45 protein-coding genes (2 of these 45 cut by a window edge) are annotated in these 57,671 nt (G+C 39.4%); 25 read left to right on the top strand and 20 right to left on the bottom strand.

Features of this window, described 5'->3' with window-relative positions; all coding sequences use genetic code 11:
• Both lptF and lptG read left to right on the top strand, forming a co-directional pair.
• Positions 1 to 633 carry the 3' portion of an LPS export ABC transporter permease LptF gene (lptF, locus tag I6F50_RS11785; protein ID WP_002962016.1) on the top strand. The gene continues 480 nt to the left of window position 1, outside the view, so 633 of the gene's 1,113 nt are visible here — the last part of the coding sequence; the start codon falls outside the window, past its left edge; it ends in the stop codon at positions 631 to 633.
• Positions 630 to 1,697: an LPS export ABC transporter permease LptG gene (gene lptG / locus I6F50_RS11780; protein WP_165727265.1), complete on the top strand. Its 1,068-nt coding sequence runs from the start codon at positions 630 to 632 to the stop codon at positions 1,695 to 1,697. The genes lptF and lptG overlap by 4 nt, the downstream gene beginning before the upstream one ends.
• 102 nt (positions 1,698 to 1,799) lie before the next feature.
• On the opposite strand, the gene I6F50_RS11775 is transcribed toward lptG, so the two are convergent.
• From I6F50_RS11775 to I6F50_RS11760, 4 genes are all read right to left on the bottom strand, one after another.
• The gene (locus tag I6F50_RS11775; protein WP_007587274.1) at positions 1,800 to 2,300 is read right to left on the bottom strand and encodes an RDD family protein; all 501 of its coding nucleotides are present in this window, start codon (positions 2,298 to 2,300) and stop codon (positions 1,800 to 1,802) included.
• Positions 2,301 to 2,471: 171 nt separating this feature from the next.
• Entirely contained in the window at positions 2,472 to 3,236 is a 765-nt protein-coding gene (locus tag I6F50_RS11770; RefSeq protein WP_165727266.1) for a DUF6515 family protein, read from the bottom strand.
• Positions 3,237 to 3,594: 358 nt separating this feature from the next.
• Positions 3,595 to 3,852 carry a hypothetical protein gene (locus I6F50_RS11765; RefSeq protein WP_165727267.1) on the bottom strand — a complete coding sequence of 86 codons (258 nt, stop codon included), beginning with the start codon at positions 3,850 to 3,852 and terminating at the stop codon, positions 3,595 to 3,597.
• Between the two features lie 387 nt (positions 3,853 to 4,239).
• A complete protein-coding gene (locus I6F50_RS11760; RefSeq protein WP_165727268.1) occupies positions 4,240 to 5,379 on the bottom strand; it encodes an alkene reductase in 1,140 nt (379 codons plus the stop codon).
• Between the two features lie 80 nt (positions 5,380 to 5,459).
• Here I6F50_RS11760 and I6F50_RS11755 point away from each other — a divergent pair, with 80 nt between their 5' ends.
• Positions 5,460 to 6,377 (top strand): LysR family transcriptional regulator, encoded by a 918-nt coding sequence (locus I6F50_RS11755; RefSeq protein WP_197176283.1) that lies wholly within the window; start codon positions 5,460 to 5,462, stop codon positions 6,375 to 6,377.
• Between the two features lie 144 nt (positions 6,378 to 6,521).
• Positions 6,522 to 8,354 (top strand): diguanylate cyclase, encoded by a 1,833-nt coding sequence (locus I6F50_RS11750; RefSeq protein WP_197176282.1) that lies wholly within the window; start codon positions 6,522 to 6,524, stop codon positions 8,352 to 8,354.
• 218 nt (positions 8,355 to 8,572) lie between these two features.
• On the opposite strand, the gene I6F50_RS11745 is transcribed toward I6F50_RS11750, so the two are convergent.
• From I6F50_RS11745 to I6F50_RS11735, 3 genes are read right to left on the bottom strand one after another with little or no spacing between them, the layout of a single operon-like run.
• Entirely contained in the window at positions 8,573 to 9,643 is a 1,071-nt protein-coding gene (locus tag I6F50_RS11745; RefSeq protein ID WP_165739953.1) for a cytochrome-c peroxidase, read from the bottom strand.
• Positions 9,636 to 12,314 (bottom strand): TonB-dependent receptor plug domain-containing protein, encoded by a 2,679-nt coding sequence (locus I6F50_RS11740; RefSeq protein ID WP_165739955.1) that lies wholly within the window; start codon positions 12,312 to 12,314, stop codon positions 9,636 to 9,638. Before I6F50_RS11740 ends, I6F50_RS11745 begins: the two co-directional genes overlap by 8 nt.
• Before the next feature lie 13 nt (positions 12,315 to 12,327).
• Positions 12,328 to 15,072, bottom strand: coding sequence for an Ig-like domain-containing protein (locus I6F50_RS11735; protein WP_165739956.1), 2,745 nt, complete (start codon positions 15,070 to 15,072; stop codon positions 12,328 to 12,330).
• 299 nt (positions 15,073 to 15,371) lie between these two features.
• Here I6F50_RS11735 and I6F50_RS11730 point away from each other — a divergent pair, with 299 nt between their 5' ends.
• Genes I6F50_RS11730 through I6F50_RS11710 form a run of 5 tightly spaced genes read left to right on the top strand, consistent with a single transcriptional unit; the run spans position 15,372 to position 23,035 of the window.
• Positions 15,372 to 16,733 (top strand): TolC family protein, encoded by a 1,362-nt coding sequence (locus I6F50_RS11730; RefSeq protein WP_197176276.1) that lies wholly within the window; start codon positions 15,372 to 15,374, stop codon positions 16,731 to 16,733.
• On the top strand, positions 16,730 to 17,875 hold the full coding sequence (locus tag I6F50_RS11725; RefSeq protein ID WP_197176275.1) for an efflux RND transporter periplasmic adaptor subunit: 1,146 nt from the start codon (positions 16,730 to 16,732) through the stop codon (positions 17,873 to 17,875). Before I6F50_RS11730 ends, I6F50_RS11725 begins: the two co-directional genes overlap by 4 nt.
• On the top strand, positions 17,875 to 21,063 hold the full coding sequence (locus tag I6F50_RS11720) for an efflux RND transporter permease subunit (RefSeq protein WP_197176274.1): 3,189 nt from the start codon (positions 17,875 to 17,877) through the stop codon (positions 21,061 to 21,063). Before I6F50_RS11725 ends, I6F50_RS11720 begins: the two co-directional genes overlap by 1 nt.
• Positions 21,063 to 21,746, top strand: coding sequence for a response regulator transcription factor (locus I6F50_RS11715; protein ID WP_197119231.1), 684 nt, complete (start codon positions 21,063 to 21,065; stop codon positions 21,744 to 21,746). The genes I6F50_RS11720 and I6F50_RS11715 overlap by 1 nt, the downstream gene beginning before the upstream one ends.
• Positions 21,743 to 23,035: a HAMP domain-containing sensor histidine kinase gene (locus tag I6F50_RS11710; protein WP_165741071.1), complete on the top strand. Its 1,293-nt coding sequence runs from the start codon at positions 21,743 to 21,745 to the stop codon at positions 23,033 to 23,035. Before I6F50_RS11715 ends, I6F50_RS11710 begins: the two co-directional genes overlap by 4 nt.
• A 184-nt stretch (positions 23,036 to 23,219) precedes the next feature.
• Here I6F50_RS11710 and I6F50_RS11705 read toward each other — a convergent pair whose 3' ends face one another.
• A complete protein-coding gene (locus tag I6F50_RS11705; RefSeq protein WP_165741072.1) occupies positions 23,220 to 24,077 on the bottom strand; it encodes an MBL fold metallo-hydrolase in 858 nt (285 codons plus the stop codon).
• Positions 24,078 to 24,245: 168 nt separating this feature from the next.
• Positions 24,246 to 26,129, bottom strand: a complete 1,884-nt coding sequence (locus I6F50_RS11700; RefSeq protein WP_197159732.1) for a propionyl-CoA synthetase — start codon at positions 26,127 to 26,129, stop codon at positions 24,246 to 24,248.
• A gap of 186 nt (positions 26,130 to 26,315) precedes the next feature.
• On the opposite strand from I6F50_RS11700, the gene I6F50_RS11695 reads away from it, so the two are divergent.
• Positions 26,316 to 26,717: an NUDIX hydrolase gene (locus I6F50_RS11695; RefSeq protein WP_165727319.1), complete on the top strand. Its 402-nt coding sequence runs from the start codon at positions 26,316 to 26,318 to the stop codon at positions 26,715 to 26,717.
• Here I6F50_RS11695 and I6F50_RS11690 read toward each other — a convergent pair whose 3' ends face one another.
• From I6F50_RS11690 to I6F50_RS11680, 3 genes are all read right to left on the bottom strand, one after another.
• Positions 26,718 to 27,815, bottom strand: a complete 1,098-nt coding sequence (locus I6F50_RS11690; RefSeq protein ID WP_165742133.1) for a polysaccharide lyase family 7 protein — start codon at positions 27,813 to 27,815, stop codon at positions 26,718 to 26,720.
• Between the two features lie 360 nt (positions 27,816 to 28,175).
• Positions 28,176 to 28,949 (bottom strand): ABC transporter substrate-binding protein, encoded by a 774-nt coding sequence (locus I6F50_RS11685; RefSeq protein ID WP_165741394.1) that lies wholly within the window; start codon positions 28,947 to 28,949, stop codon positions 28,176 to 28,178.
• A 92-nt stretch (positions 28,950 to 29,041) separates the two neighbouring features.
• Positions 29,042 to 30,055, bottom strand: a complete 1,014-nt coding sequence (locus I6F50_RS11680) for an AraC family transcriptional regulator (RefSeq protein ID WP_165741395.1) — start codon at positions 30,053 to 30,055, stop codon at positions 29,042 to 29,044.
• A gap of 97 nt (positions 30,056 to 30,152) precedes the next feature.
• Here I6F50_RS11680 and I6F50_RS11675 point away from each other — a divergent pair, with 97 nt between their 5' ends.
• Positions 30,153 to 30,599: an SRPBCC family protein gene (locus tag I6F50_RS11675; protein ID WP_165741396.1), complete on the top strand. Its 447-nt coding sequence runs from the start codon at positions 30,153 to 30,155 to the stop codon at positions 30,597 to 30,599.
• Complete coding sequence (locus I6F50_RS11670; RefSeq protein WP_165727284.1) at positions 30,596 to 31,417, top strand: sterol desaturase family protein; 822 nt, start codon at positions 30,596 to 30,598, stop codon at positions 31,415 to 31,417. Before I6F50_RS11675 ends, I6F50_RS11670 begins: the two co-directional genes overlap by 4 nt.
• A gap of 18 nt (positions 31,418 to 31,435) precedes the next feature.
• On the opposite strand, the gene I6F50_RS11665 is transcribed toward I6F50_RS11670, so the two are convergent.
• The 4 genes from I6F50_RS11665 to I6F50_RS11650 form a co-directional block, all read right to left on the bottom strand.
• Positions 31,436 to 33,274 carry a DUF4105 domain-containing protein gene (locus I6F50_RS11665; protein WP_165741397.1) on the bottom strand — a complete coding sequence of 613 codons (1,839 nt, stop codon included), beginning with the start codon at positions 33,272 to 33,274 and terminating at the stop codon, positions 31,436 to 31,438.
• 79 nt (positions 33,275 to 33,353) lie between these two features.
• Entirely contained in the window at positions 33,354 to 33,836 is a 483-nt protein-coding gene (locus I6F50_RS11660) for a DUF3015 domain-containing protein (protein ID WP_024589733.1), read from the bottom strand.
• A 169-nt stretch (positions 33,837 to 34,005) separates the two neighbouring features.
• Positions 34,006 to 34,395 carry a hypothetical protein gene (locus I6F50_RS11655; RefSeq protein WP_007587227.1) on the bottom strand — a complete coding sequence of 130 codons (390 nt, stop codon included), beginning with the start codon at positions 34,393 to 34,395 and terminating at the stop codon, positions 34,006 to 34,008.
• A complete protein-coding gene (locus I6F50_RS11650) occupies positions 34,392 to 34,697 on the bottom strand; it encodes a hypothetical protein (protein ID WP_024594103.1) in 306 nt (101 codons plus the stop codon). Before I6F50_RS11650 ends, I6F50_RS11655 begins: the two co-directional genes overlap by 4 nt.
• A 273-nt stretch (positions 34,698 to 34,970) precedes the next feature.
• On the opposite strand from I6F50_RS11650, the gene I6F50_RS11645 reads away from it, so the two are divergent.
• Both I6F50_RS11645 and I6F50_RS11640 read left to right on the top strand, forming a co-directional pair.
• Positions 34,971 to 35,390, top strand: a complete 420-nt coding sequence (locus I6F50_RS11645; protein ID WP_007587216.1) for a VOC family protein — start codon at positions 34,971 to 34,973, stop codon at positions 35,388 to 35,390.
• A gap of 193 nt (positions 35,391 to 35,583) precedes the next feature.
• Positions 35,584 to 36,384 (top strand): hypothetical protein, encoded by an 801-nt coding sequence (locus I6F50_RS11640; RefSeq protein ID WP_231613011.1) that lies wholly within the window; start codon positions 35,584 to 35,586, stop codon positions 36,382 to 36,384.
• Positions 36,385 to 36,425: 41 nt separating this feature from the next.
• On the opposite strand, the gene I6F50_RS11635 is transcribed toward I6F50_RS11640, so the two are convergent.
• Positions 36,426 to 37,310: an AraC family transcriptional regulator gene (locus I6F50_RS11635; RefSeq protein ID WP_024589735.1), complete on the bottom strand. Its 885-nt coding sequence runs from the start codon at positions 37,308 to 37,310 to the stop codon at positions 36,426 to 36,428.
• Between the two features lie 184 nt (positions 37,311 to 37,494).
• On the opposite strand from I6F50_RS11635, the gene I6F50_RS11630 reads away from it, so the two are divergent.
• Entirely contained in the window at positions 37,495 to 38,640 is a 1,146-nt protein-coding gene (locus I6F50_RS11630) for an iron-containing alcohol dehydrogenase (protein ID WP_165741855.1), read from the top strand.
• 216 nt (positions 38,641 to 38,856) lie between these two features.
• Positions 38,857 to 39,303, top strand: coding sequence for a DoxX family protein (locus tag I6F50_RS11625; RefSeq protein ID WP_165742341.1), 447 nt, complete (start codon positions 38,857 to 38,859; stop codon positions 39,301 to 39,303).
• 61 nt (positions 39,304 to 39,364) lie between these two features.
• Here the strand turns inward: I6F50_RS11625 and I6F50_RS11620 are convergent, their stop codons facing one another.
• Positions 39,365 to 42,451 carry a beta-galactosidase gene (locus tag I6F50_RS11620; RefSeq protein ID WP_197159730.1) on the bottom strand — a complete coding sequence of 1,029 codons (3,087 nt, stop codon included), beginning with the start codon at positions 42,449 to 42,451 and terminating at the stop codon, positions 39,365 to 39,367.
• A 112-nt stretch (positions 42,452 to 42,563) separates the two neighbouring features.
• On the opposite strand from I6F50_RS11620, the gene I6F50_RS11615 reads away from it, so the two are divergent.
• The 5 genes from I6F50_RS11615 (at position 42,564) to I6F50_RS11595 (ending at position 49,585) form a co-directional block, all read left to right on the top strand.
• Positions 42,564 to 43,382: an AraC family transcriptional regulator gene (locus tag I6F50_RS11615; protein WP_165740917.1), complete on the top strand. Its 819-nt coding sequence runs from the start codon at positions 42,564 to 42,566 to the stop codon at positions 43,380 to 43,382.
• 80 nt (positions 43,383 to 43,462) lie between these two features.
• Positions 43,463 to 43,783, top strand: a complete 321-nt coding sequence (locus I6F50_RS11610; RefSeq protein ID WP_008135125.1) for a hypothetical protein — start codon at positions 43,463 to 43,465, stop codon at positions 43,781 to 43,783.
• A 149-nt stretch (positions 43,784 to 43,932) separates the two neighbouring features.
• Complete coding sequence (locus I6F50_RS11605; RefSeq protein WP_165740916.1) at positions 43,933 to 45,186, top strand: TolC family protein; 1,254 nt, start codon at positions 43,933 to 43,935, stop codon at positions 45,184 to 45,186.
• Complete coding sequence (locus I6F50_RS11600) at positions 45,183 to 46,430, top strand: efflux RND transporter periplasmic adaptor subunit (RefSeq protein ID WP_197176273.1); 1,248 nt, start codon at positions 45,183 to 45,185, stop codon at positions 46,428 to 46,430. The genes I6F50_RS11605 and I6F50_RS11600 overlap by 4 nt, the downstream gene beginning before the upstream one ends.
• 8 nt (positions 46,431 to 46,438) lie before the next feature.
• Positions 46,439 to 49,585 (top strand): efflux RND transporter permease subunit, encoded by a 3,147-nt coding sequence (locus I6F50_RS11595; RefSeq protein WP_197176272.1) that lies wholly within the window; start codon positions 46,439 to 46,441, stop codon positions 49,583 to 49,585.
• An 86-nt stretch (positions 49,586 to 49,671) separates the two neighbouring features.
• Here I6F50_RS11595 and I6F50_RS11590 read toward each other — a convergent pair whose 3' ends face one another.
• Positions 49,672 to 50,907: a TMEM143 family protein gene (locus tag I6F50_RS11590; RefSeq protein ID WP_197176271.1), complete on the bottom strand. Its 1,236-nt coding sequence runs from the start codon at positions 50,905 to 50,907 to the stop codon at positions 49,672 to 49,674.
• A gap of 195 nt (positions 50,908 to 51,102) precedes the next feature.
• On the opposite strand from I6F50_RS11590, the gene I6F50_RS11585 reads away from it, so the two are divergent.
• From I6F50_RS11585 to I6F50_RS11570, 4 genes are all read left to right on the top strand, one after another.
• Positions 51,103 to 51,687, top strand: coding sequence for a YqaA family protein (locus I6F50_RS11585; protein ID WP_197176270.1), 585 nt, complete (start codon positions 51,103 to 51,105; stop codon positions 51,685 to 51,687).
• A gap of 97 nt (positions 51,688 to 51,784) precedes the next feature.
• Complete coding sequence (locus I6F50_RS11580) at positions 51,785 to 52,690, top strand: GGDEF domain-containing protein (RefSeq protein WP_197176269.1); 906 nt, start codon at positions 51,785 to 51,787, stop codon at positions 52,688 to 52,690.
• Positions 52,691 to 52,854: 164 nt separating this feature from the next.
• Complete coding sequence (locus I6F50_RS11575) at positions 52,855 to 54,216, top strand: hypothetical protein (protein ID WP_197176267.1); 1,362 nt, start codon at positions 52,855 to 52,857, stop codon at positions 54,214 to 54,216.
• 127 nt (positions 54,217 to 54,343) lie between these two features.
• The gene (locus tag I6F50_RS11570) at positions 54,344 to 56,989 is read left to right on the top strand and encodes a DUF2339 domain-containing protein (RefSeq protein ID WP_197176266.1); all 2,646 of its coding nucleotides are present in this window, start codon (positions 54,344 to 54,346) and stop codon (positions 56,987 to 56,989) included.
• Between the two features lie 117 nt (positions 56,990 to 57,106).
• On the opposite strand, the gene I6F50_RS11565 is transcribed toward I6F50_RS11570, so the two are convergent.
• Positions 57,107 to 57,671 carry the 3' portion of a PAS-domain containing protein gene (locus I6F50_RS11565; protein ID WP_165727298.1) on the bottom strand. The gene runs 2,876 nt beyond the window's last position, so 565 of the gene's 3,441 nt are visible here — the last part of the coding sequence; its start codon lies beyond the right edge, outside the window; it ends in the stop codon at positions 57,107 to 57,109.

Genomic DNA, 57,671 nt, shown 5'->3' with positions numbered 1-57,671 from the left:
ATTCATAATATTGAAAAAGGCGGCAAAGAGCTCAATAAGGTATTTGTTGCACAGTTACCCGATAGCGAAAAAGGCAATCTAGCGCGCTTAGTATATGCAGAGCAAGGTGTTGTGGTTGAAGCCGTAAATGGTGAGCAACAGCTAGTACTAACAGACGGTAAACGTTACGAAACAGACGGCACAACGCCTGCACTTAATTTAACAGAATTTGATGGTTACAGCGTACAAATACGAGAGCAAGAAATAGAGCATCAACGCCGTAAATTAGAGGCTGTGCCAACTAACCAATTATTGGCTATAAACACTCCTGAATCTATTGCTCAATGGCAATGGCGACTCGCTATTCCGTTATCAATCCCGCTACTTACCTTACTGGCAGTACCGCTAAGTGTGGTTAATCCTCGCCAAGGTAAATTTGCAAAACTAGTGCCTGCTATTAGCTTGTACTTAGGCTACTTTATTTTACTAAATGCCGCTAAATTTGCAGTTGAAGATGGCAAAATCCCGCCTTCAATCGGCTTGTGGTGGATTCATCTAAGTGCCTTGTTTATAGGTGGGTTATTAATTATAAAAGGGCGACCACTGGGCGCTTGGCTTAAAGCCGTAGTAACTAAGCGGGAGTTAGGCTCATGATGAAAACGCTTGATTGGTATTTAGGCCGCAGTATTTTACAAACTACCGGCTTTGCATTGTTGGTACTTGTTGGTATTAGCACCTTAATTAAATTTATCGACCAGTTAAAGTCGGTAGGGCGCGGCAGTTACGACTTAATGACTGCAATGCTTTACACGCTTTACACAATACCTGGCGATTTAGTGGTGTTTTTTCCGATGGCTGCGCTAATTGGTGGCTTAACGGGTTTGGGGGCACTTGCCTCAAACAGTGAGCTTGTAGTGATGCAAGCCGCTGGTATGTCGCGCTTACAAATAATTGGCTCTGTGATGAAAACGGCCATATTTATGGCTATCTGTATGATGGCATTGGGCGAATGGGGCGCACCTGAAGCACAATTGCACGCTAAAGAAATGCGTAACCAAGCAATACATGGCGGCGATGTGTTTAATACACAAAAAGGTGTATGGGCTAAAGACGGCAATAATTTTATTAATATTGAAGATGTTGATGAAAACGGCAGGCTTAACGGGGTGCATATGTACCACTTTGATAAATCGTTAGAGCTTACCCAAATTACTAAAGCAAGAGATGCACTGAGCCGAAAAGATGGCTGGCTACTTCGTGACGTTAATAAAGTTATTATCACTAGCGAAAAAACCACAACAGAGCAATTACCAGAAGAGTTTTACCCTTCGCAACTCACAGCTGAAAAGTTAGGGGTTGTTTCGGTAAAACCGGAGTCACTTTCATTTACTGGGCTTTGGTCGTATTTAAGTTACTTAGAGCAAAACGAACAAGACACAAGTACCTACGAGCTTGCTCTATGGCGTAAGTTGATGCAGCCAGTATCTGTTGCGGTAATGCTGCTGGTGGCGCTCTCGTTTATATTTGGCCCGCTGCGTACCGTTACTATGGGCGCACGTATTATTATGGGAGTTGTTACAGGGATTGTGTTTCACTTAACTAATGAAATATTTGGCCCTGTCGTTATGGTTTACCAAATACCTGCCATTATAGGGGCGGTATTACCCAGTATTATATTTATAGGCTTTGCGACATATTTGATGAATAAACGGGTATAGATTTACCTATTCAAAGCATGAAAAAGGGTGACCACTGGTCACCCTTTTTGCTTTTTAACTACTGCTTAATTACCGCTTAACTCACGATTTGAAAAGTTGGTATTAATCAAGCTCACTATAAATACGTCTGTTTTCTTCTTTAGTAAGTGCAATAACTTCTGTTTTAGAGATGTAATCTTGCAGTGCTTTTTTGTTTTTAAAATCTACTAACACCACCAAATTACCTAAACCGAGTAAAGCGCTAACGCTGCGGATAATTGATTGCGGCCAGCTAATTAAATTACCCTCAAGAGTTTGTACTTTTAAACGCCATGCACGCATGCCAATGGTTTGCCCGCTTTTAGTCCAAAAGTAGCCAAAAAATACTAAGGTAACAATAATTAAAAGAGCGGTACGAATACCCGAAAGAAGATTTGAATTTTGAATAAAGGCAGATACATCCTCTGCGCCATTTAAACTAATTACATCGAGAGAAATAAGCCCTTGAACGGCAAATAAATACAGCACTACAGTTAACATCGCAAACGCAATAATGGCTAACGTATCGTAAACTAACGACGCAAAACGGCGCCAAAAACCAGCACGTGGAAACTCACCCGACATAAATACACTCTCACTATTAATATGCGAGCTAGTTTAGCAAAAAAGCTTACAAATACTAAGACATGTTAATGTTTAGAGAGGGAATTGATTTTATTGCTTTAAGTTATTACCTACAGGGGAAATGAAAAAGACCCTGCTATTGGTAGCAAGGTCTTTTAATTTATAGCGGATTTAACCTAGCTTGATAGCAAGGTATTTTATGTCGTCACCACTTATTTGCGGTAAAAAATAAATATCGCCGTATTTAAAATACTGCTGCGAGTTAATTATTACGGCCTGTGCTGCCTGAGGCAATGAATCGTAAGTTTGGCCCAAGCTATAATCATTCACATTCCCCACTTTTATTGCCTGATTAAGACGGGTTGGTGGCTCATCAACCACTGTATAACCGTCATTATTTGCGACGTAATACACGTTTTGATATGTGTAGTAGGTGGTATTGTGATGCTTAAAATGCCTGTAATTTCTTGGTAGCGTATTTATACGCAGGCCTCTAGGTGGCGTAACTACATGGTAGCCTCTTTTAGCTTTACGGTAGTAAAGGCCGTCGTTAAACGTAAACGAAATACCATTAAATCTAATCGATGCGCTATTGCGTGGTAAATGGTTCATAAATCGATTTTGTCTGTAAGCGACTGAATTATTATGGCTTGTTAAGTAGTTATATTTGCGCTGGTTGTAGCGGTATTGTTCACGCTTTTCCTGCTTGTACTTAGCAAGTTTACGTTTTTCTTGCTTACGGTCTTCTCGTTTTTCTTTTTTATGCTCAATACGCTGCTTTTTTTCATGGCGGCGTTCATCGCGTTTATATTCAACACGTTTGTCGTGGTCACGTTTAAAGCTTTTATCATTCTCTCGCTCGTTTTGTGCTCCAAGCGCAGAGCCTGATACTGCGCCAATGGCGAGCAGTGCAGGTAGTAAAAAAGTAAGTTTCATAGTATTGCCTCGTTTATGTTTTTACATAACTGGGTTCAATACTAGCGGTTCAAACTGAATGTTAACTGACATACAACAGCAAACGGAGCTATGCTTACAGCTTTTTACATTTTACTGACGGTTCTTGACATAATATCTAGTTTTTGACGATTTTTAAGGGGGGTTATTACGAGAGATATTTTAATAATACTGCTATTAAATTATATATTTGGACTTTTTTGTTGTGCTTAGAAAACGTTATTTCCGTGCATTTTTAGATGGGAAAATACCAATAATAGAGTTTAAATGGTGTAAAAAGCTAAGTTTGCGGCGCGTTGTTTATTGCCGCAAACATGACTTTATATTTTAAAGGGCGCATCTATCTTTTAATAAATTTAAGGCTAGGGTGATACGTTATGACATTAACTTTAATAAATGCTGTGTTATTAACGTTTCTTTTAACAACTTTAACTGGAACATACTTGATTACCTTAGTTTGGTTAATTTTTTTCAGTTCTCGTTTTAGCTGAACCTTTTTATATTCTTGCTTTGTATATCTATCATGTGGTGCTGCAAATGCAGAATTAGATAAAGTGCCAATAACTAATAGTGCAGGTAGTATAAATGTAAGTTTCATAATATTGCCTCGATTGTGGTTAACATGGCTAGTATTGACGTTTGAAACTGAATGCCAACTGCATGTAAGGGCAACTGTAGGGAGGCTTTACACCCTTTTACTTATCTTTACTATTCTTGACGCTAATACCAATCCGCAGTAATACTTAATCAATTTGAGGGATTAAATCTAACGCTAACTCTATTAAAAAATGACTGATATATGGCTGCATAAATGCAGAGGGTAGGGCAATGAAAGAGCAATTGTCGAGAACAACTAATAACAAAATTTTAGCTGTGTTATCAACACCGTTTTCTTACCTCAAAACAGGTAGCTTGATTAAGCTACCAGGTATAAAACCGTATCGGTTCTATACCAATTCCATATATCGTTTAGAGTCTAGGTTGGCTACTTTTGATAAAAAGGATAATCGCTATAACCGACTTCAGTACCGCCATACATAGTGGCTGCATCGGCCTCGTTAAACGTCCAATTATTCGCTATACGCTCTGGTAAATCAGGGTTAGCTATAAATGGGCGACCAAATGCAAATAAGTCACCGTAACCTTCACCTAAAATACGTACCGCTTTTTCTACTGTGTATTTACCAGCATAAATAATGCGACCTGAAAATTCAGCTCGTACTGCTTTATAAAATTCTTGTGGTAAATCAGGAGCATTTTCCCAATCAGCTTCCGCTATTGATAAGTAAGCAATGCCAGCTTGCTCAAGCACTTTAACGGCTTGTACATAAGTATGATGAGGGTTTGATTCAACAAGTCCTAAATACACTCGTGTTTCATCTGTGCTTTCAAATAAAGGAGCAAAGCGAACACCTAAACGATCGGAGCCTACAACGTCACTTACCGCTTCAACTATCTCTTTTAAAAAGCGCAGGCGATTACTAAGCGTTCCACCGTATTGATCGTCACGGTTATTAGTATGCTCAGAAATAAACTGATTAACTAAATACCCGTTAGCACAATGCAGCTCCACACCATCAAAGCCTGCTTCTAGAGCATTACGTGCAGCTTGCGCATACATGTTTACCAGTTCGCCAACTTCAGTTGTTGTTAGTGCACGAGGCTCACTTGGGTCAGCCAATGCGCCTTCACCAGGTGCGGTTTCAATAAATACTTTTACATTGTCAGCAATAATATCTGAAGGGCCAACCGGTTTACCTGAATTTGGTTGTAGTGTGGCGTGCGATACGCGCCCTACATGCCAAAGCTGAGCAAAAATAACACCGCCTTTAGCATGTACTGCATGTGTTACTTTTTTCCAGCCTTCAATTTGTGCTTGCGAGTGAATACCAGGTGTCCAAGCGTAGCCTTGGCCACGAGGTTCTATTTGCGTGCCTTCGGTAACCATAAAGCCAGCCGATGCGCGCTGTGCATAATACTCAGCCATTAATTCATTAGGAATATTGCCCGGTTGTGTACTACGAGAGCGAGTAAGAGGAGGCATCACAATACGGTTTTTAAGTGTAAAAGGGCCAAGCTCAATTGATGAGAATAAAGGGGCGGTATTAACTGATTCTGATTTCATTTTAAATTCTCTTATAAAGCAAATAAAGGCTTAAATAGTGGTTAAGCAACGTTGGCAGCATAGAGATTTAAAGATACAATTTGAAACAACACTTTTTTGTACAGCATACAATTATGAATGGTATTAGCCGGCTCGATATAAAACAGTTAAGAGTGCTCAGTAGCTTGTTAGAGCTGCAAAATCTGTCGCAAGTAGCTAAAAAAATGGGGTTAACGCAACAAGCCATTAGTGAGCAACTACGAAAGCTACGAGACTTATTTGACGATCGCTTGTTTATTCGACAGGGCAATAACATGGTTGCTACTCCTAAAGCGCAAGGACTCAAGACGCCAGTTAATCATATATTAAAGCAATTAGAGTCGTTACTAGAGCCCGAGCAGTTTAGTCCGAAAACCTATAAAGGCGTGTTTACCATAAGCGCAACCGACTACGCCACGCAGGCTTTACTACCGCAATTATTTAATATTACCCGTCGCGAAGCCCCCGGTTTAAAGCTGATAGTGCGCGACTTTGCATCCGATAACGTTAATCAACTTATAACGGCAGGCGAGCTTGATTTATTGATTAGCTTTCCTGAGTTTATACCCGACAATCTTTCTTATATTACTTTGTTTGAAGAGCAGCATTTGTGTATTTCTGGTGTTGGTAACAACACTTACATGGAGCCTTTGAGCTTGGCGCAATTTGCAAAGCATCCTCAGCTAGTGGTATCGCCATCGCGTGCTAATTTACGCGGGTCGCACGATCAGTGGTTTGAAAGCCAAGGGCTAAAACGTAATATTGTAATGTCGGTACCGAGCTTTTCAGCGGTGCCTGACATTTTACATACAACCGATATGCTAGCGTTTTACCCATCAAGATTATTACCAAATAGCAAAGTTAAACAGCTAAAAATAGAAGCTCTGCCTCCTACATTTAAAGTAATAGCCGCATGGCATCCACGTACTAACAACAGCCCAATTCATAAGTGGTTGATAGAGCAATTACAAAACCTATAACAGCAAACTTTAATACAAGTATTAATGTAAGTATTAAAGCAAATACTGTTACCATAATTAACAATAGTTATTAAAGATTGTCGTCAGCTAATTACAGTGTCCTACAATTGTGTTTTAAGTGCGGTAAAGGAATTATAAAGCTAAATGTTTAAGTTATTTTTTGGTGTTTTTTGTTCTCTACTTTGTTTTAGTACTTTTGCTAACACAGTAAAAGAAGATGTTGAAAAGATACTAAGTGGATATTTAACGAGTAGTCAAAGTCGTGGGCTTATGGATAAGTTAGAGCGCAATTTACCTTATTCTTCATCGCTCGATACTGCTCGCGTTAAAACTGTAAAGTGTTGGTTTTATGACCCCCAAAATGACAATAATTACATAGCATTAAATGATTTACTGACAGATGCTAATCAAGCAATCAAAAAAGCTGGCTCGCCTAAATTAAAACTCGATTTACAAACATGCCAAGCATTTCATTTATACCAACAAGGCAAAGTAAGTACAGCCACTTCAATGGCTAAAAATGTTATTAGTGCCACCTCTAAAAATCCAGAGCTTTATTATCAACATGCGACAGCTAACTTAATATTAGGGATAATTTTTCGTTCACAAGGTTCGTACCAGCAAGCTTTTTTGGCATTTCAACAAGCTTATAATACCTTTGAACAAGGCGACTTTTCTTACGATAAAGCGCTTATATTTAAAGAGATAGGGCTTATCCATGCCGATCTTCACAATTTTTCGCTCGCTGAAGAACAATTGCAAAGAGCAATTAATGAGCTGACAAATTATAATGAGCAAGAATGGTACATAGCCACAGATAGCCTAGCCCAAGCTTACGAAGCTCAAGGTAATTATCAAAAAGCGATAGTGTTGTACAGCAGTATACTCCCTGCCGTAACTAAGTATGAAGACGATGAAGGGAATGCTTACTTACTCTTTAAAATTGCACAAATAAATATTCAATTAAATGAGCTGCAAGAGGCTAAACAATACTTAAATAAAGCCAGGGATTTAACGCTAAATAGTGAGTGGATTAAATTTATTCAATCAATAACAACAGCTGAGTGGTTAATTAAAAAGGGTCGCCTAGATGAAGCGGAGCTTCTTTATTTAGATTTTGAACAAAATAGTTCTCAAGTATGGTCAGTCGACTCTTTAACTCGTTTTTTAGAATTTAAGCGTGAATTAGCAGTGCAAAAAAATAACTATCAGCAAGAAGCCTTAGCTCAAAGAGAGTTATTAAAAATCGCAGATAGAAAAGTGCAAGAAATTGCAGATAATACATTACTATCTCAACGTTTAGCGTTTGACTGGGAACAGCAAAAACGAGAAATAACAAGGCTGCAAGAGTCATCAGAGGTAAAAGAGCAGTTATTAAATTTAGCTGATGAAAAAGCATTTTGGCAAATCGCATCTTTGCTGTTTTCTATTGGGCTGATATTGATTTTAGCTTACATAACTTATAAACAAACTCAGCATAAACAGCGATTTAAAACACTTGCATTAAAAGACGAATTAACAGGTATCGCTAATCGTAGAGCAATATTTGCATTTAAATACAACGCGATTAAAAAAAGCGAGTTTTTAGGGAATGCGTGTTCACTCATTGTTATTGATATAGACCACTTTAAACAAGTAAACGATACATATGGACATGATATTGGTGATGAAGTTATTATTTCTACTGTTAAATTTATAGAAAAAAACATTCGTCAAACAGATTGTGCAGGTAGGGTTGGTGGAGAAGAATTTTTAGTTGTTTTACCTAATATTGCACTTAGTTTTGCGCATGAAGTTGCCCAGCGTATACGCGAAAGTATTGAGAATGTTACTCATACCTCACTCCATATAAAATCAACAGTAAGTATTGGTGTAGTACAAGTTAAAGCGGGCGAAGCCCCAAAAGATGCATCCCGACGAGCTGATGAAAAATTATACGCAGCTAAAAATGCAGGCCGTAATAAAGTAATGGTTTAATAACTCAATAATTATTGAGTTATTAAACGGCTAGTAATTTATTATTGAAAAATATAGCAAGCTAATTCACCTAATACTCATATGTATTGAGAGTGTATATCCTTCTTCGATACCTTTCAAAAAGAAGCTCTGCCTCCTACCTTTAAAGTAATAGCGCATGGCACCCGCGTACTAATAACAGCCCTATTCATAAATGGCTGATAGAGCAGCTGCAAAATTTATAAAATCCTTAGAAATGCAACAAGATCTAAACGCTCTTGCTTAGTTAATTTTAATGGCTTTAGCAGTTTCGTCGTTTTAGGAAAATGAGGATCGTTTAATTGGTTTTTCCTAGGTTTAGGTCTTGCTCCACCATGGTTGTACATGTTTACTATACCTAGTAGGTCATCAAAAAGTCCATTGTGCATCCAAGGAAATGTTTGTGTTAAACCAAGTAGAGAAGGGGTTCTAAATAACCCTATATCACTTGGATTATTTGTAATATTAAACCGGCCTTTATCTTCAAAACTACGGCCGTAGTAATGAAGGCCAGTGCCATGAAATTGGTTGTCACTTAATAGCGCGCCATTATGGCAAGTCATACATTTTGCTTTGGTTCTAAATAAATGTAATCCGTTTAATTCACTATCTGATAAGCGTCTAACCGCTTTTTTTGGATTACTCTGAACCTCATTAATAAATGATTTAAAACGAGTATTAGGTGCAATGAGTGTTCGCTCAAATGCAACGAGGGCTTCTGCCATTTGTGCCATGGAGAGCGTATTTGAATTAAAAGCACTTTTATTAAATGCCGTATAGCTTTTATCTTTATTGACTCGCATTAAAGCTTTTTGTGGATCTAAGTCCATTTCAATTGGGTTGCTAATGGGCATAAGTGCTTGTTGCTCAGCTGTTTTAGCGCGACCATCCCAAAAAAAACTTTGCCACTGATCTATACCAAAAATTGCAGGGGTATTGCGGGTGCCCACTTGATCATTTATACCGATTGCAGTGGCACGACCATCATGAAAACCCTTATCTCGTTCATGACAACTTGCGCAGCTTACGGTTTTATCGCGTGAAAGCTGTGTATCATGAAAAAGCTTATTGCCAAGTGCAACGTGCTCTGCCCGTGGAGTGGCTATTGGCAATAGCGAAAGAGGCTCAACTATACGCTCATCACTGGTTTGAATGGCAGGCCAATTTACTTGGCTCTTACTATACAAACCACGTAGCTCTGTGTTGCTGTATTGTTGAGCGTGCATACTAAGGGGGAGTAATAATGTTATTAAACCAAGTAGCTTAATCATATTTATAAGTTACTCCAAGCCAAAACATTCGACCAGGTTCAATGCCAGCGGCTCCTTCGTTTACATTGTAAGTACGGGCGTTTAAAAGGTTAGATACATCAGCGCGTATTTCTACGTTGTGTTTTTCACTAATTTTAGGATTATATCGTAAGCTTAAGCCGACCATAGTGCGGGCACGAATAACACGTTGCTCATAAACATCAACCAAAGTAGATGTAATAGGGCAACTAATACAGCTCTTGTCTAGCTCAACGCTTTCACTCGCGCCTGTGCTAACAGCTGTATCAAAGCTACCACTATAGGTAATGTTTAAGCCTGTACTAAGTGAATCAAGCCAGTCAACATTCCAACCCATAGCGCCGGTTACGGGAGTTCCAAAATTGGTGCGAATTTGAGATAACTGGTTAAGTGTAACAAGTTCACCTTCTTCTTTAGCATTAACGTAATAAACTAGCTCATCAAGAGGGGTGTTATTTGCGGTTGCATTGTAGCTGTCGTTTGACACTTTATTTTGCGCATATGAAGCATTTGCCCAGAATGAATGTGCTTTAAATTGTGCACTCCATGCAATCGAGTAACGCTCAGAGCTACCTGTACCGCTGTTTGTTATTTCAATATATTTGAAGCCATCTTCACTTGGCGTATCAGCAGTTGAGCGAGACAATTGTTGATGCTTTTTCCGTTTTACATACTTAAGTGAAAAGTTACCAATTTTTTCAAATGAGTGAGCTATACCAAAAGCTAACTCGTCATCAAAAGGTGTTTGCACATCGTTAAAACGATATTTAAATGCGCCAGTGTAATTAGAGGGTAACCAGCCTTGTAAGTAGCCGTTTTCGATAGGGCGGTATTCGTTATACGAAAAGTTTTGTTGCTCTTTTATTTTATAACCAATAATTCCTGAATCATAATAACGGTTTACGCCTGCGCTTATTATTGTACGTCCATCATTAAACACATCGTAACCAAGCGAAATACGCGGGGCTAAGTTATGATTTTTTAAAAAATCATCATAGTTATAGCGCATTCCTAAGTTAATATTTACATGACCAAGCGTTAAATGATCGGTGATATATAAAGCGCCACGGTTAAGTCCTACATTTATATATTCAGCAGGTGTAACTTTACGACCATTAAAATACTGTGCAGTACTTACAATGTTATCGCTATAAGCTGCAATATGTTCAGGGTTATTAAAATCAATACTCCCTCCCAATTGCTCGGTAAGTTGCTCTATAGAAATAGCAGATTCAAGCGATTGGCAATCAAGCGTGTAACCGCTGCAATTAAGTGGTGCACTGGCGCTTGACCAAATAATAGGAGAGTCGTATGTGTAACTATTTTGAAAACGTTCACGTTTCACTTCTTGGTGTATAAGCTCTATACCAGCTTTAATATTGTGCTCTACACTCAAAAATTTAAACGTATTAAAATCGAGAGTGTTTTTCCAACTCGTGGTCAATTGTGTGTTATCGAGCGCCCCATACCCACCTTGTTTGGAATAACGCGTATTAGATAATCCTTGGTCCGCAAATTCTCCCCATTGCTTTCCTTTTGCCTGCAACCAATTATAAAAGTGATCTTGGGACTCTCGACTGCTATCGCTTAAATTTACATTAAGGTTACTGTGCCATGTAGCAAAGCTTAAATTTTCTGTTAGCGATATTACGCCGCCCACTGCTCCACCTTCTAAGTGAAAGTTACTGTCTTTGGTATCAACAATAAAGTTATCAACTTCGTAAGGGGCGTACATTAAACTAATATCAAGCTGATCGACCCAGCCATTTTTGTATCCATATTTAACTAATGCATTAATATTTCGGCGACTTTGCGTTTTTGGTTGACCCAGTGAAAAATCACTAATGTCGCTGGTAAGGTAATTAACGCTTACCATAAGTCCGTGGCGTTCATTGAGTTGTTTATTGGCGCTCAATGAGTAACTTATTTTTTTAAACTCTGGGGCTTCTAGCGCTTCATCATCAACATTTCGTTGTCCAGACTCTTCATCAGCTTTAAGAAAATGGTATTCTCCCCAGCTACTTTGATTCCCACGCACACCAAAGCTAAAGCTGTCTTTTGCAAAAGCACTTTTGGTTTTAGCATCAACAATTCCACCTGAAAAACCACCAAATTCGGCTGGAATGTTATGGTCGTACACGGTTATTGATTCAACAATATCTGAATTTACATTCATGCTTTGCACACCGCCCGACACATCATTGCTGGTAGCTGTAACTCGTGTAGCACTGGCGGGATCAATACGGTTGTTGTAGTTCATGCCATCAATCGAAAACCCTGTTTGCCAAGGTTGCGCGCCAGAAATAGATATTTCGGGTGCGCTAATTTCAGCCAAGCTTTCAATACTAAAAGCGTCGTTACTGAGTTGTACTCCAGGGAGGAGGGCAATTAACTCATTTATATCCCCATTACCTTTAGCGGTCGAGGTTATAAAGTTACGGTCGAGATATGAGCGACCAATTACTTCAGGCACTTCAATACCTATGTACTGACCTTTTACTTCTATGTGTTCTAAGGCTTCACAACGTTTTTTTTCTTCATTTTGTAAAGTACTGCATATGGGTTTTGACTGGTCGGTCTGCTCTTGCTCGTTCGCTGCATAAGCGTTTTGGGTAAGCAAAAGCAGACACGCTAAGGTGCTAGGTGTCTGCATTTAAATCTCTTAATTAATTACCAAGTGGAGTACTGTCTTCGCTATCAATAATGCCGTCATTGTCGGCATCTTGATCGGCTATTAAACCTGAGGCTGTTATGTCGTCTTCGCTTACATTTGGTAGGAAAAAGTTAGGAAGTCCGTCGTGATCGGTATCTACACTGGCAACTGCTTTTTCTCTAAAGTCATCACGGGCAGCTATTAAACTTGCCATTTCAGTATAAAGGTTGAGTTTATCTGCTGAGCCATTTACGCTATTTTCAATTAACGAAATTGCTTTAGCATTATCACCAAGAAGCACATGAGCAGAAACTAAGTCCATCATATTACTTTGTAATGCGGTGTCTGAAAGCGCAGTAATGCGTTCCTCTAAAGTATTAATTAACGTAGACGTTGGTGCTTTAAATCCTTGGTATTTAGCTTCATAGTCATTAATGTTTTGAGCATTAGCCCCCATAGATGACAACGCACTGTAAATAGTGAAATACCCAGTTTTAGGCGCTTCAATATCTAAAATATACTCTTTTAAAAGCTCAACTAGATCGGTTAATTGGTTGCTATCAAACTCTGAAATTAAAGGCGTAATTTCTTCAACCGATAAAGTAAATGTGTCTAATGCTTGTGTTGAATAACCCGCATCAATCATAAAACCAAGTGTTTCTAAGCGGTTCTCAAAGCGATCTTCAGGGGTTTCTAGTTCTGATATATAGTTAAGTAATTGCGTATATATAGCTGGGATATCATTCGTTGAGCCAGATCGAGTTAGCGTCATTATTACATTGCTATGAACTGAAATTTGGCTGCTAGATGAGAGTGTTTGTAGCTCACCGCTTTGTAGTTTTTCGAGCATAGTAATGCACTTTTCAGCTTGAACTTTTTCATCCATACCAACGCGACCGCTTATTTCAACAAAAGCAGAGCAGCCTCTAAAACCAGTAAGATACGTTGCATAACTCTCGGCTTGTATGTACTCATCTGAAATAAGTAAATCACCGGCATAATTCATTACTTGTTGAGCTAAATCATTTCGATTAAATTGGCTCAAAATAAGTGCAGTACCAGGTAAGTTTGTAGTATCGGTTAACCCCTGAAATAGCACGTTATATTCATCTTTATCTTTAAAAGGTTGAGCAACTTCATCGAGTACTGTTGTGGCATCTTCGCCTGCTAATAAACGCTGCGCCACAATAAATGAAACCATTGAGCGTTGTGCAAATGATTGCTCCCATTCAGATGTAATTAGTTCATATGCAGGGTTTTTAGTTGTGTCGTACAGCGCCTCGATAAGTGTAGCTAAATTACTTAGTGCATACGGGTAGTAGCTAAGAGTTGCTTGTGAATAAGGTGAGGCAGCATAATTATAATTACTATCGAAATTAGTAATACCATAAAGAGCGAGTGCTTTATTAGTATATTCACGGGCAAGTTCTAACTGATTAGTTTGTAATAAAAACTCTGCCGACCATGCTAAATATAGTATACGAGAGCGGTGAGTTGGCTCTCCTTTATAATCACCATTTTTTGCTATTACGTAGCCGGTTTTATTACTTAATTGAGCGAACGATTTAGCGAATAACTTTGCAGTTTCTAAGTTTTCAGCAGTGGGTGTCGCTGCATATGATTCAAGAGTTGAGCTTGCAGCACTTGAAAATGCAGTAATAAAGTACCCAAATGTAGTTGTAAATTCATCCTGTGCTGCGTTTAATGCATAGCCTTCAATTTGTTCAATTAAGCTAGTTGCTTGCGACAGTTGTAATGCATCTAAATAGTCTCGTGTAATAGTTAACAACCAAGATGCATCATTTCTGTCTATATTATCCAATCCTTTTTCAGCAAGGTATTGGTTATAAGATGTTAAAGCTAGCTCTCTATATTCTATAGCTTGCTCAGAGCGATTAATCGTATCCAGTGCACTGGCTACTTTTAAAAGCCCATCGGCATAGGCTGTTTGTTCGTTAATCAGCGCTAAATACTCTTGTGCGGTAGTTAAAAAACCAGCGCGCGCATAAGCTGCAGCTTGAGTTTGATAAATACTATAACGAGATAGTTCATCGTTAATATTTTCTGTTATTAAATCGGCTTGTTTTAAATGAGACTTATCTGAGCTGTAGTAGTAGTTACGTTTGTCTTCATTTGTTACATAAGAGGGGCTAAGTGAAATAGTCGCAGTTAATGGCTCACTTATAATGCCGTCGGTATAACTAACGGTAAATTCATCATTTTGCGTAGTGAGTGTTTGTGCCTCATAGCTAAATTCACCAGTTTCACTATTTATAGATATTACACCACTACTTGGCGGTGTAAGTAGCGTAATGCTCACTGCATCGCCATCAACATCACTAGTATTTATTTTACCTACACTTGTTGTTGAGGTAGTAAATGTAACATTAGTTGTTGAAATAGTAGGTGCATCATTAATGTTTTCAATAATAAAACGTACAACAACATCAGCGCTTAAACTGCCGTCACTTGCTGAAATAGTCGTGCTATCTTCACCAAAAAAATCAGCGTGTGGTGTGTAAGTAAATTCACCGTTAGCCTCTAATGTAATAATGCCGTTACTTGGAGATTGCGCCAAAGTATAACTAAGCGGGTCGTCGTCAGTGGCTGAAACCTGTCCTGAAAAAGCGGTATCTTCATTAAGCGTAAAACTTAAATTTGATTGGGTAAATAATGGTGCATTGTTGCCCGAGCCGCTTCCACAACCAGCTAAAGCGAGTGCGCATAAAATAGGGGTAAATTTAATGAGTTTGTTCATTATTGTTAATATTAGAAGTTAATAATATTGCGAATGATAACGCATATCAATCGCACTTCATATTTAAAGATGTGTATTTATCTCATAAATAAGAATGTTTATTTTAATTAGTATGAGTTTTAAGAGGTAAAGCTACATAAAAACAGAAAGATAAGTAACTAGTTTAAAAAGAATATTGCATTAGCTAGTTCTTATAAAATATAAAGGCCAGCTAAAATTAAACAGTTAATATCATTTAACCCCTCCTTAACCCTCGACCTAATAAGCTATGTGTAATAGTACGAATTAGGCATAGTTAAATGGTTTATTTTACAAAGCACTCAACCGGTTTGTTACTTGCACTTAGTTGCACGCTTGCTGCATGCAGTAGTCAGCCAAGCTATCAAGGTAATAGTACTGAGCAGTCGCTAAAGCAACATGCAAACTGGCAGTACACACAAAGTAACGCACAGCAAGTAAATTACATTACCGATTTGGTGGATATTGAAGGGCTTGATTCGCTTATTGAGCAAGCTGTTACTAATAATCCATCGTTTAATCAAGTGCATGTTGCATTAAAACTAGCTTATGCGCAGCGTGATGTAACCGCTGCAAGTCAGTGGTTTAGTGTAGATGCAGAATTTGACGCGCAGCGCAGTAAAACCGAAGGCACGCAATATAGCTCATCAGTAGGTATAAGTTGGGAAGCCGATATATGGCAAAAAATTGCTGACAACGTAGCCGCGCAAGATATGACTATTGCCAGTAACCAAGCTACTTATCAAGGTGCTAAAGACACATTAGTAGCGAGTGTTATTCGTACTTATTTAAATATTATTTTGCAGCAAAATTTACTCGATATAGAGCAACAACGTTTAGTTGTTTTACAAAATAATGAGCAAAGTATTGTAGAGCGCTATCAATATGGATTAGGTGATTTAGAGGCGCTTGATACCGCACGAGCTAGCACGTCATCAACGCGTGCAACCATTGCGGACTATCAAGAACAAATAGCAAAAGCAAAACGTGCTTTAATGCTAATTGTTGGTACAAATAAACTTGAGGGTCTGCCAGATACCTTAACACTACCAAACGTTATTGAGCCACTAAGCACCTTACCAGCGCAAGACCTAGCACGGCGACCTGACTTGCAAAGTGCTTATTACGATATTCAGGCAAAGCATTACTTAGTTGATGTATCGTATAAAGAATTACTGCCTAGTATTTCGCTTTCAGCGTCATTAAGTGATTTAGCAAGCACCCCAAGCCAAGCATTATTAGCCAGCCCAGTGTGGAGTTTATTGGGGAGCTTAAGTGCACCTCTATTTGAAGGCGGTGCATTACGGGCGCAAGTTGATATAGCAAAACTTAATGCTGAACAAGCATTTTGGCAGTACCAAGACACTTTATTAAATGCGGTAAATGAGGTAGAAAATGCCCTCGGACAGGAGCAGTCATTAACCGAGCAACGACTACAAATAAGCAATGCGCTTGCCAGCGCTAAAAGCAGTTTTAGTAACTATCAAAGTAAATATCAACAAGGTTTGGTTGATATTTTAGATTTGCTAACAGTGCAACAAAAAGTATACGACCTGCAAGCTCAACTTAGTCAAATAAACTACACCCTTTTAACTAACCGCATAGATTTAGGCCTTGCTTTGGGCCTTGGAGTATCGTCATGAGAATTTCGCCAACACCTGTTGTTGTAACCCTTGTTGCAATTATTAGTATAGGGCTTGCTGTTGCGTATAACGCTAAAAAAATGGATGAACAAGCTAATAGCTCAAAATCTGTCACGGTTAGAGCTATTGCACCAAATGTATCGGTAATTAATGCTGTTGCGGGTACTTACCAAGCTTATGTGAACGGACATGGTCAAGCAAAGGCGCATTGGACACTGACCTTAAAAGCACAAGTTAAAGGCGAAGTGACTAATATGAGTGAGCAATTTGCAACCGGAAACTTTGTATCTAAAGGGCAGGTGTTTGCACAAATAGATAATACTGAATACTTACAAGCCCTCGCAAATGCCAAAGCCACACTCGCTGATGCGAAACTCGCACTGCAAGAAGAGCAAGATCTAGGGGAACAAGCAAAACGTGAATGGGAACGCTCAGGTGTTACGCAGGCACCAAGCTCACCACTGGTATTTAGAACCTTGCAGCTAGAAGCCGCGCAAGCCACGCTTGATGACGCTCAATATGCACTTAAAACAGCACAGCGTGATGTAAATAATACCCAGTTAAGTGCTCCGTTTGATGGTGTTATTTTATCGAGAGATATTGATTTAGGTACTTATGTTGGTATTGGCGATACGCTTGCTACATTAAACAGCACTGACAAAGTAGAAATAACCGTGCCGCTTTCATTGAATCAGTGGCAAAATCTGGCAAATAATAAGTCAAATGAGGTTATTTTAAGTGATGTAGCTACTAATACCAAATGGACTGGCTACATTGAGCGCTTTGAACAACACCTAGACGAAAGCTCTCGCCAGCGTAGCATTATAGTTGCTCTTGATAAACCGTTTGAGCAAGCGACGCCATTATTACCAGGTACATTTTTAGCGGTTGAAATTGCAGGTAAACAATTAAGTAACGTAATTGAACTGCCTGCTTCAGCGGTATCACAAGATGGCTTAATTTGGTACGTGAATGATAAAAACAACTTAGTAAGCACACAAGCCAATAAAGTATTTGAGCGTGGAGATTACGTATACATTTCACCAATAGAGGGTGTTAGTAAATTAAAAGTAGTTGTGCGTCCACTTGTTAGTTATTTAAACGACATGAGGGTAAATCCAATTGTTGAAGGAGTACAATAATGAGCCCTCATCAGCCACCTCAAGTACCTAGCAGTAATAACCCGTTGCACGGTATTATTAATTGGTTTGCAAATAACTCTGTTGCAGCTAATTTATTGTTAATAAGCGTGATTGTAATGGGGATTATGTCGCTTTCTACGTTGCGTAAAGAAGCTTTTCCGAGTTTGGAGCCTGATACTGTTTCGGTGTCAGTTGTTTATGACAGTGGTGATGCATTACAAGCTGAAGAGGGGATTGCGCTCAAAATAGAAGAAGCTCTTGAAACAGTACAAGGTATAAAGCGCATTACCTCTACATCTGATGCAAGCGGCAGCCATGTTAGCATTGAAAAAGAAACAGATTATTCACTCGATGAGCTACTCTTTGATGTAAAAAATCAAGTCGATGCAATTAACAACTTCCCGGTTGATGCTGAGCAACCTGTTATTGATAAAGCGCGCAGGCAAGATCATGCATTAACACTACAGCTTTTTGGGGATGCCGATCGCCATACATTACAAAACCTGGGCGAAAAACTTAAAGCCGATTTATTAGCGCAATCAGGTATTAGCGACGTAGCGCAGTCGGGTGTGATTGACCCGATGATGTCCATAGAAATCGACGAAGGTAAACTCCAAGCCTATGGCTTAACTATTAGCGATATAAGCGAGGTCATTAATAATGAGTCATCAAGCCCGCTTTCGACTAGTTTACGCGATAGTAGTAAAATTATACGCTTAAAAGCCGCTGACCAAGCTTACTGGCAGCGCGACTTTGCCAATATTGTATTGCTAACAACCGCATCAGGCACACAAATTAAGTTAGGCGATGTAGCAACCGTTACCGACTCATTTGCCGAAGATAGCAACTCATTAAGCCGTTATAACCAACAAAATGCCGTAGGCGTTGAAATTTTAATGGGCGATAACAGCGATATAACTACCATTGTTGAGCAAGCTAATAGCGTAATAGATAAATGGCACGAAAGCGGTTTATTACCTCAAAACGTAGAGCTTGAAAGCTGGCACGACAAAAGCACCATGATCACCGATCGTTTATCGCTACTTACTAAAAATGCCGTGACCGGTATTATTATGGTGTTTGTAATACTTGCCATATTTTTAAACGTACGCGTAGCGCTGTGGGTGGCTGGTGGCTTGCCGTTTGTATTTTTTGGTACGCTTTATTTTATGACCGATGGCTACACCGCACTGACCATAAACGAAATGACTACCTTCGGCTTTATTATGGCGCTGGGTATAGTGGTAGACGATGCCGTTGTTGTAGGCGAGAGTATTTACACCACACGTAAAAAACATGGCGATACATTAAATAATACAGTTTTAGGCACCATGAAGGTTGCTGTGCCAACAATATTTGGGGTGTTAACCACGGTGGCTGCGTTTGTGGCGCTTTCGAATGTATCAGGTAACTTAGGTAAAATTTACTCTCAATTTGCTACCGTAGTAACTATTTGTTTACTGCTTTCAGTTGTTGAATCAAAACTTATTTTACCATCGCATTTAGCCCACATTAGTACTAAACGCCAAGTTAAAAAAGGCTTAGGGGGTCTGTGGTCAAAAATACAACATGGTGCTGATAGTGGCTTAAGCTGGTTTAGCAAAAACATTTACTGCAAGGTTATTGAATTTTCACTGCGCTTTAGATACGCCGTAGTGGCTGCGTTTATCGCCTTTTTTATACTGGTTATTGGCATGCCAATGACAGGCACAGTTAAAGTTGGTTTTTTCCCAAGTATTGCAGGCGACACCGTAACAGCCAATTTAGTTATGCAAAACGACGCAGCCTATGGGCAAACAAACACAAATTTACTAACGCTAGAGCAAAGTGCATTACAAGCTGAGCAAAACTTAATGACTAAGTTGAGCTCTGACAAAAGCGAAATAACCAGCCTTCAAGTTGTTAGCAGTAGCGACACCAGCGGTGAAGTAAGTGTTGAGCTATTAAACGAAGGCGCTTTTACAGCAAGCGAATTTGCTCAAGAGTGGCAGCGCGTAGCAGGTAGCCTTGAGGGCAGTAAAAAATTACAAATATTAGCCACGCGTAAAATGGTCGATAACTTTAAAGTTGAGCTTAAAGCGTGGGACGACGAAACCGTAATGGCGGCGGGCGCACTATTTAAGGAGCGCTTACAAAATACCGCAGGCGTTAACGGAATAGACGACAACTTAAACCCAGGTCAGCCACAGCTTAAATTTACCCTAAATGCACAAGGGCGTGCACTTGGAATGGATACAGCCAGTTTATCAAAGCAAGTACTGCAAGCCTTTGGTGGTGCAGTTGTACAACGCTACCAACGTAATAAAGACGAAGTTAAAGTACGTGTACGCTACCCAGAAGATGCTCGTAAAACACCTGCCGATATAATGCAGTCGCGTATTCGCCTGCCTGATGGCACCGTTGTACCGCTAGTTAACGTAGCCACAATTAGCAGTGAATATCAGCAAGATGAAATAACCCGCATTGATGGACTACGTGCAATTTATTTAAGCGCCCAAGTAGATAAAAACGTGATTGCTCCAAACGAGTTAGTTGCTAATTTAAAGCGCGACTTAATTCCAGAGTTAACACAGCAATTTCCTAATTTAAGTGTGTATTTTGCAGGAGAGGCAGAACAACAAAGCGAAACCACCAGTTCAATGAGCACTATGTTTGTAGCTGCTTTATTAGTGATTTACGTGCTGCTGGCTATTCCGCTTAAATCGTACATTCAACCTGTACTAATCATGGTGGCAATTCCGTTTGGTATTGTGGGCGCTATTTTAGGGCATTGGTGGAACGACTTAACCATTAGTATATTGTCGTTAAATGGTATTTTGGCGCTCAGTGGGGTAGTTGTAAACGACAGCCTATTACTTGTTTCGCGCTTTAACGAACTAGTAAAAGAGGAGGGCATGAGCACGCACGATGCCATAGTTGAGTCGTGTACGAGTCGTTTGCGTGCGGTATTACTTACCTCAATTACAACTTACGCAGGCTTAGTGCCGCTACTTAGCGAAACCTCAATGCAGGCACAGTTTTTAATCCCTGCTGCGGCATCACTTGGCTACGGTATTTTGTTTGCCACGGTTATTACCTTAATACTTATACCGGCATTATTGATGATTCAAACCGATGCTAAACGCGGTATTGATGCTGTGCTAAAATCGCTAGGTGCTAAAAATAAAACGCAGGAAACAGCCTCTTAATGATAAACGTACTACTGGTTGAAGACGACATAGACTTGGCAACCACCATTGTTGATTATCTCGAAATTGAGTCAATAGAGTGTGACCATGCAAGCAATGGTGTAATGGGTTTAAATTTAATAGAACGTAATCAATATCAAATGATTATATTAGATGTAAACATGCCCAAAATGGACGGTTTAACCATGTGTAAAACATTGCGTGAGCAAGGCATTGATATACCAGTATTAATGCTGACAGCGCGCGATAGCCTCGACAATAAGCTTGAGGGGTTTGCAGCCGGTAGTGACGACTATTTAGTAAAACCATTTGCTATGAAAGAGCTAGTAGCGCGCGTTAAAGTATTAGCAAAACGCAAAAGTGGTGAAGCAAAACGCCTTACATTTGCTAATTTAACACTTGATTTAACCGCGCATACGGCAACAGTCGAAGCAGGTAACTTAAAGCTATCTCCTATTACTTTTAAGTTATTAGAATTACTTATTAGGGAGCAACAAAAGCCAGTTACCCGACACGCAATTATGCAAGCCATTTGGGGAGAAGAGCAGCCCGACAGTAACAGCCTAAAAGTACATATTTACCATTTACGAAAACAGTTAGAGCAAGCTAATTGCCAAGCGGTACTTGAGACAATTCCCAGTGTAGGGTTTGTATTAAAACTAAAAAATGAGACACATGCATGAAAATAAGACCTAGTTTAAGGTTGTACTTTTTTGTCAGCATGGTGCTTTTAAGTTCGTTAATGGCTATTGGTTTTTCGTTTTTAAGTGTTAGCTATTTTACCGATGGTTTAGACAAAGGCTTGAATGGCGTAATGCATGCACTTTCGCAATCGGCTGAGGTTAAAAACGGGCAACCGAAAGAAATGATTGGCTTTAATATAGCAAGTCGTTGGGAGGATGTGCCAAATGAGATTAAGAAACGTTTTATAAAGCCTACAGAGCGAGGTATATTGCAAAAAAGCCAAGAAAAAACAGCGTTTTTTTCTATGCCAAAAGACTTATATTTTGTTGTATATTTTGAAAACCCTGCTGGTGAAGCTCGTTATGTATCACGTATTATGCTTGAGGAAAACCGCCTTCCAAAAAAAGGAACACCCGAAAAACCAATACAAAGGTTATTATGGATAGCGTTAACGGGGATAACAGCAATAGCACTGTTTACCTTCTTTTTGTTTATGGTAATGAAAAAGATAGCAAAACCGGTAGAGTCCCTGCGGGGTTGGGCAAAGTCGTTAAATCAAACAAACTTACAACACACACCGCCCGATTTTACCTATAACGAACTAAATACCTTGGCAACGTTAATACGCAGCAGCTTGCTTTCGGTATACGAAAGTGTAGAGCGTGAACAACGCTTTTTAAGTTATGCGAGCCACGAGTTACGTACGCCAATTTCGGTTATTCGCAGCAATGTTGAATTACTTAACCGCTTAAGCGAAAAAGCCCCTTTAAGTGACAAACAGCAACTTACACTGCAGCGAATTGAGCGCGCCGGTTTAACCATGAGCGATTTAACTGAGACGTTATTGTGGCTTAGCAGAAATGACGACCAGCAAAGTTCACCAGAGCCTGTAAACCTAGCCGTTAAAATAACAACCTTGGGTAACGAACTCGATTACTTACTCAATTCAAAACAAGTTGATGTACTTATAAATACCGATAACCACAGTACGACTATTAGTACCGAAGCTACCGCATGCCACATAGTACTTACAAATTTAATACGTAATGCGTATCAGCATACGCAACAAGGGCAAGTGCGTATTACTCAACAAGGTAGCCGCGTGATTATAGTAAATAGCAGCGCACAAACTGATACGTCACACGTTACTAATAGCGCAAATAAGCCTACCAATATTGGCTACGGTTTAGGATTAGAGTTAAGCGAAAAAATAATAAAACGACACGGTTGGGTATACGAAGTAAACGACATGCCAGGGCGTTATGAAGTGGTGGTCGATTTTAGTTAATAGACTTTTTAATACTTAGATTTGAAATATAAAAACCGCGCTAGGACATTGTAAAGGTGGTTTATATGGCGTTTGACGTCTATTTAACTAATTAATAGGTACATTGGTACTGCGTTAAATACGCCAATACCAATGCTTATAATATTGAGTTTAGAGCTCAGAGCTTAGTCCGCTGAGTTCACACTTATAAATCGCTGCGCCAACCCATACCAGACTCTTCCATTAAACGCTCGTACACGCCCTCTATGTTAAGTGGTAACCATACATCAAACTGTTTAAAGTCACTAAATTGGTCTAATTTTACATTTTGTTTAATTTCGTCAAGCGTATTACCAGCTAAAACGCCTGCTGTTACTTGGCTATATAAAAGCTCTATATAAGTTAAATAGCGCGCTACATCAGCCTTGCTGCCAATATCGGCATGTCCACCTACAAAAGTATTAAAGTCATATTTGAGTACCGCTTGGGTTGAGTTAATCATGCCTTGAATATCGTAACTCCACAGCTTTTGCCACGGCATTCTGCCAATAACGATCCAATCAACTATAAATAGTGTTTTTTGCTTTTCGAATAATATACTAACCGAACCACGACCATCGTTTGGACCATGGTAGTTAAGCTTTACTGTGGAATCACCAAGGGTAAGCAGTAGCTCGTCATCAAAAGTAAGGCTGGGCATTACCGTTTTCATTTGTGTGTTTTTAATATCTTGCGCGGCGAGTTTATGCGCTACAAAAGTGGTGTGCGGGCTTTTAAATACCTCGGCGCCGTAAATATGATCGCTGTGATTATGGCTGTAAATTACATATTTTATCGGTACGTTATAGCGAGTTTTAATTTGCTCGTTTAACCAGGTGGCGGCTTTTTTATTAAGCGGGTCGGTAACAATTGCGCCCTCAGGAGTGATTAAAAATACTGAGCGGTGTCTGTCGTCTATAAAGCGGTGTAAGCCATCGCCTAAGTCTTCAATCTCAAAGGCTTGTGTGGCAAAGCCTATAAATAACAAGGCTGTAGTTAATAGTTTTTGTAGCAAGCGGGGCATACACCATTCCTTTTAAAATTGATTAAATTAATAACGCTATTAAAAGAAGAAAGCATAAAACTGTAAAAAATTTCAGTGATTTGTTTAATTAAAGCTTAAACCTAAACTTAAGTAAAAGGATCAAATAAAAAGCCATTATAAAAATGGCTTTAGATAGGTTGGTTGGGTTTATCTTTGTGTTAGTTGTTGGTTTATTTCTTCAAAGATACTCGCGTCGTCTATGGTTGAAGGTATTTGTAGCTCTTCGCCATCAACCAGTTGGCGCAAATTTTTACGCAGTATTTTACCCGAGCGTGTTTTGGGCAACCTATCTACGCTAACTATATTTTTAAGGCACGCAATAGCGCCAATCTGATTACGAACACTTAAAACAAGCGCTTGTTCTACGTCGGTACTTGAGCCCATAAAATCATTTTTAAGCACAATCATTCCCATAGGGAGTTGTCCTTTAAGAGGATCGTTTACACCAAAAACAGCGCATTCGGCAACGGCGGGGTGCGCAGCTACTATTTCTTCCATTTCGCCAGTAGAAAGCCTATGTCCTGCTACATTTATAACGTCGTCGGTTCTGCCCATAATAAATAGGTAGCCGTCTTCATCAATATAACCACCATCACCAGATAAATAATAACCTTCGTATTCATTTAGGTAGCTTGCTTTAAAACGAGCGGTATCTTGCCAAATGGTTGGAAGGCAACCCGGTGGAAGGGGCAGTTTAATTACCACGGCGCCTTGCTCGTTAGCTGCGCATTCATTGCCATCCATATCCAATATTCGCACATCAAAACCTGGAGTAGGCACGGTAGAGCTGCCAGGTTTTGTTGCTAAGTACTCAAGCCCTACAGGGTTACAAGCAATAGCCCAGCCAGTTTCGGTTTGCCACCAATGATCGAGCACTGGCAGTTTGGTTTTTTCTTTAAGCCACTCGTAAGTGGGAGGATCTAACCGCTCGCCTGCTAAAAATAAACGTTTTAAGCTTGAGGTATCGTATTGATTAAAACCATCGGCATTTGGATCTTCTTTTTTGATTGCTCTAAAGGCGGTGGGGGCACTAAATAATGCATTTACTTTATACTCTTCAACCACGCGCCAAAATGCACTGGCGTCGGGGGTTTTAACCGGTTTACCTTCATATAATACGGTCGCGCAGCGATACATTAGCGGCGCGTAAACTATATAAGAGTGCCCAACTACCCAGCCAATGTCAGACGCTGCCCAAAATACGTCGCCGGGCTTCATACCATAAACGGTTTCCATGCTGTATTGCATTGCCACTGCGTGACCACCATTTTCGCGCACTACGCCTTTGGGTGTGCCTGTCGTGCCTGAGGTATATAAAATATAAAGCGGATCGTTACCATTTACAGGCACCGGATCTGCGATTGCAGCTGTTTGCATTGCCTGAGTCCAATCTATGTCTCGTTTAGGCTTAAGAGTGGCGGTGACTTGTGGACGCTGATAAATAACGCAGTGTTCTACTTTGTGCGTAGCTAAGTCTATTGCGTTATCAATAAGTGGTTTGTATTCAATAATGCTGTTTACTTCAACACCGCATGAGGCGCTAAGTATAAGTTTGGGCTTGGCATCATCAATGCGTACTGCTAATTCGTGTGCAGCAAACCCACCAAATACCACCGAATGAATAGCACCAAGACGAGCGCACGCCAACATACCAATAACAGCTTGTGGGATCATTGGCATGTAAATAACAACGCGGTCGCCTTTTGTAACACCTAACGATTGTATTACGCCTGCAAATTTAGCAACTTCTTGTTGTAGTTGTGAGTAGCTATAAGTTTGCTTTGTATTAGTGACTGGGGAGTCGTAAATCAGTGCAGTTTGCTCGCCAAACCCGGCAATAACATGCTGGTCTAGCGCTAAAAAACTGGTGTTTAATTGCCCGTCACTAAACCAATGATAAAGCCCGTCGTCGTCTTGTGTGTATGCTTTTGTGGGGGTTTTATACCATGGAATATTTTTACTTTGTTCGAGCCAAAATTGGGCTGGGTTTTTTTTAAAGGCATTATATTGCTGTTTATATTTGCCTGACATGTAAGGCTCCTAAAACTAAATTTGTGTGTGAGAGACCTTACAAAATGTAGGCTTTTTTTAGCAAGCAAGCTATTCGACCTTGGTCGGCTAAAAGTTAATCAATGCACTGGTTTTAAAAATACAAAATTGACAATACAAAGTGTGTGGTTCAGCATGGCGGGCAGTAAAAACAAGAGAAAACACGATATGAGTAACGTAGTAAGAGTAGGGGTTGCGGTTATCATAAAGCATCAAAACACAATTTTACTAGGTGAGCGTATTGGCGCGCATGGTGCTAATACATGGGCAACACCTGGTGGGCATTTAGAGTTTGGTGAAAGTGTTGAGCAATGTGCAATACGAGAAGTGTTTGAAGAAACAGGTTTAAAGGTAAGTAAAATTACTAAGCTTGATTTTACCAATGATATTTTTACAGCAGAGAGCAAACACTATATTACGTTGTATGTAAAAGCTGACTTTGAAGGCGGAGAGCCTGAACTTAAAGAGCCTAATAAATGTTTAAAGTGGCGCTGGTGCGATATTAATAATCTACCAACGCCACTGTTTACATCACTAAAAAATTACTTATCTGAGGCTGTACTAGCCTAGTTATTTTGTTGGCGGTGTCGCTGGACTTAACTCTAGTTTACTAAAGCTTACTTGAGCGTAATCGCCATTTTGTTTATCTGTAGACCAATCGCCAGTACCTAAACAACCTGGGTACCAAATACCTTTCGCGCTTTTAGTACTACATTGGTTATAAGCGCCGGCTTTAAAGTAATGCCAATCTGCTGCGTAGCCATGTGGATGATCTTTTTCGTCCACTTTGCCATAAGCATCTACGTTATTACCTAAGTTAATAGAGTAGTTAACGTCTTCTTTGCCTTGTGCGCTAAATGTAAGGTGCATAACATTTTTATACACATTTACCGTGTAGCTAAATTCTTCACCTAGTGAAATACCGGCGTTGCCTGGCTCGTTAGGGTTTTCCCATGTATTACCCCAAACAGGGTAAGTAATGTCTGTACGGTCAGGATTCGTTTTAGCTAAGTTACGTTCGTAGTTCCAAAAAACTGAGCCTGTTTTGTGTCCTGGCCATTTTTTGTAATATATTTTAAGTGGCTCATTGCCCCAGCCATAACCAAGCTTGGTATCAATAAGTGCCTGATCTTTACCCGCGTGAATTTGTCCTACAACAACCGAGTAAGCTGCTTTTTTATCAGGATCAGTCGCACGTAGCGCAACGTGATCTACTTTTAATGTTGCTTCCATTTTTCCACCAACAGAGCCAAATCGGTCAGATAGCGGGTGAACAGCTAAAGCAAAATTGTTTTTAGAATGTTTAGTTTTAATTTTAGTATTTGATCCACGGATCATCTGTCTAAGTTCACTACGGGTATTAGTAGAGTTAGCACTTGTAAGCGCTTTATTAGGGGAGGTAAATACCATGTAGCCTTTTTCATCAAGGTAGAAAAAATCAGGGTGTGCGTAAGTCTGAATTTCTTCTACATCTATTTCATCAATTTTACCGTCGTTGTTTAAATCAACTGGTACATTTATTTTCCAGTGAGATAAATCAAACTTTGTTGCAGGTACTGGCGCATCGCTTTGCTGATTAGTGCTTTGGGTACTTGAACAAGCGGTAAAAAGTAAAGGGGTGATAACGGCTAAAGCCGTAAGTTTAAATGTGGATGTATTTTTTATCATTATTGTCTCTGTGTGATGAAGTAAAAATTGTGCGGTACAGGCATCGCTTAATCTCAATCTAGCATACCAATTTAACAATTAAAACTTACCAATTAGTAAAATTAAATATTTTTTAAATGATTTTTTTGTTATACCAATTTGGTTTGGGTGTTTTTTAACGGCTTTTATGGAAGTGTTTGCGGTATGTGTTTTTTATGTGCTTGGCTATTCATTTAGTGATGTATAACGTAGATTTTGGCGCTAAGGCGCAGTCTATTTTTTGGGGGGAGAGGAGATTTTTAACTTTGTAGTTTGCTTTGCAGCGTTTAGCAAATAACTAAATAACCACTGCCAATAACTAATGTCGGGCTTTAACTATGGTTAGTGCTGCATGTTAGTCGTGTTTGGTAATAAAAGTTGCCACTTGTTTAAAATGGCATGGTATTCACCATTTTCTTTAATGTTACTTAATGCGTCAGAGAGTGCTTTAGCTGTTTTAGGATTAAGTTGATTACTTGCTGCAAAATTAAGTGAAGAGGGAAGATCGCTTAAATGAATTCGTTTTGTTATTAGGCTAGGATCGAGTCCTAGGCTTTTTAGCTCGTTATTAAGTGTAAGTGTATTAGTTACTACAAAGTCGATCCGGTTTTTATAAAGCATTTGCCAAAGTTGATTATAGTAACTGACCAGTATTAAATTGTTATTTTCGGTAAAGCCTTTTTGCTTTAAGTAGGCTTCGCTCAGGTAGCCACGAATGGTTGCTACTTTATACTCTTTAGCAAAATTTAAGTGAACAACTTCATCTACATGGCTTTTTAAGCTAATTAAATAAGCATCTGCAAAATACACTTCGCCTAACCACGTATATTTATTAATCCGCTCTGGGGTTTTTAACAAAGACAACATTATGGCGTTGGTATTTGTTTGATGCTCCTTAAAAACGCGGGCCATAGGCATTATTTCAAAATTAGCGGTTAAGTTTGTTTGCTTCACAACTGCTTTGGCAATGTCGACTAAAGCGCCGCTTACTTCACCTTGCTGATTTTTAAAGTGATAAGGAGGAAGGTCTTCAGCTATAAAAGTAACCGAATCGGCGTTACACAGGGGGCTATATAAAATAAATACAAAAGCACTTAATAAAACACGCAAAAACATAAAAAATCTTTTAGAGCAATAATACACCTAGTGTAGAGAGTATTAACTAAAACATATATATATTATGTTTATATAACGTAAATAATTTGCACTTACTTGGCTGTTCTTGCTGTTTTGTATTTTATAAATTGTAATGGCGAGCATTTATGCCAGCGTAAAAAAGCTCGATTAAAAGAGCTTTGATCTTTAAATCCTAAAATATTAGATAAATCAGCAAGTGGCATGCTGGCTATTAATGTATCTGCACGTTTTTTACGTTCTTTTTCAAGTAGCTGAGCAAAGGTTAAGTCTTGTTGTTTTAAGCGTCGTTGTAGCGTTCGGGGTGTTAAATTAAGCGCATCAGCTATGCCTATTAGGTTGCAGTTTTGCAAGGTAGTTTTAGCTGTAAGTAACTGATTAACTTTATCGTCAATACACTGCTGGCTTTTAAAGTTAGAGAGTTGCTGCTCTGACAATTGCTTGAAAGTAGAATTAATAATGGCATTATCGGTTTTAAAGGGCAGCGTTAAATAATGGCTCGGAAAGCTAATTTGATTATATTCAGCACTGCTTTTTACAGGGCATTTAAACCATGATTCAAGGGCGCGCCTTTGCGATGGCAACCAATTATAAGTGAAACTAATACTACTTGGCGAAAGCGTTAAATTTATTAACTGGCGAATCACACTTACCCACGCGGTCATGTTTCGTAAAACAACATGCTCATTACAACTTTGGTGAGCAATCCAACGAATAGTTGCTGTATCAGTATTTAGTTCAAACTTGGCTTTACCAATATCAGCCACCAAGCTGTCGTAGCTTAACAATGCTTTAATGGCACTGCTTAAGTTATCGCTTGATTCAATCAAGTAACCTAAAACGCCGTAGTCAGCAGTGCGAATTTGCTGACCTAGGGTAAAACCAAAAAGAGGATCGTTAAGTGTTTTCTTGCCATAAACTAATAAAGCATTGTAACTATTTAAACTAATACGCGGCGCTAATTGATGGGTACGTTGATTACTAAATTCGTCAAAGTTAATAGCGTGCAAAGCCGTTTTAGTACTAATGCCTTGCGCTTGTAAGTAATCAAGAATACTTGAAAAGTAATGATCAGCCAATGTGTGCATTTGTCATCTAAAGCTAAAAAATAGTCGTGTATTAGCAAGTTTGCCACGTTAAATTTTTATATGCTAGTTGAATGCCTAATAACCTCTTGCTGTAAAAATGATACTTATAACAATAAAACAAACGCTTAATGCACAGCCAAAACAAATAATAAGCACACTGTTGGATCATCAACAGTTGCATCGATTTTTTAATGCCAAATTTACGCTGCTACAAGCACAAGACGAAGGGCAAATAGAAGGCGGAAAAGGATCTGTTAGGCAAGTGAAAATAGGTAAAATAACGTTTTCAGAGCAAATAATCAGTGCCGATCAAAATCAGATCAGTTACCAAATAGTAGGCGATAAACCAGTAGCTAATCATCGAGGCGATATATACCTCACTGCAAATAAAGACATCAATACTTTAGTTACCGAACTTAACTATTGCATAAGCTGCTCAGCTCCATGGTGGATGCCAAATGCATTACTTAAATATGTTATTACAAAAGATATAACCCAAGCGTTAAACAATTTAAATAATTATTTTTTGGCGGGTAAAGCATGAACTCAGAAATTATTTTACTCGCTCTGAGCCCATTATTTTTGATATTTGTTTGCTCTGAGTTTATTAAGTTTAAGCGCTATTACGACATAAAAGATAGCCTAGCAAATACAGTGTTAGCGCTATTACACCAAGGCGCAGATGCTATTGCGTTACTGCTGTTAATGCCTTTATTTAATTGGTTGTATGACTATAGATTGTTTGATATTGAAGTGAGTGTATTAAGTATTGCATTTGCATTTTTACTGCAAGATTTTTTGTATTATTGGTTTCATAAAGCATCGCATCATATTCATTGGTTGTGGGCTGCACATGTGGTGCACCATAGCTCAACTAAAATGAATTTCACCACCGCATTTAGGCAAAGCTTAATGTACCCCGTAGCCGGTATGTGGGTGTTTTGGCTACCTATGATTTTAATTGGATTTGAACCGCTAACAGTATTTAGCGTGGTTGCATTAAATTTGGCGTATCAATTTTTTGTACATACTCAAATAGTGGGTAAGTTAGGCTGGTTTGAAAAAGTATTTAATACGCCTTCGCATCACCGAGTTCATCACGCAATAAATGCAGGTTACCTTGATAAAAACTTTGCAGGTGTACTTATTATTTGGGATAAGTTATTTGGCACCTTTGTAGAAGAAGATAAATCAAAGCCTTGTAAATACGGCATTATAGGGCAGCTTAATAGCAATAACCCAGTCGTTATTACGTTTCATCAGTGGGAGCACTTATTGAAAAGTGTTTATAAGGCATCGGGAATAAAAGCTAAATGTAGAGTACTATTTGGCTACCCTACAAGTAGCATTAAATATAAATAATATTGAAAAAGTTAAAAGTTAAAAGTAAAACTGCATAGCTAAACTCATTGATGAATTATGGCTATGCCATTGAGCATGCTGTACTTTGCTGCGCAGCGATACATTGCGAGAAACAGCGTAATTCCATGTTATAGCTATTTCGCTGTGCTTACTTGCTGCGTTATCAGTTAGCCATAATATATTGCCAGTCAAAGCGAGTTTATGCTTATTGTTTATTTGCCAAATTACACCGGCTTCGCTGCCTATTCCAGTACTAAGTCGGTCGGTTATATCGCCTGTATTTAGCTCAAATTGACCAAGAATATAGCCGTGCAGATTATTAGGATCGCCATAAGATTTACCATAACCTCCTTTTGTAAAAAAGCGGCCTAAACGTTTATTGTCACTTGGTTGTCGGTCAAAGCCCATTTTAAAGTTCCACGACCAGCTATCAAATACGCGGTTATCGGGTGCAAGCGACATAGCATCTAATAAGTAAAAATGTTCGATATCTGCATTTCCTTCGTCAGTAATAGCGGCTTCCAAATCAAAAAAACTAATTTGTGCACCCGCTATAAAACCTTCAGGCCTATCTAGTAAGTCATGATACGCAAGCCTATAACCAAAATTTGTAAGGTTTGCTTGGTTATTATTTTGTACCCTACCTAGCGATACTTTAGAAGAACCATGACCTTGCTCTGGGGAAGCAATAGGGCGGTTTGGCTTAGTAAATGGCGAAGCTACATTATATTTGCTGCGCATTAGGAGTAGCTTAGTTAGTCGCGGGGCAATTTCTTTACGATTTAATGCTTTATCGTAAAATTCAAAATTTAACCATTCATACGCCATTTCTAATATAGCGACTAATTGCGACTGTGAGTAATTACGAGTATTGAGGGAGCCACCTTGCATTAACTCTCTTGCATCATCAAGTTGTTCGTCAGTCATTTGAGTAGAGTAATGGTAAAGTTTAGTTCCAAAAGCAGGGCGGTAATTAGGTGTTTGTAATAAGTTGTTATTTCTTAGTACTGCAACGGTATCTGATGGAATAGCTTGCATATTAAATGACGATGTTAAATCAAGGTCCTCTTGTGCAAGTTGTAATAATGCAAGTAATTGGTAAGAGCAGTTTTCATCAATAAAAAAGTAATCGAATGTAGCTAATTGTAGCTCCCACAAGTGCAATAAAATAAGCTCTACCTGTAGCTCTGATAAATTAAGTTTGTATTCCCAAATATCACGAGATTCTAAGTCATTATATTCGCGTACTTTTTTATAGTACGGCATAAGCGAAAACTTACCTGGGTAGCTGCCAATCAAGCCTTTTAGTGCATACATAGCTGCGTTATCTGAGCCGTCTGGCTCTGCTGCAAAATTAACGGCAAATGCGAGCAACTCTTTATGGCGAGTCTGATCTTTTGCATCAATACGAAGTAAAGTGTGGCCAAACATTGATGATGGGCTATTCATAAATGCAGTTGGAAAAACTAACGTAACCCCTTTAGGGTTTATTATTTTTTGCCACGCCTGTAGTTCTGGGCAATTAAGTTCGGGCCAGTTATTTTTAATTTTTGTTTTTAGCCATTTATAACGTGCAGGAAACTGACAACGATATTGTGTTGTTTTTGGGTCAGTATTTTTACCACTAAATGCAGCTATAGTGGCTTTAAGTTCGTCATATGGGCTTGTTTTACCTGTAGGAGATAAAAAAAACTCAGCACTGTCTACTTCACTTTTCCAATCACCTAATGTGGCCAAGCGGTAGTGACCTAATTTAAGCCAGTAAGGGTGTGTTGCTAATGTATTTGTTTCAATACTTTGAGCGTTTGAGTAAGTACTAAAAAGAGCGAGCAGTAAACCAAATAATATTTTTTTCATAATCACTAAATTACAAAAGCCGCTAGAGAAATACTCCAGCGGCTTTATTTATACGTATAAAACCGGCTAATTTAGCTGATTAAGAAAGAGTATAAGAAGCAAGTTGTGCGTTACTTGCAAGAACAGTGTTTAGGTTTTCTAAAACTGTTTGTGAAGTCACGTTTTCAGAAGTAAATACTGAAGAGAACTGTGCTTGAGCAAGCTTATTGAACGCTGCTTTATCTTGATCTGCAACACCCCAAGCTTCAGCTAGAGTAGCTAAAGTTTCGCCTTCACCTTTTGACATATCACGAGCAAGTTGCTCCATGTTACCGTCAATGAATAAAGCGATTTTTTCTGAAGAAGTTACTGTACCAGTACCATCACAACCAAGAGTACCAAAAGTGATACCAAAAGTTTGGTTACCAGATGTACCATTTGTTGTAGCGCCTAAAATTTTAACGCCTTTACCTTGCTGACCAGCAAATAACATAGAACCAAGACCACAACCAATATCTTGGTCAGCCATTGCGTTTGAGAAAGGAAGTAAAGATAGAGCTGCTACTGCGATTAGTTTTTTCATTTTCATAAATCCATATATGATTGTCTTTATTTAGGGTAAATAAAGTTCGCGGAAGATTCTAACAGACTTGCAGAAAAAAGGAACAGGCTAAAACATGAATATTTTACACTCTAATTTTTAAATATATTAAAGTTAATGTCAGGATAAAAATCAGCCTAGTTTCCACTTTTTATTGAACTGGTGGCGGTTTTTTACTTCTTGGGGCACCTAATAAAATACAAGTATGGCAAATACATACAGATAAAAATGCACTAATACCTAATGCACCGCCATAGCCGTCAAGTTTTGGTACAAGAAATTCAAATAAGATTGAAAATAAAATAGATGAGCTTGCTACAGTATAAATACCAAATCGATGTGGGGCGCTCATACCTATAAATGTGCCGCCAAAAAATACAATTGCGTATAAATCGGGGTTCAAATTTAAAGCGCTAAAAATTAAATAAGCAATAATAGAAAGTGAAGACGACGCTCTAACCCCGTCAAAGCGACTATGCTTAGCTAAATAAAATGTTAAAAAAGCCCCAAGCAGTACAAGTAATGGATATTCAATACTCATAATACAATTCCTTTGGCTAATACAAAAAGTGCCACGCTTGCAAAAGCTACGCTGCCAAGCTTGCCACCAAAACCTGTAAACATATTCATAGTAAGCACATACAAACTTGAGCCAATAAGCGAAATAATAGCAATTTCCCAGTAACTGGTAATTAAATGAGTTGAACACATACCTGCAAAGCTACCAGCATAAATTGCAGCATACGGATGGTTTTTATAAAGTGCAGGAAAAGGAATAAACGAGCCAATAAGCCCCGTTAGCGCAGCAGAAATCACTAAAGGTAATGCAAAAGTAGTGTGCATAGCAAAGCAAGCTACAAAGCCTAAAAAGAAAGTGATGAATTTTAAAAATAAGAATTTAATCATAGCGGCGCATTTTAAACTAATCCTTTTGCGCTTTCTAATACTCTCTAACAAATAAATGTTATAAGTAATTACAAACTTTAAAAACGTGTTTTTTAAACGGATTTTAGGTATTAAATATGCTTAATAGTGCCGCTGTTAATGTTCTATAAATCACAAGTTATGTATAATGGCGATAATTTAATGTATTAAAGTGTTAACCAAGGGTTATTTATGTCTAACTGTTTACATCTGGCTATTCCGGCTGGCGATTTAAAAGTGGCTAAAGCGTTTTATTGTGACGTACTAGGCTGTAAAACGGGTAACAGTGAAGAAGGTCGCTGGGTAGATATAGATTTTTGGGGTAATGAACTTACCTTGCACCAGAGTGTTGAGCGCTTACCAACAGTTCGCCATGATGTAGATATGGGAGCTGTGGCAGTACCTCACTTTGGGATTCACCTATCTGAAGATGAATTTAACGGGTTAAAAATACGTATTGAAGATGCGGGTATTGAATACTTAGATAAACCATATCGCCGATTTATTGGTGATGAGTTTGAGCAAGAAACGTTTTTTATTGAAGATCCAAATGGCAATGTGCTTGAAATGAAAACCATGGTAAATCCAGAGGTTTTATTTAAAAAAGTATAAATGCTGTTGTTTAAGTTAAGCTAAAAAACCACTTTAATAAGTGGTTTTTTTATAACTATTAATCAGTGTTTTGATAAATTAGTTAATATTTACAGGTAAAAAAAATTACGCTACATACATGATTTTTATTCACTCTACAATGTAGGTATAGACACGTAGACTTAATTTCAATTCTCATACTTTATTGTTATTTATGCTGCTTAAACTCATAATTGCACCTTTGCTTATTTTACTAATAACATTCGCCCAAAAACGCTTTGGTAGTTTTGTTAGCGGCATAATTCCTGGCTTGCCTATTACCTCTGGGCCTATTTCTTATTTTATAGCATTAGAGCAAGGTAAATTATTTGCAGCTAACTCAGCGGTGGCCTCTCTTTATGGTATGAGCGGTATAGGCTTATTTTGTTTTAGTTACTTGGTTGTATCACGAAGATTTGGAATGCTTAAATCGCTTTTTACAGCGTTGAGTATTTGGTGCGTATTTAGCGTTATTACTTTATTTTTACCAGTGAATATTATTGTGGCGAGTGTGGTTTCGCTTTGTATTTTACTCGGTTTAACTATTATCTCTACAAAGCTAAATATATCAGTTGATGCAAAACCATTAAATGCCCGCTGGGAGCTTCCGGTAAAAATGATATTAGTGACGAGCTTTATCGTGCTTGTTACGTTTATATCGCAGCATATAGGGTCTGCATGGAGCGGGTTAATATCTACCTTTCCGGTTATTTTAGCGGTAATGGGCAGTGTTGCCCATTTTAGTGACAAACAAGCCTCAACGTTTAAAATTCTTAATGGCGGTATTATTGGTTCATTAGGTGGGTGTGTATTTTTTGCGGTGATTGCGTTTATGTTAAAACATAACTTTATGATTTGGCAGGTGAACGCAACAGCTGCCATTTTCTCAACGTTATTTACTATTATTTTTAGCCAACTTATTAATCGCCAATTTACTAAGCAAGCTTTGCTAAACACCAAAAAAAGCAGTGCTTAAGATTGACTCTCTCGGTTAATTTACATCTCTAAAACCATTACCTAGTTATGTAGTTGAATTAACATTTCACTGGGGGTTTTATTAAAGTGGCGTTTAAATTCGCGGCTAAATTGCGATGGACTGGTATAGCCAACCTTTAATGCGGCTTCGTTGGCTTTGCTTCCACTACTGGTTATAAGCTCTTTAGCCTTAGCTAAGCGTACTTTTTTTAAATACTGCAAAGGTGACTCAAATGTTACTTGCCTAAAAGCACGATGGAACGACGATACGCTCATGTTTACATCTTCAGCCAACCCCTCAACTGTAATTTGATTGGCATAACTACTGTGCATAGTTGAGAGCGTACGGGCGATACGCGCATAATGCCCATCATGCATAGCAAGCCCTATTAAAGTATGTCCTTGTGGACCACAAAGTACACGATATACCAATTCTTTTACTATATCTTCGCCAAAAACATCAGCCTCAATAGGGTTATTAAGCACGCTAAGTAAACGGTGGGTTACTTGCTCCATTGCGCCATCTATTTTAGCCGATTGAACCCCACTCATTTGCCCAGTGGTGAATGGCTTATGTGTACCAATTTGGTTTACTAATTTATGTAACATTACCGGGTTTATATCTATAACAATCCCCATAACAGGCAGGTTGTTATCGGTAAAAGCTTCGCATTCAAGTGGCACAGGTACACCTAAAACAAGGTAGTCGCCTTCACCATATTTTATTTGATGATCAGGAAAATGAATTATCTTATGTCCTTGCCCAACAATAATAATACCTGAGTTATATATAAGTGGTTGGCGCGGCGAGCTTTTACTTGCACGATGAAAGTACACACCTGGAATAATGGTTTCCATGTTGCCTTCAAAGTTAAGTAAATTATTGTGCTCTGCAAATTTTTGCATCATGTTGGCTATTGAGGACATTAAAACTTCTACTATCGTACGAATTTTGCGTAAAATATCAATCTTGACAGTTTTAGGCAAGCTTTTGCGAGTTATTGGGCTTTTTTTATGTTTGTTTTGCCACTAATATGCACTCATTGAAGTTTAGCTTAGTTAGTAACTAAGCATTATATTTAGTATTTAACCGTCACCTAGGAGCAAAATAATGAAATTTAGCTACGTAAACCCAACACTTATCCAGTTCGGCCAAGAACAAATTGCCTCACTAACTGATTTGATCGCAAAGGATCAAAAAGTACTTGTAGTGTACGGCGGCGGTTCAATTAAAAAGAACGGCGTGTACGACCAAGTTGCAGCAGCACTTGAAGGCTTTGACTGGGTTGAGTTTTCGGGCGTTGGCGCTAACCCAACAATTGAAGTGTTAGATCAAGCAGTAAAAATTTGTAAAGAACAAGATATAGACTTTGTACTAGGTGTAGGCGGCGGTTCAGTAATCGACGGCGTTAAATACATTGCAGCATCTGCCGTTTACGATGGCGAAGGTTGGGATATTCCTACTGGTAAGCATAAAGTAACTAGCGCATTACCCATTGGGGCAGTACTTACGCTTCCAGCTACAGGTTCTGAGTCTAACCAAGGTTCTGTTGTGAGCAAAGCTGCGACTAAACAAAAACTTCCGTTTATGTCTCCTGCGGTACAACCTAAGTTTGCGATTATGGACCCTGATGTAATGAAAACATTACCACAGCGCCAACTTGTAAATGGTTTAGTAGATGCATGGGTTCATACGTGTGAGCAGTACCTAACATTCCCTGAAACAGCATTGGTTCAAGAAGGTTACGCAGAGGCGCTTTTAAGAACGCTTAAAACATTAGGCGATAACTTTGAAAACCAAGACGATGCATGGCGCGCAAACCTTATGTGGGCAGCAAACCAAGCACTTAATGGTTTAATTGGTTCTGGTGTATCGCAAGATTGGGCTACGCACATGATTGGCCACGAGCTTACAGCCGCTTACGGTGTTGACCATGCACGCTCACTTGCTATTGTTCAGCCTTCTTTACTGCGCAACCAATTTGCAGTTAAAAAAGCAAAACTAGAGCAAATGGGTAAAAACGTATTTGGTCTTGAGCAATCTGACGACTTAGCTGAGAAAACAATTTTAGCAATTGAAGCGTTTTACCACAGCCTTGACGTAGCGACCCAGCTTACTGAACATGGCGATGATAAAGCCGCTGCTATTGACAATATTATTGGCAAACTTGAAGCACACGGCATGCTAGCACTTGGTGAAAACCAAGCTATTACGCTTAAAGAAAGCCGCGAAATTTTAGAGCAAGCAGTTGCTTAATTTTCAAAGCTAAGCGCTTACTTAAATATACTAAGTTTTAGCGTTAATAAAAACCGCCAACCTTTAGGTTGGCGGTTTTTTTATGGTTGATTATAAATACTGCGTTGCTAATTAACCAATAAAGTCTGTATTAATGTTTTTGAATGATGATAGTAAACTGTGCTCAACGGTTAGAAAAAATCTAACGATTAAATAAATTAAAACAGGACTAAACTCATGAAATTACTAAACACATTACTTAGCTCAAAAGCAGGCGTAGCAGCATTAATTTTACGAGTACCAGTTGGCCTTATTTTAGCGGCGCATGGTGCACAAAAACTATTTGCTTGGTTTGGCGGTTACGGGCTTGAAGGTACAGGTCAATGGATGGCAAGTATTGGTTTAGAGCCTGGCTATTGGTTAGCAATGATGGCAGGTAGCGCTGAGTTTTTTGGTGGCATTGCATTAGCAATTGGTTTGTTAACTCGCCCAGCTGCTGTAGTTGCCGGCTTTACTATGCTGATTGCTATTTTTAGCGTACATATTAGTAATGGCTTATTTATGGCAAATAATGGCTATGAATACGCATTAACGTTACTTGTAGTAACTATAGTTTTAGCAATTCAAGGAGCGGGAAGCTTTTCGCTTGATAACGTATTAGCTAAAAAACTAGCTAATAAATAGAGTTTATTAATTGAAGAATAGCGGCCAATTTGGCCGCTATTTTTGTAGGTTAACTACTAAATTATTTAGCTGAAAAAGTTAAAGAATAACTGTACTGCTTTTGCTCAAGTAAATACTCTTTATGAGTACTTGGGCTCCATGAATCATCGCCACCTACACCCATATGTTGATGATCAATGTGTACATGTACGCAATCATCAGCAATTAGTTCGTTAGTGTGTTTTGCTTGCGTTAGCGTACTTTGCGAATACTCGCTGGCTGCAAACAAAAACGCGCCAGTCACGGTTAAGTTATTAATACTCAGCAATTGGCAATCGCTACGCAGGCCATTATCAGTTGGGAATATATACGGTGTATGTAGCTCATTTAAGCTCAAGCTGTAATAACCTAAACGTGCTGCGGCTTTGCGATCTGGGTAGTTTTCAAAAGGCCCTAAACCTAGCCAGTTTATTTTTGTATCGCTTTGCTTGTTAAGCGTTGTACTTAGCCCTATACGCGGCATTGGTGGCAGAGTATCGTTTAAGTGCACTTCAACATTTAAGCTAATATTACCAGTATTATTGAGGGTATATAACCACTGTGTTTGAGCCTGTAGCACGCCATTAAACTCGTAATTAAATACACAAGTAATACGTATATCAACGCTTGATTGCACTGCGTGAATTGAGCTACATGTGCGCTGCCATTGCCCTATACCTGCACGCAACCAACGAGCTTCCCATGCATTAGGATCTAGGTTGTCTACTTCGCTTACACCAATGTCGTTATCAAGTGGGGCGCGATAAAAGTTATCAACCAATGGGCTATTAATAACCTGAGTATCGTTTTGTAACCACTGCTCTATAAGCCCTGATTGCTTGCTAAAAACAAGTTTAAATTTATCGTTTTCAATACTTAGTTGAGAGTCGGTTTCGCTAACACTTATAGCGTTTTGCTCAGATGATGATACAAATAACTTACTGCTTAAATTGTTACTATTTATAAGCTTAAACTGCTCTGAATCCATAACGTGATTAGCGTTTGCAAAGTGTGAGTCGTTAACTAATGCTACATCTAAATTAAGGTAATATTGCGCACCTTGCTCAAACGCTGTTTTAGTTTTAATAGTTAACGTGTGCGTACTTTGCGGAGCAATATTAAGTACATGCTCGCCTTGCTCAACACAGATGCCATTTTGCATTAACTGCCAAATAAGCTTTTCGTTATCGGTATGTCTAAATACGTAATCGCTAAATACATCAATGGTGTATTGGTTTTGATTTTGCTCACGCAGTGTAAATTGTAAATGTTGCTGGCTGTATTTAGCTTCAAACAGGCTAGGGTGCGGCGTGCGGTCTGGGAACAATAAGCCATTTATACAAAATTGACGGTCATTTAGTTCATCACCAAAGTCGCCGCCGTAAGCCCAATAATGCTTGCCGTTTTCGTCTGTTTTAGATAAACCTTGGTCTACCCAATCCCAAATAAAGCCGCCTTGTAGGCGTGGGTATTCTCTAAATGCTTGCCAGTAATCGTCAAAGCTACCTAGGCTGTTACCCATAGCGTGGGCGTATTCACATAAAATAAGCGGGCGAGTTTCACCTGGTAGGCTTAGCCACTTTTTAATAGAGTATTTAGGTACCGCATCGTCTTTAATATCGGTATCTACACGGGCGTACATTGGGCAAATAATGTCGGTAGCCGTTGTATTTGCGCCGCCGCCTTCGTATTGCACTGGGCGAGAAGGGTCAAAGCTTTTTGACCAGCCGTACATAGCATCATGATTTGCGCCGTGTCCGCATTCGTTGCCCAATGACCAAATAATAATTGAGGCGTGGTTTTTATCGCGCTCAACCATTTGCGTATAACGCGACATAAATGCACCAGCCCACTGCGGATCGCTAGCTAAACGCCCCATAGGAAACATGCCATGGGTTTCTATATTTGCTTCATCAACTACGTATAAACCTAGCTCGTCACACAGTTCGTAAAAACGAGGGTGGTTAGGGTAGTGAGCAGTACGCACGGCATTAAAGTTATTTTGCTTCATCAGCTTAATATCTTCAATCATATCGGCGGTAGTAACTGTATGGCCGTTTTCTGGGTGGTGTTCGTGGCGGTTAACACCGCGAATGAGTAGCGGTTTGCCGTTTAAGCAAAGCTGCCCGTTAAGCATTTCTACTTTTCTAAAGCCAATGTTATAAGCTTCAACGTCGATGGTATTGCCTTGCTCATCAAGCAGACTCACAACGCAGCGGTATAAGTATGGGGTTTCGGCGGTCCATTTTTTAGGGCTTTGTATATCAATTGTTTGAAATACAACATCGCTCCAACCACCTTTTTCATCAACACGTTTATTGTTAGTACTTTGAATTTGCGGCTCACATAGCGCCTGTTCGCCATCAAAAACTTGCACTGCTATTTGATAGTTATTTGGCGCATTAATCGCCGTTTTTATATGTAGCGTTGCATCGCGATAGCAAGCGTCTAAATTGGGGGTTATAAACACATCACGTATTTGATTTTGTGGTTTTGTAAGTAAGTTAACATCGCGAAAAATACCGCTTAGCCACCACATGTCCTGATCTTCTAAATAACTGCCATCGCTCCAACGAATAACCATAACGGCAATAAGGTTAGTGCCTGCAACTAACAGTTCGCTTAAATCAAACTCGCTCGGTAAGCGGCTATCTTGTGAATAACCCACCCATTGTCCGTTACACCACAGGTGAAACGCCGAGTTAACGCCTTCAAAAATAATATGATTACGCTGAGTTAGCTGACTTTCGTTTATATTAAATTCAGTGCGGTAACAGCCTGTAGGGTTATCGCTTGGTACAAAAGGCGGGTTAACTGCAAATGGGTACTTAACATTACAGTAAATAGGTTTATCAAAGCCGTGTAATTGCCAGTTAGAAGGCACTGTAATACTTTGCCAGTTGCTGTTTAGTGTTTCACTTAGCAACGATTCATCAACCGCTTCGGGTTTATCAAATAATTTAAAGTCCCACTGACCGTTTAAACTTTGTTTTTGCGATTGCGTGTTAGTACGGGCATGGTCAACGCTTTTAAATCCATTGAGTGGGCTGTGCGCTTTTACTTGATTAACTTGTACTGAAATTGGGTTTTCCCAATCTCGGCGATTAATTATGTGCTGTAAAGAGGTCATGTTTATCCTATTGCATAAGCGGGCAATTATAATGCGCTAAATATAGCTAAAAATAATCGCAGGGGTTATGCTTAAAGCTCTCCTTTATTTGTCCAAAACTATCATTTTAATTATGCGCTATAACATTAAAGACATACTTGATATTGGTCCGCGTTGTATAGAACGCTTTATTGATTCACAAACGCTCGCGCAAATGCCAAACCTTGAAATAGCACTTGCGGGTTGCTCAAACCTATCGGGTCGTTATTGCGTAGCACGCTCAGCACCGCTAGAACATACACTTTTTTATACGCTTGCAGGGCAGGGTAATTTAACAACACAAAATGAGCAGTACACACTTAATGCCAATACACTTATTGTGCTACCAGCAAAGCAAAGCTTTGAAGTGAAAATTGATGCTGAACATTGGGATGTTATTTGGTTAAACCTTGCAAATACTAAACGTTGGCAGCATTTAAACTTAGCGCAAGCATTGGTATTAACCGAGCAAAAACTTGAACCGTTACACCTTGCTATGGAGCTTTTATACAGCGAGCCCAATGCTAATTTACGCGAAAGCGTAACGCCTATTTTAAGTCATTACTTAAATGCTACGCTGCAAAATAATTCACAGGGTGCGGCGCATAATCGTTTAATTAGTCTGTTTGAAGAGGTAGATAAGCGCTTGCAGTTTGATTGGACAATAGAGGTAATGTGCGAACATGTGCATTACTCATCGCCGCATTTGCATCGTTTATGCCAAGCGCAATTTGGTAAAAGTCCAATACAACAACTTATTTATTTACGCATTGAACGGGCTAAAAACTTATTGTTAAACACGGCTTGGCCAATTTCGCATGTGGCAAGTTATGTGGGGTACTCTAATATTTTTAATTTTTCCAAACGTTTTAAGAAGTCGGTAGGTGTGTCGCCAAGCGAATTTAGAAAATAACGTTAGCGGCTCTCTACATTTGAATAAATTTAAGGTATTGTGCGATTTCTTAAATTGCATTTTAGAGTTTTAGGTAGGTAATGCGCTCAAACCGTTTTTTAATAGTGATATTATTAGTGCTTGTACACAGCTTTATTAGCTGTGATGGTGCTGCGTATCATTTGCAAGAAGACGTTGATCACGTAACCAGTTCGTTATCGCAAGGCGACTCCACAGCCGATGATAACCAAAGCGATAAAACATCAACTACCGAGATTCATGCCCACCAACATTGCCATTGTGGCTACAACAGCACCTCTAGCCATTCAATAAGCCCAGAGCAAAGTAAAGCAACTTCGCCTGCGTGCTATAACGGGTTAAATTACCCGCCAGATGTACCGCCACCAAATTTTTATAGCTAGCTTTTAATTTTAAATACTTTGTAAAAACTGCCTGCGCTTGTGCGCTATTAGGCTAGTTATTTACATATTTAGGTTGCTTGATCGCGCTTGTTTTTAAAATAGGCGTAGTGATTAAGTTAACTCTGTTTGTTAAAAAACGGACACGCTATATGAATAAAAAACCAATTATGCTGGTGGCGCTAATGTGCGCGCTACCTGCTTTTAGTACTTTGGCGAATGTTAAAACATTAACCCTTAAGCAGGCACTGAGTAATACCGAACAACAAAATCTGGTATTAAAACGCTACCCTTATCATCAAAAAATATTGAGTGCGCTTAAATCTCAAGCTGCACTTTCGCCTAATCCTGAGCTGAGTTTTGAAGCTGAAAACTTTTTAGGAACCCATGGCTCCCATGCGTTTTCGGGGGCGCAGTACACGCTGGCTTTAAGCCAATTAATAGAGCTGGGCGATAAGCGCCAAAGCCGTATTAATTACGCAACCGCCAATATTAAAGCCCAAGCAATACAGTATCAAAATACCCGTTTAGCGTTATTGGCAACCACTGCTGAGCGATACTATCAAGGGCTTAAATTTCAAACATTATTAAGTTTAAATAGTGAACGTAAACAGGTAGTTACCCAGGCGCTTAAAGCGATTGAACAAAGAGCCAATGCGGGTGCTGCGTCGCAAGCTGATGTAACGCGCATGCGTTATGCACTTAGCCAAGTAGAGCTTGATAAAGCCATGCTTAATAGTGAATTTGAGCGAGCAAGTTTATCGCTTAACGAGCTGTGGAGTGAGGAGCAACCCTACGATACTTTTGCTGGCAATATTAATGTAATTACTGCGCTTAAATCAGCACAAGCACTTTTAGATGCGGTTAACCAAGCTCCTGAATTTGCATTATTACAGCAGCAATATTTACAGCAAACAGCCAACTTAACACTACAAAAAGCAAACGGACAAACCGATATTAACGTAGGGGGAGGCGTGCGCTATAACCAGCAAAATGACTCCAGCTCGTTAGTGTTTTCGTTTTCTATGCCACTGCAATTAAGCAATTCTAATAGCGGCAATATTGCAGCTGCAAATAGTCAGCTCATGCTTTTAAATGAGCAGCAAGGGCAATTGCGCATCCAGCTACGCCAGCAAGTACGTACTTTGTACGCTTATTATCAAGGTCGAGCTAATCAGGCAAAGCTATTATCTGATCAAATTATTCCTCAGGCACAAACATTGATTGAGCAAAGCTTAAAAAGTTATCAACGCGGACAAATTTCGGTGTTGCAATTGCTTGATGCTCAACAAGCACTTTTTGATTCTAAACGCACACTTATTACAACTCACGCAGAGCTGTACCAAGTGCTACTTACTCTTGAGCGTTTAACAGGCCAATCTTTAATTGAGACTCATCAATCATGAATAAAAATATAATCGCATTACTAGTATCACTTTCGTTTGCCAGCAGCTTTGTAAGCACAGGTGTATTTGCCTCTGCTGAGCATGGCGAGTCAGGTCATAAAGAAACAGAGCAACACGAGCAAAAGCAAGGTCCACACGGCGGCTTTTTATTAACTGATCCTAAATTAACCCTTGAGCTTAAATTGCAAGAATTTGCAGGTAATGTTGAGCTGCGCGTATACGGCTATAAGCAAAATCAGCCGATTAATATAAACGACTTAAACATAACAATGAGTTTAAAGCGCTTAGTTGAAGCCCCGCAAAATATACAGTTTACAGCTGAGGGCGACTATCTTGTGAGCACGCAATCAATTAACGAACCGCATTCGTTTGCACTTACCGTTACTGCTAATTACAACAGTGAGAGCATTAGCTATGAGTTCGATCAACACGAAGGGCAAACCACGTTAACAGAGCGAGCTATTGAGCGCGCAGGCATTAAAACCGAGATAGCGCAAAGTGGTGAAGTAGATATTACCGATACGCTTTTTGGTGTTATTGCTCCAACACAACACGGCACGGTAGAAGTAATGGCGCCGTATGCCGGATTGATCAGTGATATTTTTGTAAGCATTGGTCAAAACGTTAAAAAAGGCGAAGTACTTGCCAATGTAACCAACCGCGAAACACTGCAAAATTACCCCATTAAAAGCCCAATTAGCGGCGTTGTAACCGAGCAATACTTAAAGCGTGGCGAGCTTGCAAGCACCAGCGCACTTATGCAGGTAGTTAACCTTGATAAAGTATGGGTTGAGTTATCGGCTTTTCCTGAAAACATTGAAAAACTCGCCATTGGTCAAAGCGCTAAAGTGTACGACCTACATCATCATTTAAATACGCAAGGAAAAGTGTTTTTTATAGCTCCAATGATGACTGGCGGGCACATAGCGCGCGCCCGTATAGAGCTTAATAACCCAGACGGGCATTGGCGCCCAGGCATGCATATAAATAGCGATGTAAGTGTGGCTAAAATAAATGCCAGCGTGCGTGTAAAGCCACAAGCAATTCAAGAGTTTAACGGTCAATTCAGTGTGTTTGTTCGTAAAAACAATGTATTTGAAGTGCGTCCCGTTACCTTAGGTGCAAAAAATAGCGAGTGGGTAGAAGTACTTACAGGCTTAAACGCAGGTAGCGAATACGTAACAGACAATAGTTATGTCATTAAAGCCGATATTTTAAAAAGCGGCGCAAGCCACGCTCACTAGGAGGCACCATGATTAATTGGATAGTTTCTTTTGCGGTTAAACGCCGCATGCTGGTGCTTGCGCTTACATTTTTATTTGCTGGATTTGGTGTATACAACATTCAAAATTTAGCAGTAGACGCAGTACCCGATATAACTAACGTACAAGTGCAAATTAATACCAAAGCGCAGGGTTTTACGCCATTAGAGGTAGAGCAACGCATTACCTATTTGGTAGAAACCGCCATGGCGGGCATACCTAAGCTTGATTATACCCGTTCGCTTTCGCGTTATGGGCTTTCGCAAGTAACGGTTATTTTTAATGAAGGCACCGATATTTATTGGGCGCGTCAGCAAATTGGTGAGCGCATTCAAAGTATTCGCTCCGACTTACCTAATAACGTAGAGCCAAACTTGGGTCCTATTGCCAGTGGTTTAGGCGAAATATTTACTTATAGTGTGCACGCCACGCCTAATGCGTTAAAAGAAGATGGCACCGCCTACAACGCCGAAGACTTACGTACTTTACAAGATTGGGTTATTCGCCCGCAGCTTTTAAAAGTAAAAGGCGTTACCGAAATAAACAGCCAAGGTGGTTTTGAGCGCCAATACCAAGTAGCGCCAGTGCCCGAAAAACTCATTGCCTATAAGCTTACTATTAGCGATGTAATTAGTGCACTTGAGGTTAATAACAGTAACCGAGGCGCAGGCTATATTGAGCGCTTTGACGGGCAATATTTAGTACGCTCGCCTGGGCAGCTTAAAACACTAGAAGACATAGCCAATACCGTTATAGCTAAGCGCGACGATGCGCCTGTACGCATTAAAGATGTGGCTAACGTGCTTTTAGGCAAAGAGCTTAGAACCGGCGCGGCCACTTATAACGGCGAAGAAACCGTGCTCGGCACCGCCATGATGCTAATTGGCGAAAACAGCCGCGTAGTGGCAAAAGCCATGGCTGATAAGTTAGTTGATGTGCAAAAAAGCTTACCCGCTGGCGTTATTGTTGAAGCGGTTTACGACCGCACAACTCTTGTTGATAAAACCATAGCAACCGTGCAAACCAACTTATTTGAAGGTGCCGTTTTAGTGATAGTAATTTTGCTATTACTGCTGGGTAATGTAACGGGCGCGCTTATTACGGCAATGGTTATTCCGTTGAGTATGTTGTTTGCCGTTACAGGAATGGTGGGTAATCGCGTATCGGGTAACCTAATGAGCCTAGGCGCAATCGACTTTGGTTTAATTGTTGATGGCGCTGTAATTGTTGTTGAAAACTGCCTGCGCCAACTCGGTGTAGCTCAGCATAAACATGGCAGGCTACTTACCTTAAACGAGCGTTTAAATGTAGTGACCGAAGCCACCAAAGAAGTATTTACACCGGCTGTATTTGGCATTGTTATTATTATGCTGGTTTACTTACCTTTATTTGCACTAAGTGGCGTTGAAGGCAAAATGTTTCAGCCAATGGCATTTACTGTAGTTGCGGCGTTAATTGGCGCGCTTATATTTGGCGTTACCTTTGTACCCGCTGCTATTGCAGTGTTTGTTCGCGGTAAGGTTGATGAAACCGAAAACGCAGTCATGCGCGGCGTTAAAAAAGTGTATAAGCCATTACTTGGTATATCGCTTAAATTACCGTGGCTGATGGTGGGTATTGCCACTGCATTAGTATTAGTGCTTGGTTTTAAAGTTAAAAACATGGGCGCAGAATTTTTACCGAAACTTGATGAGGGGGATATTGCTATGCACGCGCTGCGCATTACTGGCACCGGTATTGAGCAATCTGTGCAAATGCAAAAAGAGCTTGAGCAAGCCATATTAGATCAGCCTGAGGTTGCTAACGTATTTTCAAAAATTGGTACTGCCGATGTAGCAAGCGATCCTATGCCGCCCAATGTTGCCGATACTTTTTTAATACTCAAACCGCAAGATGAGTGGCCTAATCCAGCACTTACTAAAGCAGAATTGGTTCAGCAAATTCGTACCCGTGTTAACGATGTCCCTGGTAATAATTACGAATTTACACAACCAATAGAAATGCGCTTTAATGAGTTAATTGCTGGCGTGCGCGCCGATGTGGCACTGCGTATTTATGGTGACGACTTAAGCGTACTTAAAGAGTTTGGCGAAAAAGCCACAGGGCTAATGCGTAATATTGCAGGTGCTACCGATGTACGTTTGGAGCAAATGGAAGGATTGCCAACACTTTCGGTAACACCAATGCGCGACCATATGGCGTTATTGGGTTTAAGCGTAAACGATATTCAACAGACACTTGCCGCCGCTGTTGGTGGTGTGCAAACCGGACTAATTTACGAAGGCGATAAACGTTTTTCGTTATTAGTACGCCTTGATAAACGTTGGTCTAGCGATGTATCAGCACTTGCTCGTTTGCCAGTTGCTTTACCTAAAGATAGTAACCCAGAACTTGCGTTTGTACCGCTTGGCGAAGTGGCAACAATTAGCATTGAAAAAGGGCCTAATCAAATAAACCGCGAAAGCGGTAAACGTAACGTAGTGGTAACTGCCAATGTGGAAGGGCGCGATTTAGCAAGCTTTGTAAGTGATGCGCAAGCAAGCATGAATGAATCACTTAACTTACCAAGTGGCTATTGGCTTGAATACGGCGGCACGTTTGAGCAGCTACAATCAGCAAGTAAGCGATTGTCGTTGGTTGTGCCGGTCACTTTACTGCTTATATTTGGCTTACTGTATAGCGCCTTTGGATCGCTTCGTGATTCATTGATTATATTTAGTGGTGTGCCACTGGCATTAACGGGTGGTGTGCTTGCGTTATTGCTGCGCGATATGCCGCTTTCAATATCAGCGGGTGTCGGCTTTATTGCCCTAAGTGGTGTCGCGGTATTAAACGGCGTAGTTATGCTGTCGTTTATAAAGCAGTTACGAAGCGATGGTTTAAGTTTGTTTGATGCAATTCACAGCGGTGCATTACAGCGCTTGCGCCCAGTACTGATGACGGCGCTGGTGGCAAGTTTAGGCTTTATACCTATGGCGCTTAATTCGGGAACGGGTTCTGAAATGCAAAAACCTCTCGCGACAGTAGTGGTTGGCGGGATTATTTCATCAACTTTACTGACACTGTTAATATTGCCTGCGCTTTATAAGTTAGTACATTCTAAATTTACTAAAAAAGCAGAAGCTGAATTAGCTTAAATACTAGCTACTGATAATGTAATAAAAAAAGCAGCTGTACTTACAGCTGCTTTTTTATTTGGGTATTATTTAGCAAAAATACTACATTAATTATATTGAAAAAGATTATCCCAACGCTCATCTAATATCGTTTTTGCGTGTTCTAAATTGATTGCGCTATACACATCACTAGTGCACGTTACCAAACGCATACGTACCAGCTTTTCAAGTGCGTCGCTAATTTCAAAATCAAGACTGCACTGGTATTTGCTTTTAAACCAATGCTCTATTTGTTCATCAAGCGTTTGGGCGGTTAAGCCGCTTTCTGATTTTAATAAAAAAGTATAAGCAAGTAAGGCTTCTTTTATGTCTTCTTCTTCGGCGGCGTCTATAAGCGTGTGAAAAACACCCGCGTTATTATCAAGGTTTTTAAAGTAGAGGTTATCGCTAAGCGCTTTCATAAATTTAATTTTACGGTTTTTAAACTTACTCCATTCTTTAAAAATAAAGCTGCCAAATACTCCCATGCCAATAGCAAAGGTAATAAAATGTTGTTGGGTCATTTCTACAGCTTCACTTCTAAAACCACCCCAAAAAGCAAACAGAGCAAGCAATAATACGATTGATGCGCCAAGTTTAGTTATAAGTACCACTGCACCGCCAACTAAAGCCGATGAGCCAATAATTGCTTTATCAATAGGGCGCATGCGTACTTCGCTATTAGGAAATAGCATTTCGAGATCGGCCTTTGGCACATTTTGAAACAGCTTTACTATGGTTGAGCTTGGCTCAAATACCATTGGCGTTTTATTTTTAGCTTTAAAATAAGCGCTGTCTTTAAAGCGAATAAACACGGCAACACGGTCGTAATTAGTAAAGTGCAGCGGTTTTTTACGAAGGCCCCAAAAGCTGGTAATGGTTTCAGTGAGTTGCGACTCGCCACGGCGATAAAAAACCACTTCTTCAAAGTCGTCAAATTCAACTTCAAGGCGCACCTTAAATAGTGACTCTTCGTTTAATGCATCTTGTAAGTCTTCATTGGTGATCACTTCAAAATTAGCGGCATTAAGCACCTTAGCAAAATCTTTAGCAAACTCATGTTGGCACTGCGCTTTTTGATCCGCCGATACTGGCGCTAACGATCGCGTGTCACTGTTGGGATCAAAAGGGGCGTAGTTGTTTTTAAGTGACTCAAGTGTTGAGTGATAATCGTAATGAATAAGGCTTGCTAGTAAATCGCAAAATTGTTTAAACGATGTTTTTTGTGTACTGCTTTTAAGCTCTTCGCTACACATATCAACAATATCTTGCTTTCTAAAGGGAATAAAACGCGCACTTTGCATAAATTAATAACTACTGTGATAGGGAATCTAACTGCATGGGCACATAATAAAATATTCTTATGGATATTACTAATTTGTTAATGCAGTAGGGCGTGATAAATTTAGTACTGTGTTTTCAGCGTGTATTAACCTAAATATGTAATTATTAGCTCATTGAATACTCTTGTTCTTACTGATAAGTGAAAAGGATTTACTATGGCCATTCAAAAAAAGCTAAAAGAAAAAACACGTAACTTTATCGACTCTAAGCATATGCTTAGCGGTATTACCGTAGCGTCGTTTTTAGAATCAACTATAGTGCCCATTCCGCTTGAGGCAGTGCTGGTGCCGCTAATGCAAGCACGTAGAGAGAAGCTATGGCTTATCGCGTTAATGGCGACTTTAGGTTGTATTGTAGGTGCACTTTTTGGCTATGCATTGGGTTACTATTTATTTGATGCGGTTGGTGATTGGATCATTAATACGTTTTCGAGCCCAGAGCAATTTGAAAACGTTAAACAGCAAATGCAAGATCAAGGTTTTTGGTTTGTTATAACGCTTGGCATTGTGCCTATTCCGTTTCAAATAGCGATGCTTGCAGCGGGTGCAACGAAATACTCTATTTGGCTGTTTTTATTAGCCTCAGGTATTGCGCGTTCTATTCGTTACTTTGGCTTAGCTATTATTGTTTATTATGCAGGTAATGAAGCTGAGCGAATCATTAGTAAACATAAAACTAAAGCTATAATTGGCATCACTATTTTAGTGTTGGGATTATGGGGACTTAGTGTCTTGATTTAAGCGTAACTTTGAGTGTTATCGTGGGTTTTATCTTCGCGAGGGTTTTTATTATTGTGCTATAGTTTTTAAATGAAGTACTGAAAACCTAGCTATTAATATGATTGAAACAGTAAAACTCACCGTTAAACTTTCTAACTTTTATAAAATGCCTTTGATCAATAGAGTTTTCAGTTTAGCTTTATTGATCTATATCGTTACGTTTACAGCTTACGCGTTAGATACTTTCCCTCCTTTAAATGTACAAAACAATGTGTATGGTTTTACTACCGATTTTATTAATTTAATTGTCATTATATTTCTGTTTTGGATGGTTCAATGTTCTGAGCTATCTAAACAGGCATATATTTTTTCTAGTTTTGGTTTATTACTTTGGAGCGTTGGAACGACAGCTGATGTGCTTGATGAGTTAGTTGTTCAGCCTTACTGGGTAAGTGTTTATTTTGAAGACTTATGTAGAACCAGCGGCATGCTTTTAACTTCTTATGGTTTATTTAAAACGATGCGCTTTGTACAAAGCATTAATAACCGATTAGCACGTGAGCTAATTATTGACGATTTAACGAAGGTACATAACAGACGCTATTTTTATCAGCACGCTAAAAATTCTCAGCACTCGCCTTACGTTATTTTAATTATCGATATAGACCACTTTAAAGCTATTAATGACGAATTTGGTCACGATGTCGGTGATTTAGTACTTAAAGAATTAGCAACCAAATATGACAATGCTTTTGTACATAATAATAAATTTTCTCGCCTAGGTGGTGAGGAGTTTGGTGGCTACTTACCTATAAGCAACATGTTGCAAGCTTGTGATTTTTCACAGCAATTAATTACCATTGCGCATACTATTAACGTTCAAAATATTCGCCACTTAACAGTGAGTATAGGTGTTGCAATGCAAATGCCTAATGAGCCTTTAGATAAAGTAATGAAACGCGCCGACCAAGCTTTATATTTAGCTAAAAAGAATGGTCGAGATCGTTTTGAAGTTGCCTCGTAAGCATTCTTAATTATATAAAAACACGTCCTTATTGTTTGCACATTTATAACACTTTTTAACGTTTTCGTAAGTAAGTGTCAGTGAGGGTAATGCTTTGTAAATCATGAAATTAAAATAGAATGTTTGGGTCATAATGGGGATATTAATAATAAGGAATAACCTTAATGACCAACTCCCTTTTAAAAGCTGCATTACCCTTAACTCTAATTACTGTTTTGTCGGGCTGCGGCTCTGACGATAGCTCAAGCTCAACAGGCTACATTCAAATGTATAATGGCTCGTATAACAGCCCATACACACGTCTATTTGTTGAAGAAACAGAGCGCTCAGGCGCTGATTTTGCCGATGTAACAACTCGCCACAACTACAGCACAGGCACTTTTGACGTAAGTTTTGAGTACCTAGATGCTAACGACAGCTATATAACAATTAGCGACCAAGAAGTATCTATTAAAGGCGATAAAACTCAATTAATAGTAATGAGTGGTAACTTTGATGAGCCTACATTTACAGAGCTTAGCGTACCTATTACAAGCGACACGGGTGAGTTTAACTTAGGGTTTTATAATATTGCAGGGGAGGACACTAACTACGATATTTATTTAGCAACTGATGATGGCGTATTTGAAAGCGCGACACTTTTTTCATCGGCTCAATATTTAGGTGAGTTAGACCTGCAAAGTATTGATGAAGGTTATTACACTATTTACATAACTAAAGCTGGTAGCAGTGATGTTATGTATGAGTCGTCATCGGTTTATTTATACGATGAAGCAAGTTATGTAGCGATGATCCGCCCAAGTTATGCAACAGAAGACAGTGGTATTACGCTTGATGTAGTAACCGATAATAACTACGTAACTGAACTTAAACACCAATCTGCGTTAGGGCAATTACGCTTTATAAATACGGTTGATGACTACTCGCCAGTTAGCTTTTCGACTACACGCGGTACAACTGTAAATACAACAAATACAGTAGCAAGTGACTCGTATACTGACTACGTTGAGCTTTCGCCTAATAGTTATAGCGTTGCTATGTATGACGAAGAAGGTACTAAACTCGCTGATAACTTTTTAATGACGCTAGAGCGCGAGCAAAGCGCGGTGGGTATTTTTTATAACGACGTTGATAACGGCTTACGCATGATGAGCGTTGAAGAAAACTTAACACCAAGTAGCTACAGTCATACGGTATCGGTTGTAAACCTAATTGAAAGCTACGCAGGGCAGTCGGTTTCAGATGTTGATGTATACTTTACTCTTAACGGCGAAACAGTAGACGACACCAGTAACGTAGTTGATAGCCTAGATAAGTATGACCAAGAAGAGCAAGTTGTAGATAACCAAGTCTACACTGTTTATGCTATATATGAAGATAACGGTCAGCAAATTGTGCTTATTCAACAAAGCGATATGGACTTTACACAAGAGGGTAACTACATATTGATTTTAGAGCATGATGAAACAACAAGCTCAGGTTATAAAATGACTCTAGAGCGTACTATTACCGATAGTGTTGAATAAATTTACATATTTTAAGTAGTGTAAAGCCTAAGCGCCTACAAGCGCTTAGGCTTTTTTATTGAACAAAATTTACCTACTTATTAATAATTAGGTACACTCAGGGCATAATAATTAATAAGAGTGTGCCATGGATGATTTAGTTGGGTTAGCCGTTATAGTAATACTGGTTGTAGTTGCCGGTGCTATTTGCGGCTTAATAGCGCTAGTGCAGTTAAATGGATTAAAACAAGAGGTTGCTGTTTTAAGGGCCAAAGTAACACACTTACAAACACATAAACCGATATCGCAAAGTGAACCTCAAAGCGAAGCGTCTATTGCTCAGGCAGCGCTTTCAAGGTCTGAGCCAATTGCTTATAAAACACAGCCAAACTTAACGCCCCAAAGCGCGTCGCCACCGGTAATAAATCAGCCATCAGCGCCTCCTAAAAAAGCCAAACCAGCTAAAGCATCAGCCATAGAATTACTCTTTAATAAACTACGCGCAGGGTTTGAGCAAAACTGGATGACCTGGATAGGCGCTATCGCACTTGCTTTTGGTGGGATATTTTTAGCTAAATATAGCCTAGAGGCGGGTTTACTATCGCCTGTAATGAGGCTGAGCTTAGGCGGCTTATTTGGACTTGGCTTAATTGCAGCTGCAGCTTATTTGCACCATAAACGCATTATATTTGAAGGCTTTAATAATTACATACCCGCAGCGCTTGCCAGTGGCGGGTTTATTACCTGTTTTGCTTTAACGCTTTTAGCTTACAGCAATTACGACATGCTGAGCCCTACCGTGGCATTTTTTGCGTTAGCTATTATAGCAATTAGTGCAAGTGCGATGGCGCTTAGGCTAGGCCCGCTATTAGCCGTGCTTGGTATTATAGGCGCTTACAGCGTACCAATATGGGTTAGCACTGGCAGTGGTAATTTGTTTGCGTTGTTAATGTATGTTGGCTTTGTAAGCCTGTCGGCTGCGTTAGTTGCACATAAAGTACAGCGAGCTTGGTTGTGGTATTTATTATGGGCAGGGCATATTGGTTGGTATTTAGTTGGTTTTACATTACTTAAAATTAATACCGTTTGGTTAATGGGGGCATTTGCTTTACTTAGTATTATTGGGTTAATTGCTATACCGCGCTTAGGTCTAAAACTGAATGTTATTGAACATCGCCCGCACAGTTTAAAACGCTTAATTAAAGTGCTTCCAGATCATGCATTATTACTCGCCTTTATGGCGCCCTTAATATTTACCATGCTAATAAGTCACTTTGATATGCAGTGGCAAACAATCGGCGTGTTGAGTATTGTATTGGTGTTGTTTTTAGTCCTTAAAAATAGCCGTTGGGATGTTTGGCAGGGCGTAGCGTTAGTTATTTCAACACTATTAGTGATAGGCGCTCAGCGCACGCATCTTTCGCCAAACCTATTTGATGACGCCCTCTTTGTATTCAAAAATGAATACGGTTTGGGTTTATTACTCGGATTGTTACTTACCGCTTTTGGGCTTTATTACGGTAAAAAACAGATTAAGCGTTTAGCGTTTCATATTACGGGAGCATTTAGTGTATTTGTAATGATAGCGACTTTATATACGCTTATTCCTAATTCCGCGTTAAGTACTGCATATCCACTTTGGGCCGTTGTATTGTTTGTAGTCGCCGCTATTTTAATAAAGCTCGCGCAACATAATACAACGCTATTTCAGCGTTTTACTTATTGGGTAGGCGCTAATGCCAATATTACGTTAGCAATTACCATGCTACTAAGTGACAGCGGCCTAACCATTGCTCTTGCTGTACAAGTATTACTTATAAGCGTACTTATTAAACGCTATAGCGTGCCTATGCCACATTGGCCTATAAAAGCCTTGGTTGCTGCGTTATTACTGCGCCTTACGCTTTCACCTTGGACGCCAAGTTACGATGCACTCACGGTATTTGGTTTGCATTGGAGCATTGTGGTTTATCCGTTATGTATTGCGTTATTTTTTGCCGCAGCTAGGTGCTTTAAAGCATCTCAATTAAAAGTATGGTTAGAAGGTGCAGCCCTTCATTGTTTAGCACTTTTTATTACAACCGAAACAAGTTATCAGTTAGTAGGGCATTATCCGCAATTTGATTCACTTAACTTTTACGAACAAATACTCCTTACCTGTAACTGGCTGGCATTAGGGTGTGTGTATTTACACAGAGCAAAACTTGCCGGTACTTTAGCTAAGTTATACCAAGTGGCGGGCTTTGCACTTGTAGGGTTAGCAGGGCTTTTTGCTATTAAAACACTGCTTGACGACAACCCATTATTTGAATCACTTTACATAGGTGAGCTGCCAATATTTAACTGGTTATTACTATTGTGGTTAGTACCTGCAGGATTAACGCTTTGGCTGGCCAAGCTTGTAAAACCAATAAACGCTAAAGCTACGCCATTTATATTGGCCGTTGCGGGTGGGTTTATATTATTGGCAATAAACAGCTTTATTCGCCAATACTGGCAAGGGCCTTATATTTACTTATCAAAAGGCGCAAGTAATGCAGAGCTTTATAGCTACTCTGTTATTTGGTTAGTAATGGGGGCGGGTACTGTTATTTTTGGTCATTTAAAAAACCAGTTATTAATACAAAAAATAGGCTTAGGCTTACTAGCTGCAGTTATTGTTAAAGTGTTTTTAATTGATATGGCTAACTTGGAGGGCTTACTTAAAGCGCTTTCGTTTATTGGATTAGGACTTTCGTTGGTGGGATTAAGTTGGTTGTTCCAAAAGCTTAGAAGCCGAGTAAATCCAGTTTAACTTTATAAACACTTTATAAAGCAAAGCCCAGTGAAGATACTGGGCTTTTTGTTTTACGCTATTACTTGATAGCTTTTAACTAGAGCACTTTTTACTAGAATACTTTTAACTAGATGACTATGTACTGTGATTAAGCAGTGCCTTTAGTTTGCCCGGTTTAATTGGTTTACTTAAATAATGAATATTAGCGGCTTTGGTTTCTTGTTTAAGCTCGGTGTCGCGTACTGCGGTAATTAAAATAGCGGGTACTTGGCTTTGCCAAATTTCGCGCAGGGTTTTAATTAGCGTTATGCCATCGCAGTCACTACCTAATTGATAGTCCATTAAAATAACATCGGGTGCACCGTTTTCTTTAGCGTGCGCCAGTACATTATTTACATTATCAAACAGTGTGTAATTAGCTTGCCACTTTTTAAGTAAGCTTGCCATTGCAGCTAGGTTTTCAGGGTCGTCGTCTACAGCAACAATATTAATTGCTGCACGGTTTTCTATTAAGCTGTTTGTAGTACTTTTTTGTTGTACAAACTGCTCGTCTCCATAAGGTACTTCAATACTAAAACGGCTACCTTTATTAGGCTCAGAATGCACATCAAGCGGCAAACTTAATAAATCAGCCATACGTTTTACAACACCTAAGCCTAAGCCTACGCCTTTGTTATCGCCCGACTCAACACGGTAAAAG

The organism is Pseudoalteromonas sp. NZS127_1, assembly GCF_015864295.1.
Lineage (GTDB): Bacteria > Pseudomonadota > Gammaproteobacteria > Enterobacterales > Alteromonadaceae > Pseudoalteromonas > Pseudoalteromonas arctica.
Note: the sequence above shows the minus strand (reverse complement) of the source record. Positions and strands in the feature narration are given on the sequence as shown.

Coding starts and splice junctions, on each gene's coding strand:
- lptG (WP_165727265.1), top strand. CDS start 630: ATGATGAAAACGCTTGATTGGTATTTAGGCCGCAGTATTTTACAAACT.
- I6F50_RS11775 (WP_007587274.1), bottom strand. CDS start 2,300: ATGTCGGGTGAGTTTCCACGTGCTGGTTTTTGGCGCCGTTTTGCGTCG.
- I6F50_RS11770 (WP_165727266.1), bottom strand. CDS start 3,236: ATGAAACTTACTTTTTTACTACCTGCACTGCTCGCCATTGGCGCAGTA.
- I6F50_RS11765 (WP_165727267.1), bottom strand. CDS start 3,852: ATGAAACTTACATTTATACTACCTGCACTATTAGTTATTGGCACTTTA.
- I6F50_RS11760 (WP_165727268.1), bottom strand. CDS start 5,379: ATGAAATCAGAATCAGTTAATACCGCCCCTTTATTCTCATCAATTGAG.
- I6F50_RS11750 (WP_197176282.1), top strand. CDS start 6,522: ATGTTTAAGTTATTTTTTGGTGTTTTTTGTTCTCTACTTTGTTTTAGT.
- I6F50_RS11745 (WP_165739953.1), bottom strand. CDS start 9,643: ATGATTAAGCTACTTGGTTTAATAACATTATTACTCCCCCTTAGTATG.
- I6F50_RS11740 (WP_165739955.1), bottom strand. CDS start 12,314: ATGCAGACACCTAGCACCTTAGCGTGTCTGCTTTTGCTTACCCAAAAC.
- I6F50_RS11735 (WP_165739956.1), bottom strand. CDS start 15,072: ATGAACAAACTCATTAAATTTACCCCTATTTTATGCGCACTCGCTTTA.
- I6F50_RS11730 (WP_197176276.1), top strand. CDS start 15,372: ATGGTTTATTTTACAAAGCACTCAACCGGTTTGTTACTTGCACTTAGT.
- I6F50_RS11725 (WP_197176275.1), top strand. CDS start 16,730: ATGAGAATTTCGCCAACACCTGTTGTTGTAACCCTTGTTGCAATTATT.
- I6F50_RS11720 (WP_197176274.1), top strand. CDS start 17,875: ATGAGCCCTCATCAGCCACCTCAAGTACCTAGCAGTAATAACCCGTTG.
- I6F50_RS11715 (WP_197119231.1), top strand. CDS start 21,063: ATGATAAACGTACTACTGGTTGAAGACGACATAGACTTGGCAACCACC.
- I6F50_RS11710 (WP_165741071.1), top strand. CDS start 21,743: ATGAAAATAAGACCTAGTTTAAGGTTGTACTTTTTTGTCAGCATGGTG.
- I6F50_RS11705 (WP_165741072.1), bottom strand. CDS start 24,077: ATGCCCCGCTTGCTACAAAAACTATTAACTACAGCCTTGTTATTTATA.
- I6F50_RS11700 (WP_197159732.1), bottom strand. CDS start 26,129: ATGTCAGGCAAATATAAACAGCAATATAATGCCTTTAAAAAAAACCCA.
- I6F50_RS11695 (WP_165727319.1), top strand. CDS start 26,316: ATGAGTAACGTAGTAAGAGTAGGGGTTGCGGTTATCATAAAGCATCAA.
- I6F50_RS11690 (WP_165742133.1), bottom strand. CDS start 27,815: ATGATAAAAAATACATCCACATTTAAACTTACGGCTTTAGCCGTTATC.
- I6F50_RS11685 (WP_165741394.1), bottom strand. CDS start 28,949: ATGTTTTTGCGTGTTTTATTAAGTGCTTTTGTATTTATTTTATATAGC.
- I6F50_RS11680 (WP_165741395.1), bottom strand. CDS start 30,055: ATGCACACATTGGCTGATCATTACTTTTCAAGTATTCTTGATTACTTA.
- I6F50_RS11675 (WP_165741396.1), top strand. CDS start 30,153: ATGATACTTATAACAATAAAACAAACGCTTAATGCACAGCCAAAACAA.
- I6F50_RS11670 (WP_165727284.1), top strand. CDS start 30,596: ATGAACTCAGAAATTATTTTACTCGCTCTGAGCCCATTATTTTTGATA.
- I6F50_RS11665 (WP_165741397.1), bottom strand. CDS start 33,274: ATGAAAAAAATATTATTTGGTTTACTGCTCGCTCTTTTTAGTACTTAC.
- I6F50_RS11660 (WP_024589733.1), bottom strand. CDS start 33,836: ATGAAAAAACTAATCGCAGTAGCAGCTCTATCTTTACTTCCTTTCTCA.
- I6F50_RS11655 (WP_007587227.1), bottom strand. CDS start 34,395: ATGAGTATTGAATATCCATTACTTGTACTGCTTGGGGCTTTTTTAACA.
- I6F50_RS11650 (WP_024594103.1), bottom strand. CDS start 34,697: ATGCACACTACTTTTGCATTACCTTTAGTGATTTCTGCTGCGCTAACG.
- I6F50_RS11645 (WP_007587216.1), top strand. CDS start 34,971: ATGTCTAACTGTTTACATCTGGCTATTCCGGCTGGCGATTTAAAAGTG.
- I6F50_RS11640 (WP_231613011.1), top strand. CDS start 35,584: ATGCTGCTTAAACTCATAATTGCACCTTTGCTTATTTTACTAATAACA.
- I6F50_RS11635 (WP_024589735.1), bottom strand. CDS start 37,310: ATGTCCTCAATAGCCAACATGATGCAAAAATTTGCAGAGCACAATAAT.
- I6F50_RS11630 (WP_165741855.1), top strand. CDS start 37,495: ATGAAATTTAGCTACGTAAACCCAACACTTATCCAGTTCGGCCAAGAA.
- I6F50_RS11625 (WP_165742341.1), top strand. CDS start 38,857: ATGAAATTACTAAACACATTACTTAGCTCAAAAGCAGGCGTAGCAGCA.
- I6F50_RS11620 (WP_197159730.1), bottom strand. CDS start 42,451: ATGACCTCTTTACAGCACATAATTAATCGCCGAGATTGGGAAAACCCA.
- I6F50_RS11615 (WP_165740917.1), top strand. CDS start 42,564: ATGCGCTATAACATTAAAGACATACTTGATATTGGTCCGCGTTGTATA.
- I6F50_RS11610 (WP_008135125.1), top strand. CDS start 43,463: ATGCGCTCAAACCGTTTTTTAATAGTGATATTATTAGTGCTTGTACAC.
- I6F50_RS11605 (WP_165740916.1), top strand. CDS start 43,933: ATGAATAAAAAACCAATTATGCTGGTGGCGCTAATGTGCGCGCTACCT.
- I6F50_RS11600 (WP_197176273.1), top strand. CDS start 45,183: ATGAATAAAAATATAATCGCATTACTAGTATCACTTTCGTTTGCCAGC.
- I6F50_RS11595 (WP_197176272.1), top strand. CDS start 46,439: ATGATTAATTGGATAGTTTCTTTTGCGGTTAAACGCCGCATGCTGGTG.
- I6F50_RS11590 (WP_197176271.1), bottom strand. CDS start 50,907: ATGCAAAGTGCGCGTTTTATTCCCTTTAGAAAGCAAGATATTGTTGAT.
- I6F50_RS11585 (WP_197176270.1), top strand. CDS start 51,103: ATGGCCATTCAAAAAAAGCTAAAAGAAAAAACACGTAACTTTATCGAC.
- I6F50_RS11580 (WP_197176269.1), top strand. CDS start 51,785: ATGATTGAAACAGTAAAACTCACCGTTAAACTTTCTAACTTTTATAAA.
- I6F50_RS11575 (WP_197176267.1), top strand. CDS start 52,855: ATGACCAACTCCCTTTTAAAAGCTGCATTACCCTTAACTCTAATTACT.
- I6F50_RS11570 (WP_197176266.1), top strand. CDS start 54,344: ATGGATGATTTAGTTGGGTTAGCCGTTATAGTAATACTGGTTGTAGTT.